At 57.7% G+C, this 57,671-nt stretch carries 53 protein-coding genes, 1 pseudogene and 1 riboswitch (1 of these 55 only partly in view); of the genes and pseudogenes, 10 read left to right on the forward strand and 44 right to left on the reverse strand.

Going from position 1 to position 57,671, the window contains the following annotated elements; all coding sequences use genetic code 11:
• Nucleotides 1–88: 88 nt before the first annotated feature.
• The 7 genes and pseudogenes from HMPREF9163_RS10850 to HMPREF9163_RS10880 form a co-directional block, all read right to left on the reverse strand.
• A pseudogene (locus HMPREF9163_RS10850) lies at nt 89–847 on the reverse strand (response regulator); the annotation flags it as partial.
• On the reverse strand, nt 840–2,534 hold the full coding sequence (locus HMPREF9163_RS10855; protein ID WP_009441847.1) for a sensor histidine kinase: 1,695 nt from the start codon (nt 2,532–2,534) through the stop codon (nt 840–842). The pseudogene HMPREF9163_RS10850 and the gene HMPREF9163_RS10855, both read right to left, overlap by 8 nt.
• Nucleotides 2,535–2,786: 252 nt before the next feature.
• Complete coding sequence (locus tag HMPREF9163_RS10860) at nt 2,787–3,800, reverse strand: ABC transporter substrate-binding protein (protein WP_009441849.1); 1,014 nt, start codon at nt 3,798–3,800, stop codon at nt 2,787–2,789.
• 165 nt (nt 3,801–3,965) lie between these two features.
• Nucleotides 3,966–5,795, reverse strand: a complete 1,830-nt coding sequence (gene uvrC, locus HMPREF9163_RS10865; RefSeq protein ID WP_009441850.1) for an excinuclease ABC subunit UvrC — start codon at nt 5,793–5,795, stop codon at nt 3,966–3,968.
• A 1-nt stretch (nt 5,796) separates the two neighbouring features.
• On the reverse strand, nt 5,797–7,464 hold the full coding sequence (locus tag HMPREF9163_RS10870) for a 2-isopropylmalate synthase (protein ID WP_009441851.1): 1,668 nt from the start codon (nt 7,462–7,464) through the stop codon (nt 5,797–5,799).
• 111 nt (nt 7,465–7,575) lie between these two features.
• On the reverse strand, nt 7,576–8,517 hold the full coding sequence (locus tag HMPREF9163_RS10875; protein ID WP_009441852.1) for a DUF2156 domain-containing protein: 942 nt from the start codon (nt 8,515–8,517) through the stop codon (nt 7,576–7,578).
• A gap of 95 nt (nt 8,518–8,612) precedes the next feature.
• The gene (locus HMPREF9163_RS10880; RefSeq protein WP_009441853.1) at nt 8,613–9,575 is read right to left on the reverse strand and encodes a type I phosphomannose isomerase catalytic subunit; all 963 of its coding nucleotides are present in this window, start codon (nt 9,573–9,575) and stop codon (nt 8,613–8,615) included.
• A gap of 188 nt (nt 9,576–9,763) precedes the next feature.
• Here HMPREF9163_RS10880 and uraA point away from each other — a divergent pair, with 188 nt between their 5' ends.
• Together uraA and HMPREF9163_RS10890 are read left to right on the forward strand one after the other, a co-directional pair.
• Nucleotides 9,764–11,023 carry a uracil permease gene (gene uraA, locus HMPREF9163_RS10885; protein WP_009441854.1) on the forward strand — a complete coding sequence of 420 codons (1,260 nt, stop codon included), beginning with the start codon at nt 9,764–9,766 and terminating at the stop codon, nt 11,021–11,023.
• Nucleotides 11,023–11,898 (forward strand): RluA family pseudouridine synthase, encoded by an 876-nt coding sequence (locus HMPREF9163_RS10890; RefSeq protein WP_009441855.1) that lies wholly within the window; start codon nt 11,023–11,025, stop codon nt 11,896–11,898. The genes uraA and HMPREF9163_RS10890 overlap by 1 nt, the downstream gene beginning before the upstream one ends.
• 120 nt (nt 11,899–12,018) lie before the next feature.
• Here the strand turns inward: HMPREF9163_RS10890 and upp are convergent, their stop codons facing one another.
• The 29 genes from upp to ileS form a co-directional block, all read right to left on the reverse strand.
• Nucleotides 12,019–12,675 carry a uracil phosphoribosyltransferase gene (gene upp, locus HMPREF9163_RS10895; protein ID WP_009441858.1) on the reverse strand — a complete coding sequence of 219 codons (657 nt, stop codon included), beginning with the start codon at nt 12,673–12,675 and terminating at the stop codon, nt 12,019–12,021.
• A gap of 30 nt (nt 12,676–12,705) precedes the next feature.
• Nucleotides 12,706–13,953 carry a serine hydroxymethyltransferase gene (gene glyA / locus HMPREF9163_RS10900; RefSeq protein WP_009441860.1) on the reverse strand — a complete coding sequence of 416 codons (1,248 nt, stop codon included), beginning with the start codon at nt 13,951–13,953 and terminating at the stop codon, nt 12,706–12,708.
• Nucleotides 13,954–13,964: 11 nt separating this feature from the next.
• Nucleotides 13,965–14,417 (reverse strand): ribose 5-phosphate isomerase B, encoded by a 453-nt coding sequence (gene rpiB, locus HMPREF9163_RS10905; RefSeq protein ID WP_037347140.1) that lies wholly within the window; start codon nt 14,415–14,417, stop codon nt 13,965–13,967.
• Nucleotides 14,418–14,503: 86 nt separating this feature from the next.
• The gene (locus HMPREF9163_RS10910; RefSeq protein ID WP_009441862.1) at nt 14,504–15,346 is read right to left on the reverse strand and encodes a metal ABC transporter permease; all 843 of its coding nucleotides are present in this window, start codon (nt 15,344–15,346) and stop codon (nt 14,504–14,506) included.
• Entirely contained in the window at nt 15,337–16,161 is an 825-nt protein-coding gene (locus HMPREF9163_RS10915) for a metal ABC transporter ATP-binding protein (protein WP_009441863.1), read from the reverse strand. The genes HMPREF9163_RS10910 and HMPREF9163_RS10915 overlap by 10 nt, the downstream gene beginning before the upstream one ends.
• A 13-nt stretch (nt 16,162–16,174) precedes the next feature.
• On the reverse strand, nt 16,175–16,912 hold the full coding sequence (locus HMPREF9163_RS10920) for an ABC transporter permease (protein WP_009441864.1): 738 nt from the start codon (nt 16,910–16,912) through the stop codon (nt 16,175–16,177).
• On the reverse strand, nt 16,912–17,799 hold the full coding sequence (locus tag HMPREF9163_RS10925) for an ABC transporter ATP-binding protein (RefSeq protein WP_009441865.1): 888 nt from the start codon (nt 17,797–17,799) through the stop codon (nt 16,912–16,914). Before HMPREF9163_RS10925 ends, HMPREF9163_RS10920 begins: the two co-directional genes overlap by 1 nt.
• Nucleotides 17,800–17,804: 5 nt before the next feature.
• Entirely contained in the window at nt 17,805–18,791 is a 987-nt protein-coding gene (locus HMPREF9163_RS10930) for a Gfo/Idh/MocA family protein (protein WP_009441866.1), read from the reverse strand.
• Between the two features lie 153 nt (nt 18,792–18,944).
• Nucleotides 18,945–19,976 (reverse strand): sirohydrochlorin cobaltochelatase, encoded by a 1,032-nt coding sequence (locus HMPREF9163_RS10935; protein ID WP_009441867.1) that lies wholly within the window; start codon nt 19,974–19,976, stop codon nt 18,945–18,947.
• 116 nt (nt 19,977–20,092) lie between these two features.
• A riboswitch (cobalamin riboswitch) is annotated at nt 20,093–20,281 on the reverse strand.
• 57 nt (nt 20,282–20,338) lie between these two features.
• Entirely contained in the window at nt 20,339–21,076 is a 738-nt protein-coding gene (locus tag HMPREF9163_RS10940) for a vWA domain-containing protein (protein WP_009441868.1), read from the reverse strand.
• A gap of 106 nt (nt 21,077–21,182) precedes the next feature.
• Complete coding sequence (gene sigH, locus HMPREF9163_RS10945; protein ID WP_009441869.1) at nt 21,183–21,992, reverse strand: RNA polymerase sporulation sigma factor SigH; 810 nt, start codon at nt 21,990–21,992, stop codon at nt 21,183–21,185.
• Between the two features lie 166 nt (nt 21,993–22,158).
• Nucleotides 22,159–22,707: a bifunctional pyr operon transcriptional regulator/uracil phosphoribosyltransferase PyrR gene (gene pyrR, locus HMPREF9163_RS10950; RefSeq protein WP_009441871.1), complete on the reverse strand. Its 549-nt coding sequence runs from the start codon at nt 22,705–22,707 to the stop codon at nt 22,159–22,161.
• 12 nt (nt 22,708–22,719) lie between these two features.
• Entirely contained in the window at nt 22,720–23,628 is a 909-nt protein-coding gene (locus HMPREF9163_RS10955) for an RluA family pseudouridine synthase (RefSeq protein ID WP_009441872.1), read from the reverse strand.
• Nucleotides 23,625–24,083 (reverse strand): signal peptidase II, encoded by a 459-nt coding sequence (gene lspA, locus HMPREF9163_RS10960; RefSeq protein ID WP_009441873.1) that lies wholly within the window; start codon nt 24,081–24,083, stop codon nt 23,625–23,627. Before lspA ends, HMPREF9163_RS10955 begins: the two co-directional genes overlap by 4 nt.
• A 5-nt stretch (nt 24,084–24,088) precedes the next feature.
• A complete protein-coding gene (locus tag HMPREF9163_RS10965; protein ID WP_037347083.1) occupies nt 24,089–24,643 on the reverse strand; it encodes a DivIVA domain-containing protein in 555 nt (184 codons plus the stop codon).
• Nucleotides 24,644–24,660: 17 nt separating this feature from the next.
• The gene (locus HMPREF9163_RS10970; RefSeq protein ID WP_009441875.1) at nt 24,661–25,455 is read right to left on the reverse strand and encodes an RNA-binding protein; all 795 of its coding nucleotides are present in this window, start codon (nt 25,453–25,455) and stop codon (nt 24,661–24,663) included.
• Complete coding sequence (proC, locus tag HMPREF9163_RS10975; protein ID WP_037347142.1) at nt 25,455–26,267, reverse strand: pyrroline-5-carboxylate reductase; 813 nt, start codon at nt 26,265–26,267, stop codon at nt 25,455–25,457. Before proC ends, HMPREF9163_RS10970 begins: the two co-directional genes overlap by 1 nt.
• Before the next feature lie 6 nt (nt 26,268–26,273).
• Nucleotides 26,274–26,792: a cell division protein SepF gene (locus HMPREF9163_RS10980; protein ID WP_009441877.1), complete on the reverse strand. Its 519-nt coding sequence runs from the start codon at nt 26,790–26,792 to the stop codon at nt 26,274–26,276.
• 7 nt (nt 26,793–26,799) lie between these two features.
• Entirely contained in the window at nt 26,800–27,519 is a 720-nt protein-coding gene (locus HMPREF9163_RS10985) for a YggS family pyridoxal phosphate-dependent enzyme (RefSeq protein WP_009441878.1), read from the reverse strand.
• Nucleotides 27,516–28,331 (reverse strand): peptidoglycan editing factor PgeF, encoded by an 816-nt coding sequence (gene pgeF / locus HMPREF9163_RS10990; RefSeq protein ID WP_009441879.1) that lies wholly within the window; start codon nt 28,329–28,331, stop codon nt 27,516–27,518. The genes HMPREF9163_RS10985 and pgeF overlap by 4 nt, the downstream gene beginning before the upstream one ends.
• Entirely contained in the window at nt 28,328–30,079 is a 1,752-nt protein-coding gene (locus HMPREF9163_RS10995; protein WP_037347085.1) for a TIGR03960 family B12-binding radical SAM protein, read from the reverse strand. The genes pgeF and HMPREF9163_RS10995 overlap by 4 nt, the downstream gene beginning before the upstream one ends.
• 21 nt (nt 30,080–30,100) lie before the next feature.
• Nucleotides 30,101–30,565, reverse strand: a complete 465-nt coding sequence (gene nrdR, locus HMPREF9163_RS11000; RefSeq protein WP_037347088.1) for a transcriptional regulator NrdR — start codon at nt 30,563–30,565, stop codon at nt 30,101–30,103.
• 29 nt (nt 30,566–30,594) lie between these two features.
• Entirely contained in the window at nt 30,595–31,485 is an 891-nt protein-coding gene (locus HMPREF9163_RS11005; protein WP_009441882.1) for a helix-turn-helix domain-containing protein, read from the reverse strand.
• A gap of 126 nt (nt 31,486–31,611) precedes the next feature.
• Nucleotides 31,612–32,055: an Rrf2 family transcriptional regulator gene (locus HMPREF9163_RS11010; RefSeq protein WP_009441883.1), complete on the reverse strand. Its 444-nt coding sequence runs from the start codon at nt 32,053–32,055 to the stop codon at nt 31,612–31,614.
• Nucleotides 32,056–32,175: 120 nt separating this feature from the next.
• Nucleotides 32,176–32,628, reverse strand: a complete 453-nt coding sequence (locus HMPREF9163_RS11015; RefSeq protein WP_009441884.1) for a hypothetical protein — start codon at nt 32,626–32,628, stop codon at nt 32,176–32,178.
• A gap of 124 nt (nt 32,629–32,752) precedes the next feature.
• The gene (gene hfq, locus HMPREF9163_RS11020; RefSeq protein ID WP_009441885.1) at nt 32,753–32,986 is read right to left on the reverse strand and encodes an RNA chaperone Hfq; all 234 of its coding nucleotides are present in this window, start codon (nt 32,984–32,986) and stop codon (nt 32,753–32,755) included.
• Nucleotides 32,983–33,951 carry a tRNA (adenosine(37)-N6)-dimethylallyltransferase MiaA gene (gene miaA / locus HMPREF9163_RS11025; protein ID WP_009441886.1) on the reverse strand — a complete coding sequence of 323 codons (969 nt, stop codon included), beginning with the start codon at nt 33,949–33,951 and terminating at the stop codon, nt 32,983–32,985. Before miaA ends, hfq begins: the two co-directional genes overlap by 4 nt.
• Nucleotides 33,948–34,625, reverse strand: a complete 678-nt coding sequence (locus HMPREF9163_RS11030; RefSeq protein WP_009441887.1) for a metal-dependent hydrolase — start codon at nt 34,623–34,625, stop codon at nt 33,948–33,950. The genes miaA and HMPREF9163_RS11030 overlap by 4 nt, the downstream gene beginning before the upstream one ends.
• A 125-nt stretch (nt 34,626–34,750) precedes the next feature.
• Complete coding sequence (gene ileS, locus HMPREF9163_RS11035) at nt 34,751–37,870, reverse strand: isoleucine--tRNA ligase (protein WP_009441888.1); 3,120 nt, start codon at nt 37,868–37,870, stop codon at nt 34,751–34,753.
• 220 nt (nt 37,871–38,090) lie between these two features.
• Between ileS and HMPREF9163_RS11040 the strand changes: the two genes are divergently transcribed.
• Nucleotides 38,091–39,077, forward strand: a complete 987-nt coding sequence (locus HMPREF9163_RS11040; protein WP_009441889.1) for a hypothetical protein — start codon at nt 38,091–38,093, stop codon at nt 39,075–39,077.
• A 111-nt stretch (nt 39,078–39,188) separates the two neighbouring features.
• Here the strand turns inward: HMPREF9163_RS11040 and HMPREF9163_RS11045 are convergent, their stop codons facing one another.
• Nucleotides 39,189–41,093 carry a fructose-1,6-bisphosphatase gene (locus HMPREF9163_RS11045; protein WP_009441890.1) on the reverse strand — a complete coding sequence of 635 codons (1,905 nt, stop codon included), beginning with the start codon at nt 41,091–41,093 and terminating at the stop codon, nt 39,189–39,191.
• Nucleotides 41,094–41,242: 149 nt separating this feature from the next.
• Nucleotides 41,243–42,784 carry a glycine betaine ABC transporter substrate-binding protein gene (locus tag HMPREF9163_RS11050; RefSeq protein ID WP_009441891.1) on the reverse strand — a complete coding sequence of 514 codons (1,542 nt, stop codon included), beginning with the start codon at nt 42,782–42,784 and terminating at the stop codon, nt 41,243–41,245.
• Nucleotides 42,785–42,977: 193 nt separating this feature from the next.
• On the opposite strand from HMPREF9163_RS11050, the gene HMPREF9163_RS11055 reads away from it, so the two are divergent.
• The 7 genes from HMPREF9163_RS11055 (at nt 42,978) to HMPREF9163_RS11085 (ending at nt 51,797) form a co-directional block, all read left to right on the forward strand.
• Entirely contained in the window at nt 42,978–44,333 is a 1,356-nt protein-coding gene (locus HMPREF9163_RS11055; protein ID WP_037347091.1) for an HAD-IC family P-type ATPase, read from the forward strand.
• Nucleotides 44,334–44,497: 164 nt separating this feature from the next.
• The gene (locus HMPREF9163_RS11060; RefSeq protein WP_009441893.1) at nt 44,498–45,868 is read left to right on the forward strand and encodes a cytochrome ubiquinol oxidase subunit I; all 1,371 of its coding nucleotides are present in this window, start codon (nt 44,498–44,500) and stop codon (nt 45,866–45,868) included.
• 2 nt (nt 45,869–45,870) lie between these two features.
• The gene (cydB, locus tag HMPREF9163_RS11065) at nt 45,871–46,887 is read left to right on the forward strand and encodes a cytochrome d ubiquinol oxidase subunit II (RefSeq protein WP_009441894.1); all 1,017 of its coding nucleotides are present in this window, start codon (nt 45,871–45,873) and stop codon (nt 46,885–46,887) included.
• Nucleotides 46,888–46,893: 6 nt separating this feature from the next.
• On the forward strand, nt 46,894–48,540 hold the full coding sequence (cydD, locus tag HMPREF9163_RS11070) for a thiol reductant ABC exporter subunit CydD (RefSeq protein ID WP_009441895.1): 1,647 nt from the start codon (nt 46,894–46,896) through the stop codon (nt 48,538–48,540).
• On the forward strand, nt 48,537–50,150 hold the full coding sequence (locus tag HMPREF9163_RS11075; protein ID WP_009441896.1) for an amino acid ABC transporter ATP-binding/permease protein: 1,614 nt from the start codon (nt 48,537–48,539) through the stop codon (nt 50,148–50,150). The genes cydD and HMPREF9163_RS11075 overlap by 4 nt, the downstream gene beginning before the upstream one ends.
• On the forward strand, nt 50,147–50,863 hold the full coding sequence (locus HMPREF9163_RS11080; RefSeq protein WP_009441897.1) for a hypothetical protein: 717 nt from the start codon (nt 50,147–50,149) through the stop codon (nt 50,861–50,863). Before HMPREF9163_RS11075 ends, HMPREF9163_RS11080 begins: the two co-directional genes overlap by 4 nt.
• A gap of 277 nt (nt 50,864–51,140) precedes the next feature.
• Nucleotides 51,141–51,797 carry a hypothetical protein gene (locus tag HMPREF9163_RS11085; protein ID WP_009441898.1) on the forward strand — a complete coding sequence of 219 codons (657 nt, stop codon included), beginning with the start codon at nt 51,141–51,143 and terminating at the stop codon, nt 51,795–51,797.
• A 74-nt stretch (nt 51,798–51,871) separates the two neighbouring features.
• Here HMPREF9163_RS11085 and HMPREF9163_RS11090 read toward each other — a convergent pair whose 3' ends face one another.
• The 6 genes in view from HMPREF9163_RS11090 to HMPREF9163_RS11115 are tightly spaced (at most 14 nt apart) and all read right to left on the reverse strand, a layout consistent with a single transcriptional unit that may run on beyond the window.
• On the reverse strand, nt 51,872–53,326 hold the full coding sequence (locus HMPREF9163_RS11090) for an NADH-quinone oxidoreductase subunit N (protein ID WP_009441899.1): 1,455 nt from the start codon (nt 53,324–53,326) through the stop codon (nt 51,872–51,874).
• A complete protein-coding gene (locus tag HMPREF9163_RS11095; RefSeq protein ID WP_009441900.1) occupies nt 53,326–54,858 on the reverse strand; it encodes a NuoM family protein in 1,533 nt (510 codons plus the stop codon). The genes HMPREF9163_RS11090 and HMPREF9163_RS11095 overlap by 1 nt, the downstream gene beginning before the upstream one ends.
• Nucleotides 54,855–56,756: an NADH-quinone oxidoreductase subunit L gene (nuoL, locus tag HMPREF9163_RS11100; protein WP_009441901.1), complete on the reverse strand. Its 1,902-nt coding sequence runs from the start codon at nt 56,754–56,756 to the stop codon at nt 54,855–54,857. The genes HMPREF9163_RS11095 and nuoL overlap by 4 nt, the downstream gene beginning before the upstream one ends.
• A 14-nt stretch (nt 56,757–56,770) precedes the next feature.
• The gene (gene nuoK / locus HMPREF9163_RS11105; protein WP_006305959.1) at nt 56,771–57,076 is read right to left on the reverse strand and encodes an NADH-quinone oxidoreductase subunit NuoK; all 306 of its coding nucleotides are present in this window, start codon (nt 57,074–57,076) and stop codon (nt 56,771–56,773) included.
• Nucleotides 57,073–57,567, reverse strand: a complete 495-nt coding sequence (locus HMPREF9163_RS11110) for an NADH-quinone oxidoreductase subunit J (protein ID WP_009441902.1) — start codon at nt 57,565–57,567, stop codon at nt 57,073–57,075. The genes nuoK and HMPREF9163_RS11110 overlap by 4 nt, the downstream gene beginning before the upstream one ends.
• Nucleotides 57,564–57,671: the 3' end of a 4Fe-4S dicluster domain-containing protein gene (locus tag HMPREF9163_RS11115; RefSeq protein ID WP_009441903.1), read on the reverse strand. It continues 609 nt past the right edge of the window; only the last 108 of its 717 coding nucleotides appear in the window; its start codon lies beyond the right edge, outside the window — the gene reads right to left on this strand; it ends in the stop codon at nt 57,564–57,566. The genes HMPREF9163_RS11110 and HMPREF9163_RS11115 overlap by 4 nt, the downstream gene beginning before the upstream one ends.

Here is a 57,671-nt window from a genome sequence, read left to right on the forward strand (position 1 = left end):
CATAGCAAGGGCTATGTGGAGGATTTGTCGACACAGAGAGGGCAAAAAAGATACGCCAAGATGGCGGTGCTGAATTTATCAGTGCTTCCTTACCATGGCGATATTCTGTTGGTTTTACGCCCATATGCTTTTGGAAGATCTTGCTGAAATAGCGCGTGTCCTGATAGCCGCAGGCAGCGGCAACCGCATAGATCTTCTCATCGCCCTCACGCAGCATCTGCCCCGCACGGCGCAGGCGGCAATCCGTGAGATAAGCGCTAAACGAGGTGCCGCAGCGTGCGAAGAGCTTGTGCAGATAGCTGACGCTCAGTCCCAGCTCATCCGCGACCTCACGCACGGTGATCGGCTCCGCCATATGCTCCTCCATATGGCGCACAGCGTGCAGGAGATAGCCGCGGATCGGCTCCTCCTCCGGCAGATCGAGATGTGTAGCGATGACCTCCGAAGCATTCGCTTCATGGAGATGAACGCGGCGCTCCCTGATATGGTCTGCTGCCAGACGCACGGCCGCGGAGAGCTCCTCATCGTCAAGCGGCTTCAGGAGATAGGCACATACGCCGAGTGCAATCGCCTGCTGCGCGTACTCGAACTCACCGTAGCCTGAGAGAATGATGTACTCTGCTTCCAGCTCCTCGCGCAGGCGCGCAATCACATCCAGCCCCGAGAGCCCGGGCATTTTGATATCCACAATCAGTACATCGGGACGATACTCGCGCGCGAGAAGAATCCCCTCCATGCCGCTGCCTGCCGCACCGATGACCTCGGCGCCAAAATCCTCCCACGGCGTCAGGCGCATAATGCCCTCACGCTGCATGGGCTCGTCGTCAATAATCAGCACTTTAATCATAATGAGGAGCCTCCTCCCAGTGCTTCAATCTCAGTATTACCTCCGTCCCTTTCCCCTCCGCAGAGTGCAGCTCGACTCCGCAAACTTCATCCCCATTCAGCACCGCGCGCATATGCACATTGTAAAGTCCAAAATGATTGTCATCCCGCCGCGCGAGCACTTCCTGCTGCCGCTCAGGGCTCATCCCCTGTCCGTTGTCCTTCACGCGAAAGACGAGATACCCGTCTTCCCGCGCGCCTGTGATCGTGATGCATCCGCCGCGTTCTGCCATCTCGATGCCGTGCTGTATCGCATTTTCCACAAGGGGCTGCAAAATCAGCTTCGGCACATAACAGCCATATGCCGAGGACTCCACACGCACCGTCACCTTGAGGCGTCCCTCAAATCGGCGCTGCTGGATCTTCAGATACGTGCGGAGAAAGGTGAGCTCCTCCGCCACTGTTACGAACTCCTTCATGCTCACCGAGGCACGCAGCAGCTTCCCGAGCTGCACGGCAATGTCGGCAGCCCCCTCACTATCGCCGAGTTTCGCACTCCACTTGATGAGGTTGAGCGTATTATACATGAAATGTGGCTTGATCATCTCCGTGAGCGATTTCACCTGCGCCACGCGCAGTGTCCGCTCGCGCTCCCGATTTTCTGCAAGCAGCGTGCGGATATGCGAAACGAGGCTGTTAAATGTCAGTGCAAGTTCCCCGATCTCATCGCCGCGCTGCGCGTCCACCTGTACCGAGAAATCATCGCGGCTGCGTACGCGGCGCATGGCAAGCGCAAGGCTGTGCAGCGGACGCCAGAGATGACGGCTCAGCAGATAGGCAAGATACGCAGTCATGCAGAGCGCGACGGCATCCACCATCAGCACGAGACGGAAAAGATAGTCAAGCGGTGCGGAGTCAAGCCGCTGGCGCAGATGCACGGCAAAGCCCGTATCCGACGAGGAGTAGGCATAGTCGCGAAAGACAGACTCCGAAGCCGTCCCCTCCTCGGGCGTAGAAAATACGGAAGAAAACCCCTCGCGGTGATGATCGAGCATGTCCATCATGACATAGCGATAGCGATCCGTCAGGATGATCTGCCCTTCATTGCCGTCCTGCACACGCTGAATGAGCGGCACAAGAGCCTCACGCCGCACATCGATAACGGCAAAGCCGAGCAGCTCCTCCCCCTGACGAATCGCACGCGCCATCGAAAAGACCGTCTCCCTGCGATCTGCCTCATAGCGGTCTGCAGAAGCAATCACCCAGTCCTGCCCCTCCACGGCACGGCCGAGCAGCCCCCAATGCAGATGTTCCGGCAGCCGATAATCGCGCGGCAGATCATCCGTCGCAATGACCTGACTGCCGTCTGCGGAGAGGAGATAGATTGCTGCCTCGCCGGAACGCCCTGCCAGAATCGCATAGAGATCGCCGTAGATGTTCTCTACATCTGCACGCTCACCACGCAGAAATGCAATGGTCTCCCCACGCACGAGCAGAGGGTTCATCAGGCGCTGATAGCTGCCAACAAGATTGTCGATCTCGCGCGAGATGCGCTGTACCTCGGCACGGCCGCCCTTTGCCTGCGTATTTTCATAGACACGATCCGCCGCATAGAGGATCATCGCAGAAGCTAAAAGGAGCGGAAAGAGTCCCCCAAAGAGCAGATAGGCAAGCAGTCGCTTCTGATAGCCGATCCGATATCGTCCCATAAATGGCGCAGCCCCTCTCCAGCCGCAAGTAAAGAGCGACGGAAAACGAGTAAAACAAAGGTCTTCCTTAATGTTCAGACTATAAAGAAAGAATACGGATAAATTCAATTCCTGTCAAGTAAAATCATGTATAAATAGAAAAAATATATTTACATACAAAAAGGAACGAAAGCAAAGGAAAAACCGCCACAAAACGTGACGGTCTTGGAAGGGGAAAATATGGGAATGGGGGGATGGGGGGAAAATGGGGATTTATTTGATAACCGCCGCGCGCCATTTGCTTAGGAACTCGTCCCGAAAGGAGACGGCGCGCTGCGTATCAAACCAAATGTAACGAATCTCCGAAAGAGGACGAAGATTCGGCGGTGCCGGAATATCGGCACGCGTTGAGCGTCGTTCATATTCGCCGAGGCGTTCATGAACCTGACGGCTCATCAGGAAATTGAGGAATTTCTTTGCATTCTCTGCGTGCGGAGCATTTTTGATGATTGCAATTCCGCCCGAGGACACAGCCGTCCCTTCTTCAGGATAGACAATCTTCATATGGGCACCGCCCGCAATGTATGTGAGTACAGCCTCCTCAAACGTTGCAGTAACGGCATATTCTCCATCGGAAAGAGCCTTGATCTGCGCTGCCGAGCTGGCGGTACTGCGTCCATCGAGCTGCTCTGCCACGTCTCCGATGACTGTGGTATCGCCGCCAAGGGCATCCACCATCGTCAGTAGGACGGCATAGGAGGACGTGGACTTCGTTGGATCTGCCAGTGCAATGCGTCCACGAAACTTTGGGTCGAGCAGATCCCGCCACCCCTTCGGGGCGTCTACCTCACTCACCAGATCACTGTTGTAGGCGATGACGTAAGGATCCATGACCATATTGTAGAACGCATTGTTCCCGCGCACAAAATTGGGTAGAATTGCAGATTTTTCAGGAGACACATAGGGTTCGAGATAGGACTCAAGTGCGACGTAGGCATCCGCCGTGCCGCCCCATATAATATCGCCGTGCGGGTTCTCCTGCTCCGTGCGGACACGCGCCATGAGCTCGCCCGAACTGCCGCTGACAAGCTGTACCTGTATGCCAGTCTGCTCCTGAAACTCTTTGGCAAGCGGAGCTGTCCAGTTATCCGTATTACAGTTGTAGACAACAACGATATTTTCATCCGACTGCACGCTCTGCGGCTCTGTGCCGCAGGCTGCAAGGAGACCCCCTGCCGTGAGCAGAAGCGTCGCACCCCATATCTGCATGCGCTGAAAGATGATCATCGTGCGACACCTCCTCAACGAGATGTCATCAATTTCAAATCTTTTTGATAATTCTACAATAATCAGAACTGCAGTGCAATCATACAGTTCGTCATTTTTGGGGGAGAATCCTATCTTTGTGCGTCGCAACCAACGCAAACGCACCGGATAAAAGTAAAAGAATCGCTAATCTTTCCCGCGTAGCGCGCGCTGCGCGTCGAAAAAATGCACAATCGCCTCTGCTGCTGGGCGATTCATGCCGGGTGCTGCTACGAGTTCATCGACGGATGCCGCCTTGATCTTATCGAGTGTGCCGAAGTGCGACCAAAGACTCTGCCGCCGCTTCGGCCCCACGCCGACGATGTGATCGAGCACGGAGACGAGGTTGCGCTTGCCGCGCAGCTTGCGATGAAAAGTAATTGCAAAGCGGTGCGCCTCGTCGCGGATGCGCTGGACGAGGTAGAGGGACTGACTGCGGCGCGGAAGCTCGACAGGCTCCGAATTCCCCTCCGTAAAGATGAGCTCGAATTGCTTTGCGAGTCCAACGACAGGCACATCCTTATGCCCCGCCTCGTTTCGGATGATTTCAAGTGCGGAGGAGAGCTGCCCCTTGCCGCCGTCGATGATGATGAGGTCGGGCAGTTCATCCTCCGGCAGTCCAACGTAACGCCGCGTTGTCACCTCGCGCATGGAGAGGAAGTCATCGGGCTTGCCCTCCGCGCTCCGAATCTTGAAGCGTCGATAGTCGGACTTCTTCGGCATACCGTCCTCGAAGACAACCATCGAGGCGACGGTCTCCTGCCCCTGATTATGCGAGATGTCAAAGCATTCCATGCGGCGCGGCGGCTTTTTGAGTCCGAGATAGCGCCCCAACTCCTCGACGGCGCCGAGTGTCGCTTCATCCGCAAGGCTGCGGCGCGTCTCCTCGTCCGCGAGGAATTTCTCCGCGTTGCCCGTCGCCATCGTCACGATATCACGCTTCGTGCCGCGCTGCGGCGTGAGGAGGGCGACCTTGCCCCCGCCCTTTTTCTCGGCAAGCCACTGCTCGATGACCGCACGCGCAGCGTCGTCGATCGTATGCGGCAGCAGCACCTCGCGCGGCACGAAGGTCGCCTGATTGTAGTACTGCTCGAGGAAGGCGCGCAGGATGTCCGCATCGCTCTCCTCCTCGCTCCCGCGCAAAAGGAAGTGCTCGCGCCCGATCATCTTGCCACCGCGGATGAAGAAAATCTGTACGCAGACGCCCGCTGCCGAGCGCGCCATACCGAGCGCGTCCTGATCTCCCGCGCCCGTCACGATGTTCTGCCGCTCCGCCGCCTTGCGTACAGCTATGAGCTGATCCCGAAGGCGCGCCGCCGTCTCGAAGTGATAGGCTTCCGCCGCAAGTGCCATGCGGTGCTCGAGCTCGCGCTCCACATCGTCCGTCCGCCCTTCGAGAAAGAGCAGGACGGCGCGGATCATCGCATGATAGTCCTCCTCCCCCACCTTCCCCACGCAGGGTGCAAGGCAGCGCTTGATGTGGTACTCGAGGCACGGCCGATCAGGCATTGTCCGACACGTACGCAGAGGAAAAAGGCGCTTCAGGAGCTTTAAGCTGTCCCGCAGCGCCGTCACATTCGTATAGGGTCCGAAGTAGCGCGCTCCATCACGCAGTACGCGCCGCGTGATGAAGACGCGCGGATATTCCTCCTGCACCGTCACCTTGACATAGGGGTAACTCTTGTCATCCTTGAGCCGTATATTGTAGCGCGGACGATGTTTCTTGATAAGATTTGCCTCGAGAATCAGCGACTCGACCTCGTTCGCGGTCATGATTGTCTCGAAGTCGGCAACATGCGAAACCATCGCACGCACCTTCGGCGCCTGATTGCGGCTGCTCTGGAAATACTGCCGAACGCGGTTCTTGAGGACGATTGCCTTGCCCACATAGATAATCTTCCCGCGTGCGTCCTTCATGATGTAGACACCCGGCGAATCGGGCAGCAGTTTCAGCTTTTCGGCAACGAGGTCTGTCACCTCAGTGCCCCGCCTTCATGCGGTTGATCGCGCTGAACAGGGCAAGAATGGACGAGGTGATAATATCCGTATCGAGGCCTGCGCCCCAGTAAGTCTTGCCATCCTCGCCCGTGATGCTGATGTAGGAGATGGCACGCGAGGTCTGTCCAATCTCAAGCGCGTGCTCACTGTAGGTCAGGTTCGTATAGCGAAGCCCCAGATTTGCCTGCATGGCGTTCGAGATCGCGTCGAGGCGGCCGTTGCCGCGTGCCTCATACGTGCGGTCCTCACCGTCCACCTTAAGATGAACATCGCCCATGCGTGTGCCGTCCGGCTGCTTTTTCAGATGGAAATCCGTGAGTTCGAACGGGAATACAACATTGACGTAGGTATCCATGAACACCTTGTAGATCTCGTCCGGCAGGAGTTCTTTGTGTCCGCTGTCGGATACGGACTTGACACGGTAGCTGAGATCCTCGCGCATCTTCTTCGGCATGCTGATGCCGTACTGCTGCTCCATGATATAGCCGACACCGCCCCTGCCCGACTGGCTGTTGATGCGGATGACATCACCGTCGTACGTGCGCCCGATATCCTTCGGATCGATGTAGAGGTATGGCAGTGACCAGTGCTTGGGCTTGTTCTCATCCCAGTGCTTCATGCCCTTGGCGATGGCATCCTGATGGGAACCGGAGAACGCGGCAAAGACGAGTGCACCCGAGTATGGCTGGCGCGGGTTGACCTGCATGCGCGTCACCTGCTCATAGACCTCGACGAGGTGTGGGAGATCGGAGAAGTCGAGGTTCGGATCGACACCGAGCGCGAACATGTTCATCGCGACGGTGATGATGTCGACGTTGCCCGTGCGCTCCCCGTTGCCGAAGAGTGTGCCCTCGACACGGTCTGCACCCGCGAGCAGCCCCATCTCCGCATCTGCTACGCCGCAGCCGCGGTCGTTGTGCGGGTGGAGGGAAAGGACGACGCTGTCACGGTATTTCAGCCGCTCATTGACGTAGGCAATCTGCATTCCGTAGACGTGTGACATCGACATTTGAACCGTCGAGGGAAGATTGATGATCGCCTTGCGATCGGGCGTGGGCTGCCACACATCGAGAACGGCATTGCAGACTTCGAGCGCATATTCGGGCTCCGTGCCCGTGAAGCTTTCGGGCGAGTATTCAAACCGATAGTTCGCGCCCGCCTCCTCCGTCAGCTTCTTGAGAAGCTTTGCGCCGTCCACGGCGATCTGGAGAATCTCCTCCTTTGAGCGTGCAAATACCTGCTCGCGCTGTGCTGCAGACGTGGGGTTGTAGACATGCACAATCGCGTTCTTCACGCCGCGCAGCGCATCAAACGTCTTTCGGATGATATGCTCCCGCGCCTGTGTCAGCACCTGCACGGTCACATCGTCGGGGATGAGATTGTCATCGACGAGGCGGCGCAGGAACTCGTACTCCGTCTCCGACGCGGCAGGAAAACCGACCTCGATCTCCTTGAACCCCACACGCACGAGAAGATCGAAGAACGCCAGCTTCTCGTCCAAACTCATCGGGATGATGAGTGCCTGATTGCCGTCGCGCAGATCAACCGAGCACCAAATCGGTGCCTTGTCGGGTGCATCCATACGCAGCCAGTCCAGACGAATCTCGGGCGGCATATAGTAACCCTTCGTGTACTTTGTGTGATTCATGATCGTTCCCCCCGTATCAAAACATCTCTATAAAACAAGAACGTCCTTCGCCGCTGATGTGGGGCGAAGGACGCGCCTGCGTTATCCTAGCGTTGTGCTATCTTACCATATTCACGGACAGTTTGCAAATCCGACCAAGGTCGCATTAAACTTCTCAATCAGCTTCTCGGGCTTGTACGACTCCTTTGCCTTGCGCAACCCCTCGATCCCCATATCCTCCTCGCGGTTGATGTAGGTCATATGGCTCCACGCATGCTCCACAAAGCCCTGATTGATCGCGGGATAGGCACCGCGCAGCTCGGGATCTGCCTTCTCCACATGGATGACCGCCGTATCCGTGTTCAGCTGCTCGCCAAATGTAAAGGCGACGACGCGTCCACCAAGGAGGATGGCGCCGCCCTTCAGACCGAAGTCCTCGAAGTTGTTCAGCACCTCGAGAATCGCCGCGCGCTCGTAGCCGATGAACGGATCGACCGTGCCGTCCTCCTGACGGTGCTGCTTGTACCAGCTGTTCAACTCCAGCTTGCACAGTGTTACAACCTCATCCGTGATTGGGACGAACTCAGCATCGGGATGCTCCTTGCGAAACGCATTCAGATGATTCTTCTTCGAGTGCAGCTTGCGCCCCGCGAGACTGATAAGCTTTTCCGCGAGGTACACATAGTCGAAATTGTCGCGATCAGCAACCACCTCGAATGTGGCGCAGTCACAGGAGCGCAGGAAATCTGCATAGCCGCGTTCCATATCATAGATGTGGAATGGCTGCTCAATCTCCTCGAAGTACGCGAGCAGCTTCTTCGTCGCCGCAGGATAAAGCGCGGGATCGCAGAACGGCTGCAAGGCGGAGACACGCGCCTTCCACTCGCTCACAACGTAGAGGACATCGTCCTCCTCGGCGATGTGGACATGGAACGGTTCGCGCCACATGTAGAGATTCGTAAAGTTAAAATGCGAATTCTCATAGTAATTCGCACGAAAATATCGATCAAGCAGCGGCTTGTCTTCCTTTGTCAAGGCATGAAATTCGATGAGTCTCACCTTTCCTTTGGGCATTCGTAAGGAATCGCCATATTTATCAGCGAGTCCTTAATAAAAGTTCTCCTAACGGTTTCATTATAACAAAGCCGTCAAGCCCTACCTGTTCTGCTCTATATTTTACTAAGAATCAGCTCTCCCATGCCCGCGAGCACACAGTGTCCCAATCCTGCGGGCAGAAAGACGCTCTCCCCCTTCTGTAGCTGCAGTCCGTCCGTTTCGGTGCGAAGCTGTACGTTGCCCGAAAGCACGGTCAGACACTGGAATGAGTCTTCGCTTACAGTAAGCACACATTCCCCGTCCACTGTGAGATGATAGGCGGTGAAATAACCGCACGCCGCCAGAAGGCGCGCCCGCGCGCCCGCGAAGAGGTCGACCTCATTGCCGCACGCATACGCGGGAGCAGGTGCAAGGGAGGTCACATCAAGCGCCTTTTCGATATGAAGATCGCGTGGCTTGCCGTCCGCACCGATGCGGCCGTAGTCGTAGATGCGATACGTCGTATTCGAGTTCTGCTGAATCTCGCAGATGAGGATTCCCTTACCGATTGCGTGAAGCGTCCCCGCAGGTATGAAGAAGACATCCCCCTTCTGCACAGGCACATGGCGCACAACATTGAGGAGTGTATTGTCCTCTATGCGCCGACGAAACTCTTCCTTTGAGATCTCGTGCGCAAATCCATAGAGCAGCTCAGCCCCCGGTGCTGCGTCCACGACATACCACAGCTCCGTCTTGCCGTACTCCCCCTCGACGCGCAGGGCATAGTCATCATTGGGGTGCACCTGTACGGAGAGCTCGTCGTGCGCGTCGATGAGCTTGATGAGCAGCGGAAAATACGGAAACTTCGCCGCACGCGTGCCGAGTGCATCCGTGCCCGCCTCCGCGAGCCAATCCGAAAGAGTCCATCCCGCCGCAGCGCCATTTGCAATGACGCTTTTGCCGTCCCTATGGCAGGCAAGCTCCCAGCTCTCGGCAACCTTCGTCAGCTGCGTTTCCTTTCCGTATTCATCCCGGAGCCGCGTACCGCCCCAGAGATAGTCCTTCAGTGGCGCAATGAGTTTCATCGGATATTTCATAATTCACGTCCTTATTTCATTTCATAGGACTATCTTACCGAATTCTACAAAAAACTGCAAGTACAAAGCACGACCTATGAAATGATGATTGTTCCCCACCGCTGACTGTGGTATCATAGGAACGCCTGCAGCAGACGCAGGATTTCTTTCATAAAATATTTTACCCATATGAAACGGAGTGATTCACCATGTCCCAAAAGGTCATTGATACCACGGAGCGCCCGCCGCTCCTCACCACCATCCCGCTCTCACTGCAGCATCTCTTCGCGATGTTCGGCTCGACCGTGCTCGTGCCGATCCTCTTTCACGTCAACCCCGCGACCGTGCTGCTCTTCAACGGCATCGGCACACTGTTCTACCTCATCCTCTGCAAGGGCAAGATTCCCGCCTATCTCGGCTCGAGCTTCGCCTTCCTCTCCCCCGTCTTCCTCGTCCTCTCCGAGTACAGCTACGAGGCAGCACTCGGCGGCTTCATCGTCGTCGGCATCGTCTTCTGCATTGTCAGCTTCATCGTGCATACGATCGGAACGAGCTGGATTGACGTCATCTTCCCGCCCGCCTCGATGGGCGCAATCGTCGCCGTCATCGGACTCGAGCTCATGCCGACGGCGGCGGGCATGGCAGGGCTGACGGGAGAAAATACCGACGCAACCGTCATCTTCGTCTCGATCGCAACCCTCGCCATCACAATCTTCGCCTCGATGGCGTTCCGCGGCTTCCTCTCCATCATTCCGATTCTCATCGGCGTTGTCGCGGGCTACATCATCGCCTTTGCCGTCGGCATCGTCGATCTCTCGCACGTTGAGAGCGCGCCGTGGCTCGCGATACCGACGATCTACACGCCGGAGTTCGACCTGCGTGCCATCCTCATCATCCTGCCCGCCTCCATTGTCGTCATCGTGGAGCACATCGGCCACCTCATTGTCACGGGCAATATCGTCGGACGCAACCTCGCAAAGGATCCGGGGCTTGATCGATCCCTCCTCGGAAACGGCGTCTCGACCATCTTCTCGGGCTTCTTCGGCTCGACACCGAACACGACCTACGGCGAGAACATCGGCGTGCTCGCCATCACAAAGGTATACTCCACGTGGGTCATCGGCGGCGCAGCGATCTTTGCAATCCTGCTCTCCTGTCTCGGCAAGCTCGCCGCGCTCATCCAGAGCATCCCGACGCCCGTCATGGGCGGCGTCTCCATGCTGCTCTTCGGCGTCATCGCCGCCTCGGGCATCCGTATCCTCGTCGAGGCGAAGGTGGACTACAACAATCCGATGAATCTCCTCCTCACCTCGATCGTCATGGGGGTCGGTGTCTCGACGGCAAGCCTCACCATCGGCACGGTCACACTGCGCGGTATGTCGCTCGCGACTGTCATTGCCATCATCCTCTCCGTCTCCTTCCGCATCATTCTCGCCCTGCGCCGTCAGGAGCAGAAACAGCGCGAGTGATGGAAATCACAGTCGACCTGCACGCGGATGAAACATGCCCCGCAAAGGCATACCTGATGCGCACGCGCGGCATTTCCTCGGGGCTCTGGAAACGGATCAAGCACAGCGGAACATTCGCCGTGAACGGCGTCCCCGCGATTGCTGCGCGCACGATGCTGCGTGCGGGTGATATTGTCTCCTATGAACTGCCCATCGTCTCCTCCGTCACACCGGAGCAGCTACCGCTCTCCATTGTCTATGAGGACAACGATCTCCTCGTCATCGACAAGCCTGCGGGGCAGCTCGTCCATCCGACGACAAAGGAGGCACACGGCACCGTTGCAAACGCCGTGCTGGGACTCTATACCGCGCGTGGTATCTCTCTCGACTTTCACCCCTGCCACCGCCTCGACCGCAACACCTCGGGGCTGCTCCTCATCGCCAAGCGTCCCGAGGTGCAGCATCAGATTGCGCGTACACATACACTTGAGCGAACGTATCTGGCGCTGATCGAGGGAGCGATTACACCTACGTCAGGCACGATCGATGCGCCGATTGCACGCGCCCTGCCGAGCATCATCCTGCGCCATGTCGCGCCCGATGGAAAGCCCGCGCGCACGCATTATGAAACGGTGTGGACGAACGGAGAACATCCCCTTTTGCGGCTGCGCCTCGAAACGGGACGTACCCACCAGATCCGTGTCCACCTCGCCCACCTCGGGTATCCGCTGCTCGGCGATGATCTCTACGGCGGCAATACGGAACGAATCACCCGTCACGCCCTCCACTCGGCGCAGCTTACACTCACCCATCCGTTCACACATGAAGTTCTGACCATCACAGCCCCTCTACCAGAAGATATGACGGAGATTGTTCACCACATTTCTATATCATAAGAAGTCTTTGCTGCCTAATTATCCATATACATTTTTCGTCAACATTTTGGGATAAGAGTGACTCATACTCCATAATGCAAAAGACGACTGCGCAGGCAGTCGTCTTTTGCATTATGTTTATTACAGTGTCCCGAAGATGCGATCGCCTGCGTCGCCGAGACCCGGCACGATGTAGCCGTGATCGTTGAGGCGTTCATCGACGGCTGCGACATAGATCGACACGTCGGGATGATCGGCAGCCACGCGGCGGATGCCCTCGGGCGCGGAGACGAGGCACATGAGGATGATGCTGCGTGCGCCCTTTTCCTTGAGCATGGTGAGTGCCGCCGACGCACTGCCGCCCGTAGCGAGCATGGGGTCGGAGACGATGAGTGTACGATCCTCGACGCCGCTTGGCAGCTTTGCGTAGTACTCGACAGGCGCAAGTGTCTCGGGGTCGCGGTAGAGTCCGATATGCCCCACGCGCGCGGCAGGTACGAGGGTCAATATGCCGTCGAGCATGCCGAGCCCTGCGCGCAGGATGGGCACGATGCCGAGCTTCTTGCCCTCGAGCATCTTCGCACGACAGCGTGCGACGGGCGTCTCGATCTCCACATCGCGCAGCCGGAAATCGCGCGTGATCTCATATGCCATGAGCATGGCAATCTCCGAGAGCAGCTCGCGGAACTCCTTCGTCCCCGTCTCCTTCATACGCATGATGGTCAGCTTGTGCTGGATGAGCGGATGATCGACGAGATGGAGACTCGGAATATCGGACGGATGGAATGTATCAGCCATGGGAGAGGCTTCCTTTCTTTCAGAGATATGTTATTCGTACAGGGGGTATTTCGCACAGAGTGCGGCGACACGGCTGCGTGCCTCCTCCCTGCGACCCTCGTCTGTCGGTGCGTCGAGGACGTGGGCAATGATCCGCGCCACCTCACGCATATCCTCCTCCTTGAAGCCTCGCGTCGTGAGCGCAGGCGAGCCGAGACGGAGGCCGCTCGTGACGAACGGGCTGCGCGGCTCGAACGGGATCGTATTGCGGTTCGCCGTGATATTGACCTCATCGAGCAGGTTCTGCGCATCTTTGCCCGTAATGTCCTTATTCGTGAGATCGACGAGCATGACGTGCGTGTCCGTGCCGCCCGATACGATGCGGTAGCCGAGCTTCGTCAGCTCATCCGCGAGCGCTGCCGCATTTTTCACGACCTGCGCGCCGTACTCCTTGAACGAGGGCTGGAGAGCCTCACCGAGCGCAACTGCCTTTGCCGCAATGACGTGCATGAGAGGACCGCCCTGAATGCCGGGGAATACCGCCTTGTTGATCTTCGCGCCAAGTTCCTCATCGCGCCCGAGGATAAGCCCCCCACGCGGCCCGCGCAGGGTCTTGTGGGTGGTCGTGGTCACGACATCGGCATAGGGCACGGGACTGGGGTGCTGCCCTGCGGCGACAAGCCCCGCAATATGCGCCATATCCACCATGAAGAACGTGCCGACCGCCTTTGCAATCGCCCCGATGCGCTCGAAGTCAATCGTGCGTGCATATGCCGAAGCACCCGCGATAATCATTTTGGGATTGTGCTCCTTCGCAAGCGCCTCAAGCGCATCGTAGTCAATGCGCTCCGTCTCGCGATCCACACCGTAAGGAATGACCTTGTAATATGTCCCAGAGATGTTGACGGGGCTGCCGTGTGTCAGATGCCCGCCGTCCGTCAGGTTCATGCCGAGGATCGTGTCGCCCGGCTGCAGCAGTGCAAAGAAGACCGCCATATTCGCTTGCGCGCCCGAATGAGGCTGCACATTCGCCCATACCGCTCCGAAGAGCTCCTTTGCGCGGTCAATCGCAAGCTGCTCCGCCACATCGACGTATTCACAGCCACCGTAGTAGCGTTTTCCCGGGTAGCCCTCTGCGTACTTGTTCGTGAGGACACTGCCCTGCGCCTCCATAACCGCGCGGCTGACGATGTTTTCCGAGGCGATGAGCTCCAGCTTCGTACGCTGGCGGTTCAGTTCATCCTCAATCGCCGCAAACGTCTGTGGGTCGACCTTTTCCAACGAATCCATCATGCTCATAGAAACTCTCCTTAACCGTTTTTCTGATCTTCCAGCGCCATAATTTTTTCGACACGGCGCGCATGACGCCCACCCTCGAACTCCGTGCGAATCCACGCGCGCACAATCTCGCCCGCAGGGCCGAAGCCCGTCACGCGGCCACCAAGGGCAAGCACATTCGCATCGTTGTGCTTCCGCGACATAATTGCCGTATAGACATCAGCGCAGAGTGCCGCGCGGATACCCTTGATCTTGTTCGCTGCAATCGAGATGCCAAGCCCTGTGCCGCAGAGCACGATCCCGCGATCCGCCTTTCCCGAGATGACATCGGCGCAGACCTTCTCCGCGATGTCAGGGTAATCGACGGCCTCCTTTCCAAAGGTTCCAACATCCTTTACATGCACATCGCTGAATTCATGGAGCACCATCTTGACCTCTTCTTTGAGATCCACGGCACCGTGGTCGCTGCCAATCGTAATATTCATGAGAATGCCCTCCTCCTCATACTTCACAATATTCTCTTTCATTTTAGCATAGATCACTGAAAAAAAATAGGGCGCGGGTTGGGACATTACTGTCGAAAATGAGGGCTCAGGGCAAGCGAGAAAAAGAACATCAGCGCCGCCGCCGCCACGATCGCCGCACCCGCCGCAATGCCGAAATAGTACGCCGCAAAGAGCCCAACGAGACCCGCGCCGAGCGCAATGAGAACTGACAACAGATGATATGCCTTGACGCTTCCCGCGAGATTCCGCGCGGCTGCCCCCGGCAGGACAAGCAGTGCGTTGATGATGAGGATGCCGACCCACTGGATGCTCACGGCTACAACAACGGCGAGCAGCGCGGCGAACAGAGCCTCCACGGCAAATATTGAGACACCGCGGCTGCGCGCAAGTGAGGCGTTCACGGATAGCAGAAGCAATCGGTTGAAGAGCAGCATCCAGCCAGCGAAGACGACGGCATCGACGGCGAGCAGACCCGCGAGATCAGCAGGGGTAATGCTCAGAATGTCTCCAATGAGGAGCGGAGAAAATTTCGAAAAGCCTCCGCCGTGACTCATAATCATGAGACCGACGGCAATCGCCGTTGAAGAGAACACGCCGATGACCGTATCCGCCGATGCCGCTGTGCGGTGCTTGATGTAGGTGATGAGAAGTGCAAACGCAATCGAAAAGAGGATGAGCGATGTGAGCGGTGCGAAGATGCCGACGAGCACACCAATGGCAATGCCCGTAAACGCGCCATGCCCGAGGGAGTCCGAGAAGAACGCCATACGGCTCGAGACCACCATCGTCGAGAGCAGTCCGAAGAGCGGTGTCATGAGGAGGATTGCAAGGAGCGCGTTCTTCATGAAGGTGTACTCCATCCATGCCAGTGGCAGGAGTGCATCCATTGCCCCGTAGATCAGTTCCATGCCGCAGCCTCCTCTCCCCCATGCTCCTCGGCACGCCTGTGCAGATGACGGAGATCGGGTAGGATGCCAAAGAGACGCTCCATCGCAGGGCTTGCAAAGACCGTATCCGGCGCTCCTGCCGCTGCAATCCCGTGATCCATGAGCACAACCTTGTCGGCATGGCGCGCGACCATGCCGAGGTCATGCGAGATGAGAAGGATCGCAAGATCTTCCTGCGCGCGCAGCTGCCCCACGATGTCATAGAAGAGTGAGAGTCCGCTCTGATCGACGCCCGAGACTGGCTCGTCGAGGAGCAGAAGGTTCGGCAGGGGGTCGAGGGCGAGTGCAAGCAGGACGCGCTGCAGCTCTCCGCCTGAAAGTGCGCCGAGGCGGCGATCGATCAGATGCTCCGCGCGCACGCGTGCAAGTTTTTCAGTGACGCGCACGCGATAGCGCCGTGCAGGAAAGAGCCAGACGGGGCGCATGGTCACACACGCCATAAAGAGATCCAGCACCGTTGTCGGCGCCGTCAGATCGAGGCGCAGATACTGCGGTACATAGCCGATCACGGGCTTTCCCGTGTGCCGATCCTCCGCGTCGACGAAACGCAGACTGCCCGTATGCGCAACCTCACCGAGGATTGCGCGCAGGAGCGTGCTCTTGCCCGCACCGTTCGGGCCTATAATTGCGGTCAGCTCGCCGCAGTGAAAATGGAGATTGACATGCGAAAAGACTTCGAACGTCCCAAAGGAGACGCCGAAGTCCTCGACCTTCGTGCAACAGAAATGCGCGCAACCTTCGCGCGCTCCCCTGTGATGAAAGATATGCCTGAGCATGATGATCCTTTTCCTAATCCGTCAGCCGGCGGAATTTCCACGTCCCCGCCGCGATCCCCAGAGCCGCATAGCCTACGACCACCGCAAGCGAGAGCACGGAGAACCCCCCCGCCGATCCGAGGCTGCGCAGGAGGTGACTCGTATGCGTCAGCGGCAGGATCTCCACAAGCCAGCGCACGAGATCGGGCAGCGCCGCCGTCGAGAAGAACGTCCCGCAAAGGAAGGACATCGGGAGCAGGACGTAGAGGTTGACCTGGCTCATCTCCTCATAGGTGGAGATATACATCGCCGCGAGAAAGCCGATCTCCGCGAAGATCATACAGTTCAGTGCAAGCACGAGGAGAAAGAGCGGCGTGATTGTGAACTGCGCGCCGAAGAGATAGCTGAGCACAATGATGATTGCAGACGAAATCAGTCCACGCACGACAGCGCCCGCGACCTTGCCAATGACGAACGCATCGGGACGAATCGGCGCAATGAGGTACTCCTCGAGACTCTTGTGATAGACGCGCTCCGCATGCACGGAGATAATGCTATTGAAGCTGATGTTCATGGAATTCATCGCGAGAAGCCCCGGCACGAGAAAGTCCAGATACGAGCCCGTGCCCACGTCGATGCTGCGTCCGAGCCCCCAGCCGAATGCAATGAGGAACATGAGTGGCGAGACCATGCGGCTCAGCACATATTTCATAAGACGGCGGCGCAGGACAACCCAGTCGCGCCAGAACACCGTCCAGATATCCCGCAGCATCAGAGCCCCTCCTTTCGTCCCGTCATCTCGATGAAGACATCCTCGAGATTCGTCGGGCGCAGGAGAACGCGCTGCATCTGCTCCTCAAGCATACGCGCATGGGCACGTGCCTCCTCGCGCGTGTGGAAGAAGCGATAGGAGCGGCCGCTCTCCTCATCCCACTCCACCGCATACGCGCCCAGATTCTCACAGAATGTGCGCGGTGTCTGCACATCCACGAGCCCGCCCTTGTTGATGATCGACACGCGGTCACAGAGCGCCTCTGCCTCCTCGATGTAATGCGTCGTCAAGAGAACCGTCACACCGCTCTTTGCGACCGCGCGCACGAGATCCCAGATATGCCGCCGGATCTGCGGGTCGAGTGCAACCGTCGGCTCGTCGAGAAAGAGCACCTGAGGACGGTGGATCAGTGCGCGCGCGATGAGCAGGCGCCGCTTCATGCCGCCCGAGAGGCGGCGCACATTGTCGTTGCATACCTCTGCGAGCTCCATCTCACGGAGGAGTTCCTCAATGCGCTGCGTCCGCTCCGCGCCGCCCATATGGTGCAGACGCGCGTGCAGCTCCATATTGTCCCAGACCGTGAGCTCCTGATCGAAATTCACATGCTGCGGCACAACGCCGATCAGCTCTTTGACAGCACGCGGGTCGCGGCAAATATCCTGCCCGCCGATGCGAACCACACCGCTCGTCGCCTGCGTCTGCATCGTGAGCATGCGGATGATCGTCGTCTTGCCCGCTCCATTGGGTCCGAGTAGACCGAATACCTCACCGCGCCGCACGGCGAGTGTCACCCCCGCAACCGCTGTCTTCCAGCTCTTTTTCTGCTCCGCATTCGTATGCGGAAACTTCTTGACGAGATCCTCCATCTCGATCATCATGGATTCCATTGATCTCAATCCGCCCGAAACTGAATCCCCGCCATGAGGCGCGCCTTCTCCATCACTGCCATCACCGTCCGCGAGGTCTGAAGGCCCTCCTCCACGCTCATATAATCCTTGCGTGCGAAGATATCACGCATCGCCTCGAACTCGTGCACCATGCGATGCTCATGACGGTTCAGTTCGTAGGTCTCCGGTTCCCTGCCACGCAGGCCGACGGTAAAAGAAGAGAGTGCGTTCACCGCACCGTCCGCGCGAATCCAACCAGACTCGCCCTGAATCATAAAGAAGGAGGGGCTCGAGCTGTCCTTCGCCGCCGCCGCCGTTGCAACAAAGCCGTCATAACGCAGCGTCATCACCCCTGAGGTATCAATGCCGTTAAAGCCCACATTCGCGGTGTAGGCAGCGGACTTCGGGCGTCCGAAGAGCGAGACGATGAGCTCGAGATTGTAGACGTTCAGATCGTAGAGCGCACCGCCCGAGAGCGCAGGATCGAATGCGGGCGCGATATCACGTGCAAGATAGCGGTCATAGCGACTCGAATACTGCGAGTAATTTGCCTGTACGAGACGGATGAGGCCTAGTTGCGGCAATGCCTCCAATATTCCCACGTAGTTCGGCAAAAAGAGCGGTGTCACCGCTTCAAAGAGATAACAGTGCGCCGCACGCGCGCGTGCAATCAGTTCCTCTGCCTCCGCGAGGGTCGATGTGAACGGCTTTTCGAGGATAACGTGCCAGCCCGCCGCAATTGCCTGTCGCGCATAGTCAAAATGCGCACTATTGACAATGCCGATATAGACGAAGTCCGCCTCATGTGCCGCGAGCATCGCCCCATAGTCCGTCGCCACCTGCGGCACGCCGAACTCCTGCGCGAGTATTCGAGCCTTGTCGCGGCTATGCGGACGCGCACAGATCGTGACGACCTCGACGCCCTCCACCTGACGCAGGGCGATGAGCGCCTCGCGTGCGATCATCCCTGTACCGACAACTGCTATCTTCATTGCTCTGTTCTCCTTCACGCGCGGACATCATGTCCTTGCTACTCATATGCCCACCTATTATAGCAGGGTATGCGGGCAAAGAAAAGAGCCTACCGCCGAAGTGAAAAACTTCCGCGGCAGGCTCTAGTACTACCGTAAAATTTGTAGATGCGCTTACTTCATCATCTTGATGTGATCCGCATCTGCATCCTTCTTGCCCTGCAGTGCATCCCACGCGTCATTTGCACGCTCCACATAGACATCGCGAATCATCTTGTTCTCACCGAGGCCGTGGAGATAGGCATTGACCTTATAACCCTCACCTTCGAGAATGCTCTTGTGCGAGTCCGCATCTTTGCCCGCCATATCGTTGTGTGCATGGTCGCCCGCAACCATCATGATCGGCATGAGCGTCACGTTCTTGACCTTGTTCGCCTTGAGCTTCGGAATGACATCCTCGAGGCTCGGCCAGCCCTCAACCGTATAGACGTAGACATTCTTGTACCCGAGTGCGTCCAGCTTCGCCTGAATGACAGCATAGTATGCGTTGGAGACGTGCGGCGTGCCGTGCGCCATCAGGAGCAGCGCATCATCCTTCCCCATCTTCGGGAACTGGCTGGAGACCGCCTGGATGAAATCGATCACATCATCCGGCTGCTCCTCCTGCCCCTGCCAGTACATGAGTGACGTGCCGCAGGTCATCGTCTTGAACTGCTCCTTGTACTCATGGAACACGGCCTTGACATAGGAGTACTCCATGCCCGGGATGACATCGAGGGAGACGAGTGCCACACGCGAGTAGCCGTCCGCCTTGAGCTGCATGAGCGCCTCCTCAGGCGTCGGGTACTTCTTGCCCTCGTTCTTTGCGATGCGGTCAATGATGATATGGGAGGTGAATGCCGTCACAACCTTCACACCCGGATGTGCCGCTTTGATCGCGTCCACCGTCGCCTCGATCGTCTTCTCACGCGTCTCCTTGAACGTCGTGCCGAAGCTCGTCACAACAATGGCATCCTTGTTCGTGTAGTTCGCCATCTGCGGGTTCTCATACTTCAGAACACCGATCTCCGATGCCTCCATGAGCGCGGGGGTCACCGTCTTGACCTCGGGGTTCAGCTCATACGACGCCTCTGCCGGGCTGTACGAGAATCCGAGGACTGCCGAGCATGCGAGGGACGCAACCAGCAATTTCTTCCAATTCTTCATCCGAATTCCTCCCAAAAAATATAAATAATAAAGGCTTTCCTGCCGCAACAAGAAAGCCCCGTGAATCATCTTCACGAATCCCCTTCCCGTCGCTCGCAGGTATGTGCCCTTGGCACACGGTGGATTGTCAAACAGGCAGTTCTCCTGGCTCGGTTCATCACTCCCCTGCGCCTTCCCAAGAGAAATCTCCTCCCAGTGGCATCCTTGCAGGTTCGCTCCCCTCACAGTGGCGGGACCGCGCCGGCTTATCCGGCTTCTCTATTAAGCGTGCATAACTGCACTGCACCTGTCTCCCAAAGATTAAATTCTAACAATATAGATATCATACATCCTTATATGCAAATTGTCAATCGCTCGCACGCTTATTTTGTCGTATCTTCCTCCACATACGACCGCCATTCCCCCGATGTATCGGCGTCACCACGCTCCGCCGTCTCTGCAACAAAGGCAGAAACCGCATCGTAGTTCGCACGGACACCCTTTCTCGTGTTTTTATAGGTTACGGCATTCGATTTCTTCACACCGATGGCATCTGCCTCCTCGACCGCATCAATGTTCGCACCAAGGTAGATGAAATCCCAGCCCGCCTTCTCCTGCTTGTCCGAGATCATCTGCTTGACCTTCGTCTTTGAGAATTCTGCGCTCGCGTTCTCGAGCCCGTCCGTGATAATGACGAAGACGACCTTCGTACCCCTGCTCTTGACCGACGGTTCGCGCTCCACCTTCAGGATCGTATTGCCCACGGCATCGAGCAGTGCCGTAGTACCGCCCACCTCATACTCCTTGTCCGTCAACGGGCGCACGAGACGAATATTCTTGTGCGTATAAAGGACATCCGTCGTATCGTTAAAGAGCACAGCAGTCACGTCTACAGGAGTCGAAAGAGCCTTCTGCTTCTCGATCATGGAGTTGAATCCGCCGATCGTATCGGACTCGAGTCCCTGCATAGAACCGCTCTTATCGAGAACCAGTACGAGCTCGATGCGCTCCGGCTTCTCTGCCCGCCTCACGTCATCCGAACGCACCGCAGCGGACGCCGTTGCTGCACATGTCACACACAACAAACAGGCAATGACGGCACATTGAATCTTCTTCCACATAAGATAACCTCCTTTTTCAATCAGAAGAAATAGATCTTGCTCAAATTATATCAGGTTCAAAATATTTTGCGGTTAATTCCTCATAAAAAAAGAGGGGTGCCCCCCTCTATTCCTCCGGCATGCGTACGCCGCGGTTAATCGTCGTGAGCCCCCGGTAGACCGTCCCAATGTCGAGATCGTCGCCGCGCGACTCCATATATTTTTCCAGCTTGCGCTTCACGCGTTGGAGCGCATTGTCGATGGATTTCACCTGACGGTGCAGGTCGACGGCAATCTCCTGATAGGACTTGCCGTCCAGATAGCTCATGAGCACGCGCCACTCGAGGTCGCTCAGGATCTCCTCCATCTTCTGCTCAATGTCGATGAACTCCTCGTGACTGATGACGAGCTCCTCGGGATCGCTGATCCGCGCACCCGAGAGTACATCGAGCAGCGTGCGGTCAGAGTCCTCGTCGTAGATTGGCTTGTTGAGCGAGACGTAGGAGTTCAGCGGAATGTGCTTCTGCCGTGTCGCCGTCTTGATTGCCGTGATGATCTGCCGCGTCACACAGAGCTCGGCAAACGCACGGAACGACGATAATTTATCCTCGCGATAGTCGCGAATTGCCTTGAAGAAGCCGATCATGCCCTCCTGTACGATATCCTCGCGATCCGCACCGATGAGGAAGTAGGAGCGCGCTTTGGAGCGCACGAAATTACGATATTTATTGATGAGATAATCGAGTGCCTCATCGCCCTCGCAGGAACGAATATGTGCGAGCAGCTCCTCGTCGGTGCAGCCGTCGTAGACGCTGCTCTCCGCCCCCACCTCGTCCGATTCTTCTTCCTCCGCCTCAAGGTCACATGCCTCCAGCTCATCCGCTGAGGCCTGCTCCTCATCCAACATGGACTTTTGCTTATCGCCGTAAAAAATCATACGATTGCTCCGTCACTCTTGCTCCATCACATTCAGGAGGTTCTCTCTAGTCGCCGCCCTTGTATGAGCCCCTACAAATGTCCCGATTTCATTATACCTCTATTGCAAAACTTCCGTCAAGATACAAAAAAGAGCCGCAACACTGCGGCTCTCAGCACGGGGATTGTCAAACGCGTTCCCGAATGACGACCTTTTCCACGCCGTCCGTGTCCTGCAAGAGCACGGACACGTCCTCGAGCGCGGCAGTCGGCACATTCTTGCCGACGTAGTCCGCGCGGATGGGCAGTTCCCTGTGCCCGCGATCGATGAGTACGGCAAGCTGTATCATGCGCGGGCGTCCGATGTCGAGAAGCGCGTTCATCGCGGCGCGGATTGTGCGTCCCGTGTAGAGCACATCGTCCACGAGCACGATGGTCTTGCTCGTGATGTCGTGCGGCATCTCCGTCGGATGCACGATGGGTTGGTAGGAGAGCTCGTTGAGATCGTCGCGGTAGAGCGTGATGTCGAGCACGCCGCACGGCAGCTCGCGCTGCTCGATGCGCGCAATCTCTGCGCCAATACGCGCAGCAATGGGGACACCACGCGTGCGGATGCCGACGAGTACGAGGTTCTCCGTGCCTTTGTTCTTCTCGACGATCTCATGTGCAATGCGCATGAGAGCGCGCCGAATGCCGTCATCGTCCATCAGGACAGCCTTTTCCCTAAATTCCGTCATGTGCGTACCTCCTTATCCGTCCGTGCGCAGCGTATGCAAAATCTCCTCCATATCTGCGGGAAGTGGTGCGGTAAACGCCATCTCCTCCCCCGAGCGTGGATGGACAAGGCGAAGTGTGAGCGAGTGAAGCGCCTGTCCCACGATAGCAAAGGGATTCTTCTTCGCCGTATACTTCGCATCACCCACGAGCGGATGCCCGATACTCGTCAGATGAACGCGAATCTGATGGGTGCGCCCCGTCTCGAGTCGGCAGGATATATAGGTATATGCACCGAAGCGCTCGAGCACCTCGAAATGCGTCGTAGCAGGCTTGCCGTTCTCGCGCACGATTGCCATCTTTTTGCGGTCGGTCGGGTGACGCCCAATATCGCCCGTGATAATTCCCGCGCGCGGCACGATGTTTCCGTATACAATCGCACGGTATTCACGCCGCGCTTCCTTGTCGCGAATCTGACGCGCAAGGAAGTGATGCGCCATATCGTTCTTCGCCGCAACCATCACCCCCGAGGTATCCTTGTCGAGGCGGTGCACAATGCCGGGGCGCAACGCACCGTTGATGCCCGAGAGATCCTTGCAGTGATAGAGGAGCGCATTGACAAGCGTGCCCCTCACGACGCCCGCAGCGGGATGCACGACCATGCCGCGCACCTTGTTGATGACGATCATGTCCTCGTCCTCATACAGCACGTCGAGCGGAATCTGCTCCGCGCGGATCTCGACCTCCTCGGCGGGCGGCACAGTGCAGGCAATCTCTTCGCCGCCGCGCAGCTTGTAGTTCCCTTTGCGCGCCACACCGTCCACCGTGACCTGGCCTGTCTCGATCAGGCGCTGTGCATAGCTGCGTGAGAGATCGGGCATATGCACAACAAGCGCACGATCCAGACGCTCACCTGCGTGTTTGGCAATGAATACAGTGCTCATGATCGGATTTCCTTTTTCTGCACAAAGAGCGCCCAGAGCACGGCTGCCGTCCCCAGGACGATGGCAATGTCCGCGATGTTGAACACGGGCCAGACGCGGAAGTCGAAGAAGTCCACAACGAGCCCGAGGCGGATGCGATCGATCAGATTGCTCACAGCCCCCGCCGCAAGTGCAACGCTGCCGTAGTGAATGAGACTGCCGCTGCGGCGCAGACGCTCATAGAACACAAGGAAGGCGACAGAGAAGACGATTGCCGTCGCGAGGAAGAGCCACTGCTGGTCGCGGAAGATCCCGAATGCCGCGCCCGGGTTGAGGACGAAGGTGATATGAAAAAACGGCGCCGCGACGGGAATGCTCTCCCCCGGCAGCATCGTCAGTTCCACGTAGTATTTGACCAACTGATCGATCAGTAGGATCAACAAAAAGGAAAATGCGGCTTTTACGCGTCCGCTCATCGCTCTCAAACGTCCTCCTCGCTCTTCCTATTGACCTCTTCCACAAGGCTCTTTGCCTTCTTTTCGGCCATCATATCGGGCATCTCCGCAATCGCATCCTCAATGAGTGCGAGCTCCGCCTGCACATTTCCCTTCATACGTCGCAGGAATTGATGCTTCTCGCGCACGAGCCGCTCATACTCCGCCACGACGGCGCGCACCTTGTCGGCAGCCTCATCCAACTGTGCCTTTGCCTGGAGCGTCGCTTCGCGGCGCAGATTCTGCGCCTCCTTTGCCGCCAGCTCGAGCGTATGGTCAGCATTTTGCTTCGCATTCGTCATCGTATCCTCGGCGGTCTTCTGCGCGACCACAAGCGTCTCGCGCACGCTCTGCTCGATGCGCCGAAAGTCCTCGACTTTCTCCCGCTCCCGCGCAAGCTCCGCGCGCAGGTGCTCATTCTCGTCCAGCGCAGAGGCATACGCCTCCATGACCTCGTTTAGGAAATCGTTGACCTCGTTCTCATCGAATCCGCGAAAGCTCTTGCTAAATTCCTTCGCGTGTATATCCATTGGTGTCAGCATCCTGCTCCCGCCTTTCCTCAAAAGAATCGATTCAATACGACGACCGTGCGCCCCTTCTTCGTCTGCCCGCGCACCTCGGTCACCTCGAGGCGCCCGCGTCCGCGCATAGAGAGCACATCGCCCTCCTTGATCGTCTTCGAGGCGCTGCCCGCACTCTGCCAGTTGAGTTTCACCTTGTCCGCCGCGATGTCGTCCGCTGCGCGACTGCGCGAGATGCCAAATCCCGCAGCGACAATGGAATCAAGGCGCAGAGAGGCGACCGTCGCACGGATCTCCTTCGTCCGCTCCTCGCGCGGCGCGATTTCTTCCAAATTTGAAAGTGCAGCCTTGGCACCAACCGCACCGATCATCGTCAGATTGTTCACGATGAAGCCTGCGATCTTTGTGTCGCAGATAATCTTCGCCGTGTCCGGCGCGGGCAGGATATCGCCGATCAGCTCGCGCTCGATGCCAAGCCCCATAAGAGCGCCGAGCACATCGCGGTGCGTGAGCCGTGCGAACTGCCCGTTCCACACTGACTCCACACAGGAGATCCCAAAGCCGTCCGGCGTCCCACGAAAATCCCGATGGCGCAGCATTGCACGCTGGCGTTCCGCACCTGCATAGCCGCCGTCAAGGTCGAGCTGAATCCCGTCATAGCTCGCGCATATCGTCTCCGCAATCTCCTGCCCGTACGGGTCGAGAAAGGGACTGATGCGGAATTTCTCCGTCTTCATAACCGCCTCGGCGAGATCGAGCAGACGGATCGCTATCTCCTCGCCCTCTGTCCCCCGATAAAAGCGGAGAATCCGCTCCTTCTGTTCCGCTGCCATTATTTTCTCCCCAACTCTTTGGATCGCTCCGCTGCCGCAAGCACTGCCTCAATCAGCGCCGAGCGCACGCCTGCGCGCTCCATGACGCGCAGCCCTGCAGCCGTCGTGCCCGCAGGACTCGTGACCGCCGCACGCAGATCGGCGGGTGAACTCCTTGCCGACAGCACCATCTCAGCCGCACCAAGCAGTGTCTGCGCTGTGAGCATTGCCGCCGTCTCACGCCTGAGGCCTGCGGCAACCCCTCCCTCAATCAGCGCCTCCATCATGAGGAACGCATATGCCGGCCCGCTGCCCGAGAGTCCCGTCACTGCATCGAGATCGCCCTCATGCACTGCAACTGTCCGTCCCGCAGCGCCGAGTATCATCTCTGCCGCCGCCAACTCTGCCGCCCCTGCATGCGTTCCGCACGCATAGGCGGACATGCCCGCCCCCACAGCCAGCGGCGTATTCGGCATCGCACGCACAACGGGATGCGCGGGATATGCCGCCTCGATCTCTGCAATCGTCAGACCCGCAACAATGGAGAGGACAAGAGCCCCCTCCTTCAACAGATGCGCCGTCTCCTGCATCGCAGCAGCTGCCGCCGCTGGCTTTACAGCGAGAATGAGTACGTCAATACGGGGCAGAAAGGATTCTGCCCCTACCTGTGCGTGTATGCCATAGCGCTGCGTAAGCGCGTCACAGCGCACAGCCTTGTGTTCCGATACGCTGATATGGGATGCGGGAACACTACCGCGCGTCGTCAAGCCTGCAATCAGAGCCTCTGCCATCGCGCCGCCGCCGATGATGCCAATCTGAATATCATCACGCATCATCTGCTACCTGTTTGGAAACGACATATCGTCGCCGAGACGATGCTCCTCCTCGGAGTAACTGACATTGACATTATGCGGTGCGCAGAGGATAACATTGTTGCTGATCTTCTTGATGTCGCCGTTGAGCGCATACGTCGTGCCGCTGATGAAGTCGATAATGCGGTTTGCCACACTCTTCTCCGTCTTTTCAAAATTGAGCACAACGGGCTTCTTCTTTTGCAGATTGACCGCGACCTGCTGTGCATCATCGAAGGTCTGCGGCTCAATGACAACGACATTCATGCGGTATGCCGCGACCACATTGTCGATCGGGGTGCCGCCACCCGTGCTCGAAGGCGCAGAAAAGTCCGGAAATGCAGAGAGGTTTGCCCCCGTCTCCACACGTCGGTTCGTACGTGCACCGATTTCGGTCACAGGCGCAGACTTCTTCTCCTTCTCCGCTTCCTGCTGCTCGTTTTCCTCCGCCTCATCCTCCGGCGTAATGCCGATGAATTTCGTGGATATTTTCTTAAAGATACTCACTGATCCCTCACACTCCTAGTGCATATTGACGTGCACCAAATATCGCCGTGCCAACACGCACGAGATTTGCTCCCTCTTCCACTGCGATTTCGTAATCGTGGGTCATACCCATCGACAGGTAGCGAATATCCGCCGTGCGCGGCTCACACTCCTTCACCTGCCGAAACAGCTCGTACATCGCGCGAAAGAGTGGGCGACACTCCTCCACATCGTCATAATTCGGCGCAATGCACATAAATCCCTGCAAGCGAATGGCGCGCAGCACCTCAATTTCCGCAAGTACATCATCTAGTTCCTCACGGTATACACCGGATTTGCTCTCTTCACGCGCCAAATTGACCTGCACGAGGATGTTCTGCACCTTGCCGAATTTCTCTGCCGCCTTGTCGATCTCCTGCGCAAGGCGGACGGAATCCACCGAATGAATCAGATCGAACTGCCGTACAGCATGTTTCACCTTATTCCGCTGCAAATGTCCGATGAGATGCCATTTGACCTCACGCTCCAAGGTCTGTGCCTTGTCCAGCGCCTCCTGCACGCGATTCTCACCGATGTTCATGATACCGGCGTCGATCGCGGCCTGCATTGCCTCTACGGGATGATTCTTCGTCACGGCAATCAGCTCCACGGGCGCATCTTTCGGGACGGACGTACGCCGTGCGCGTGCGGCTTCGATCGCCGCATGCACCTCCTGAATCCGTGTGCCTATCATCATATCGTCATTCATCTCAGTTCCATCACCGCCGCCAGTCGCCCCGTCCTGCCGCCTGCGGCACGATAGGAATAGAAGAATGCGCGGTCACATGAGGTGCACGTGTCCGCACTATCGATATTGCCCGCAGCAACGCCCGCCTCTACAAGCTGCAGACGATTCGCCGACCAGAGATCGAGATGGATTGCGCCATCCCTCTCCTCTATAATCTCATCCGCATAGGATGGGAATGCCGTGCGAAAGCGCTCCGCAACCTCCGCGCCGACCGTATAGCAGCCCGCACCGATGGAGGGGCCAATCCCTGCGAGCACATCGGAGGCAGCCGTACCGAACTCCTCGCACATGCGTGCGACGGTCTGTGCCGCAATCCGCTGCACGGTGCCCTTCCAGCCCGCATGGACAACGCCTACTGCATTGTGGACGGGGTCGTAGAGGAGAACGGGCACGCAGTCCGCATAGCAGAGCATGAGCGCAACGCCGCTGTCGTTCGTGATGACGGCATCTGCATCCGCAAGCGCGTCCGCATAGTCCCGCGCGCCGCGCCCCGCATCCCGCCGAAAGGCGCGCACAATCTCCGTGCCGTGCACCTGACGGATCGTACAAATGCGCTCGGCGTCTAGACCGAGTGCCGCAAAGTACCGCCGTCGGTTCTCCCAAACGTGCGCGGGATCATCGCCGACGTGCAGCGCCATGTTGAGCGCGTCAAACGGCGCTACGCTCACGCCGCCCTGCCGCGCTGAGAAGCCATGTACGAGCCTGTCCTCGGGAAAAATATCGAGCCGCCCACTCCAAATATTGTCCCGTATATGCCGCAGTACAAAACTCATGCGTTCGTCCTTTCTTTGTTCGCTCTGCAGACGCCGCAACGCGTGCAGCCGTCAAAGCAGCCGCGCGTCGCCTTGAGCGACTCTGCCCGTTCGTATTCCTGCCGCAGGTAGCGCTTCGTAAAGCCCATGTCCAGATGCTCCCACGGGAGCATCTCATCCTCCGCCCATTCGCGCGTGAGATAGTCGTCGGGAGAGAGCCCCGCATCCCGCATCTTGGGCACGAGATCCTTTGCCCCGCGTCCCGCTGCGGCGCGCATGAGCGGCTCTGCAAGGCGTCGGTCGCCGCGCGCGAGAATCGCCTGTACGAGTGCCTCCTTCGGCGACTCGAAATTGACGACAATCTTCTTCGTGCGGCGCAGCGCCTGTGTGAGAGTCTTCATCACGGCGTCGAGGCGCTTCTTGGATGCCATCGGCATCCACTGGAACGGCGTGAAGGGCTTCGGCACAAACGGATTCACGCTGAGCGTGAGTGTCCCGCGGCTTCCCCTCTCGTCCATATAGCGGCGCAGCCGCTCGGCAAGGTCGATGATCGCCGCGATGTCCGCATCCTCCTCGAACGGCAGCCCCACCATGATGTAGAGCTTGAAGTTCGGAATATGCGCCGCCGCACCGAGATCAATCGCCGTAAAGAGATGATGTTCCTCAATGCCCTTGTTGATGACAGCGCGCATCCGCGCGCTCCCCGCCTCGGGCGCAAGCGTCAGCGTCTGCAGACCGCTTGCGGCAAGTGCCTCGACGAGCTCCTTCGTCACCGAATCCGCACGGAAGGAAGCGACGGACATGGAGAGCCCCTCGCCGAGGATGGATCGGCAGAGTTCGTCAATCTCGGGATAGTCCGAGATCGCCGCCCCCATCAGCCCGATCTTCTTCCCGTAGGGCAGCGCCGCACGCACCTCCTCCTCGATGACGGCGAGGGAGCGGTTGCGCGGGCGGCGGAAACAGTAGCCCGCCATGCAGAAGCGGCAGTGCCGTCCGCAACCGCGCGCCGTCTCAATGAGATAGAGGTTGAACTCCGTATCCTCTGTCACCACAACCGTATGCGCAGGATGCGCGTCGAGATCCTCGACCCACTGCCGCGCAATTGTCTGCGGAATCTCCCCCTCGGACGAGAGCGCGGCAATCCGTCCCGCCGCATCGTAATCCACGCGGTAGAGCGCGGGCACATAGACCCCGGGGACGCGTGCAAGGCGACGCAGGAGTGCGGCGCGATCCGCGCCCTGACGAACGCCCTCGTGATAGGCATCCATCAGGGCAGGCATAACGGCCTCCCCCTCTCCGATCACAAAGGCGTCCACAATCTCCGCCAGTGGCTCGGGGTTGAACGTCGCACACGGCCCGCCCGCAATGATGAGTGGATCGCGCGCCGTACGCTCGGAGGCGCGCAGACGCACATGGCTGAGCGCAAGCATTTTAACAACGTGAAAATAGTCCATTTCAAACGAAATGGCAAAGCCGATGACAGCGAAGTCCGCAAGAGGCGTCTGCGTCTCCACGCTCATCATCGGCGTCTGCGTGCGCTCATAGCGCGGGAGTTCCGTGCGGTCGGGCAGGAATACGCGCTCACACGCCGTATCCCCGCGCCGATTGAGGAGATCATAGATAATGTGAATCCCGAGGTTCGACATCCCGACGAAGTAGGTGTTCGGATAGACGAGCGCAAAGCGCGTGCGTCCTCCCGCAGGATAGCGATAGCTGCCGCGCTCCCGTGCAAAGCGCTCCTGCAAACTGCTCTTCAGCCGATGATCCAAGTTCTACCTCTTTCGTTCTAATTACTCCTTCCCGCGTCGCGCGCGCAGTGTTTCGAGCTCCTCGATAAAATTCGTGATGTCGTCGAACTTCCGATAGACGGAGGCAAATCGGATGTAGGCGACCTCGTCAAAATCCTTCAGCCGCTCCATCACGATCTCCCCGATCTTCTCCGAGGGCACCTCCGGCTCCGTGCGGTTTCGAATGTCGCGCTCGATCTCCGCGACGAAGTTCGTGATCTGCTCCATCGATATATCGCGTTTGTCACAGGAACGGATGATTCCCGTGAGGAGCTTATCGCGGTTGAACGGCTCGCGCCGATTGTCGCGCTTCACCACCATGAGCGGCAGCTTCTCCACCACCTCATATGTCGTAAAGCGTCGACCGCACTCCCCGCATTCGCGGCGGCGGCGGATCGTCGCGCCATCATCCGCCGCCCGCGAGTCGATCACCCGGCTATCCGGCTTCTTGCAAAAAGGACATTTCATCGTGCTCATCCTTCCTCATGCGCCGTAGTTCACTGCGTGTTCACCGCATCCTTTGTGCTCTTGGAATCCTTCTTGTCCGAGGTGCTGCTCTTTTCTGCACGTGCAGGTGCGGGCAGCAGCGTATCCTTCAGATCCTTCGTCGTCTTCGTGAAGCGGCGTTCCACGACTTCCCCGTTCTCACCAAATTTTCCGAGCTTCTTGCCGTTGAACGTCACGTCGAGCGCGCTCGCATTGCCCGCGCGGACAACAACGCTCTCCCTGCCCTGCCAGCTCTCGGTCTTGCCGCTCTCGATGATCCCCTCAAAGACTTCCTTGCCGTCGACGCTGACCTCTGTCCAGCAGCGCTCCGAAAGGGTTACGCTCACGCGCACCCCATCCGCATTCGCCGCTGTACGCGCCGCATCGGACGCATCCGCCTCTGCTGCTGCAGATGCTGTGGCCGGCTGCTCCGTCTTCACCGACGGCGCTTGAGGCGTCTCCTGCGCAGGCGAGTTGATCGCAGAGATCACAGCCGCACCGCCGCCCACGAGAGCGACAAGTACAATGATACCCACGGCAAGTTTGCCGAAGATCCCCGCATAGGAGGAACTCGAGCTGCCGATCGAAATCTGCGAGAGGGATTCATCGCCCACATTGCTCAGCGAAATGCGCCGCGGCGGTGCCTCCGTCGGCGACGGCGCGGGTGCACTCGTGCTCCCGTTCTCCTCTGCAAACTGCTGCACGAGAGGTTCCGCATCCAGATTTAGGAATTTTGCATAATTCCGCACAAAGCCCTTTGCATAGACCAGCCCCGGCAACTCGGCGATGTTGCCCCGTTCGATGTGCTCGATATAGAGCCCGCGAATACTCGTCCCCTTCTCGATATCGGCAATCGTCAGTCCTTGCTTCTCGCGCTCGCGCCGCAAGATGTCCCCTACCATGAGACTCCCTCCCAAACGTGTGTCACTTTCGGAATATATCGTTCTAATTATACATGAAGTTTTGAGCAAAGACAAACATTTTCCATTCTGCTGTAAAGCCTTCAAAAGTGCAGAGAGCAGAATGTCTCACTGATTGCATCCCACGCGGTTTTGATTGCGCTCCATGAGATCTGCAAGTGAAATATTGTTCAGCACAGCGTTGATGCTGTCGCGAACCTCCTTCCAGATCTGGCGCGTCACACACTGTCCCACGCGCACGCAGCTCTGATCACCCGCCTCCGCATCCGTCAGCAGACAGTCCACGAGAGCAATCGGCCCCTCCACCGCCGTAATGATGCGCCCAATGGTGATCTCCTCGGGCGGAAGCGCGAGTGTGTAACCGCCCTGCGCCCCGCGCACGCTCTCCACAAGACCCGTACGGCGCAGCGGCACCATCAGCTGCTCGAGATAGGTCTCCGAGATCAGCTGCGTCTGCGCAATCGTTTTGAGCGGAACAACCCCCTCCCCGTAGTGGAGGGCAAGTTCATAGAGCGCAGTCACACTGTAGCGCCCCTTCGTCGAAAGTTTCATAAGAGATTTCCATCCCGATCATATTTATTGTAATGCAACGTCATTATAAATGAGTTTCGTTTTCCTGTCAAAAATTGTGTCGTGAATGAAAGTTATTTAACAAATTCGCGGGACATTATGTCAGGAACCCGTCGATCCGAATCCCCCTGCGCGCACAGCTCCGCTGCCCGCCGTATCGCCGTCCACCGTGAGATAATGCGTGAAGATCCCCTGCGCGATGCGCTCCCCCGCCGCAATGCGGACAGGTCCTTTCCCGTAGTTGTAGAGCGGGATGTAGATATGTCCCTCGTTCTCCGCATTCCCGTAGTAGTCCGCATCAATCACACCAACGCTGTTCATCAGCATGAGATGCTTCTTGAGCGCCGCACTCGAGCGAATGTAGATGAGCAGCACCTCGTCGGGCTGCATATACGCCTTGACGCCCGTCGGGATAAGAGCCCCATCCCCCGGCGGGATCACGACCTCCTCCGCCGCAGCGAAGTCATAGCCCGTACTCGCCCCCGTCTTGCGCTCCGGCAGATGGATGCCTACCGCCCGATACATCGAGATGATTTCAAAACCGCGTGTCTTCATATCTTCTCCTCAAATAAAGGAATCACTGATAAACACTGCCGCCATCCGGCAGACTTCATTTTATCAGTGATTCCTAAAAATGCCGCACCAAACACATTCCGGCAGCATTACGTTTTCCACAGGTTCAGGACTCCTCCGTCATGGTCTTGACAGGCTGTGCGGGTGTGATGGTCGAGATCGCATGCTTGTAGATCATCTGCTGCTTTCCCATCGTGTCCACCATGACGACGAAATTGTCAAAGCCGCGCACCGTTCCCTTGATCTGAAAGCCGTTCACAAGATGGATCGTCACGAGCATCCCGTCCTTGCGCACCTGATTGAGAAAATTGTCCTGCAGATTGATGATTTTTGCCGTCACGCCTGAGCGCTCCTTTCTCTATTGCACTGCCATGCACGCACGTCCGCAAGGATCGCGTGCAGGAGTTCGGTCTCTGTCTGTGTATCCGCATCATACCAGTGGATGTAGGGCATGCGCCGATACCATGTCATCTGACGCTTTGCAAAACGGCGCGTCGCCGTCTGGATGGCAGCGAGTGTTTCTGCAAAGCTCATCTCACCCGCGAGATACGCCGCCGTCTCCTTGTAGCCGATGCCCTTCATCGCCGGGGCAGCGCGTGAAATCCCGCACGCAAGCAGCCCCGCCACCTCGTCCGCAAGCCCCGCCGCAAACATCGCCTCCACACGCATGTTGATCCGCTCGTAGAGATGCGCACGTGCCCGCGTGAGTCCGATGACAAACGCATCGTAGGGCGCATCCCCCGCATCCATCGCGCTCTCCTGTGAGATATGCTCTGCACCGTAGCGCAGTGTCTCAAGTGCACGGATGACGCGCCTGAGATTGTTCGCGTGCAGACGTGCCGCTGCTGTGGGATCGCGATATGTAAGGAAGCCATGCACACGTTCATTGCCACATCGCTGTGCAATCCTCTCCATCGCGCGGCGGAAGCAGCTGTGCTCCTGTGTCTCGTTGAAGTCATAGCCCTCAATGAGCGCCTTGATGTAGAGCCCCGTCCCGCCAACGATGAACGGCAGACGCCCCGTGCGTTCGTGTACATGCACAAGAGCAGAGACACGCGTGACAAACTCCGTTACGGAAAACGGTTCATCCGCATCCAGCACGTCGATGAGATGATGCGGGACACGCGCCTGCTCCTCTGCGGTCGGCTTTGCGCTGCCGATATCGAACCCGCGATAGATGCACATGGAGTCACCCGAGATGATATCCGTCCCCAGCGCCTCTGCAAGCTGCAGCGAAAGCGCCGTCTTTCCGACCGCCGTTGGTCCGACGAGGACGAGCAGCGGGCTTTTTGCATGCACGGTCAAAGTTCGATGGTTTCGCCGGGCGCAACAATATTCACCCGCGCACGCGTCATCGCCTCCGTGACCTCCTTGTAGTGGTTCACTTCCTGCGCGATGATCGGCCATGTATCGTAGTGAATGGGGATGACATGGCTCGCGTTCAGCCACTGTGCCGCCATCGCCGCATCCTCAAGCCCCATCGTATAGTTGTCGCCGATGGGGAGCACGGCATAGTCGATCGCATCCTTGCGTCCGATCAACTGCATATCGCTGAAGAGAGCGGTATCACCCGAGTAGTAGACAATCTTGCCGCCGATGTAGATCACAAAGCCGCAGGCAATCCCGCCCGCAACGCCCGCGCTGTGCTGGGCAAACGTCATGCGTACCTTTCCGAACGGCAGGTCAAGCGAGCCGCCGATGTTCATCGGATGCGACTTGATCTCTGCGCACGCCTGCCCCTCACAGACGGAGATGACCTCGGGGATGGCGACAATCGCCGCCCCCGTGCGTGCCGCAATCGATGGTGCATCACCGAGATGATCCCCATGCGCGTGTGTGAGCAGGATAAAGTCACAGGCGGCCTCATTCGCCGCGATGCTTGCCGTCGGATTTCCCGTCAGGAATGGATCCACAAGAACCCTGTTCGTCCCGTCATCGAGCAAAAAAGCCGCATGACCGTAGTAGCTGAATTTTACCATTGCGACCACTCTCCTATTTCACAATTCGCTTGTTGTGTTTCATTATACGATATGTCCCCACAATGTCAATAGAAAAGCCGCTTCATTCGGGAATCCCCGAACAAAGCGGCTCGTTGCCGAAAATTTTACTTGATACTGATCGTCAGCTTCTCACCGTTGATGTTCCAGTCCTTGCTTGTACCAACGGGCGCGTCGTAGGATACGGAATCGGCGAGCGTAATCTCGCGGATAAACGCCTCGTTCTTCTGGGCGATTGCCGTGAGCTTTGCATTCCCCATGAGGCCAAGCGCAATGTGATCCGTCACCTCAAGCCCACATTCCTTGCGCATGGTCTGTACCTTGCTGATGATCTCGCGGACAAAGCCCTCCGCAAGGAGCTCCTCCGTAAGCGTCGTCTCAAGCGCAACCGTGACGCCGCCATAGCTCTGGCAGTTGTAGCCCTCCTGCTGCGAGACCGTGACCTCGACATCCTCCGATGTGACCGTGACATCGCCGTCTGCGAGGTGCAACGTATAGCTGCCGCCGCCCGCAAGCGCATCCTTCACCGCCGCGCCGTCACTCTCCTCGAGAGCCTTCTTGACCGCATTCATCTGCTTGCCAACCTTCGCACCGAGCACGCGGAAATTCGGCTTCACGTGATAGGCGAGGAAGTCCGACATATCGTCGCGGAACGCAACCTCCTTGACATTGAGTTCATCCTCAATGATCTCAACGAAGAACTCCGGCAGCGTATGCTCCGCCTTGATGAACATACGCGCGACCGGCTGACGGTTCTTGATGTTCGCCGCATTGCGCGCCGCGCGTCCGAGGGTGACAACCGCGAGGACGATCTCCATGTTCTCCTCAAGCTGCGTGTCAATAAGCGCCTCGTTCACCATCGGGAAGTCTGCAAGATGCACGGAGATCGGCGCCGTCTTGTCCACCGAGCAGACGAGATTGCGGTAGATACTCTCCGTGATGAACGGCACCATCGGTGCTGCCGCCTTCACCGTCGTCACAAGCGCGGTGTAGAGCGTCAGGTAGGCATCGACCTTGTCCTGCTCCATGCCCTTCGCCCAGAAGCGGCTGCGGCTGCGGCGCACGTACCAGTTGGACAGCTCCTCGACGAAGGACTGCACTGCCTTCGCCGCCTCGGTGACACGGTAATTACCGAGGCAGTCATCCACCGTGCGCACCATCGTATTCAGACGTGAGAACACCCAGCGATCCATGACCGAGAGGCGGTTGTAGTCAAGCGTATGCGCCGTCGGGTCGAAATTGTCGATGTTCGCATAGAGAACGTAGAACGCATACGTGTTCCAGAGCGTCCCCATGAACTTGCGCGCGCCCTCCTGCACCGCATCGTCGGAGAAGCGGTTCGGCAGCCACGGCGCACTGTTCTCGTAGAAGTACCAGCGGATCGCATCCGCACCGTGACGGCGCAGTGCGTCCATTGGCTCGACCGCATTGCCCTTGGACTTGCTCATCTTCTGCCCGTTCTCGTCCTGCACATGACCGAGGACAATGACATTCTTGTACGGGCTCTTGTCAAAGAGCAGCGTCGAAATCGCAATCAGCGAGTAGAACCAGCCGCGCGTCTGATCGACCGCCTCGGAGATGAAGTCTGCGGGGAAATATTTCTCAAAGATCTCCTTGTTCTCAAACGGATAGTGCCACTGCGCGAACGGCATCGCCCCCGAGTCGAACCAGCAGTCGATGACCTCGGGTACGCGGTGCATCTCCGCACCGCACTTCTCACACGGGAACGTGATTGCATCAATGTACGGACGATGCAGCTCGATATCGGCGGGGCAATTCGGCTGAAGCTCACGCAGCTCCGCGATTGAACCAACCGAATGCTCGTGCCCGCAGGAGCATTTCCAGATATTGAGAGGCGTCCCCCAATAGCGGTCGCGGCTGATGCCCCAATCCTGCACATGCTCGATCCAGTTGCCGAAACGACCGTCGCCGATCGTCTTTGGAATCCAGTTGACCGTATTGTTGTTTGCAACAAGTGCGTCGCGCACCGCCGTCATGCGGATGAACCACGAGGCACGCGCATAGTAGATCAGCGGCGTGTCGCATCGCCAGCAATGCGGATAGCTGTGTGTAAACTCGGGAGCCTTGAACAGCTTGCCGCTCTTTTCGAGATCCTTGAGAATCAACGGATCGGCATCCTTTACGAAGACCCCCGGCCAGTCCGTCTCCTCCGTCATCTCGCCCTTGTCATTGACGAACTGAACGAACGGCATGCCATACTTGCGGCAGACGCGGTTATCGTCCTCACCGAAGGCGGGTGCGGTGTGGACAATGCCCGTGCCGTCTTCGGTCGTGACATAGTCGTCGCAGATGACGAAAAACGCCTTATCCTGCACGTCCTTCGTCGCAAAGGGATAGAGCGGCTCGTACTTGCGGTATTCGAGTTCGCTGCCCTTCATCGTCGCAAGGATCTCACGGTCGCCCCACGAATCCGCAAATACGCTGTCCATCAGAGCCTCGGCGAGATAGTAGACCTTGCCGTAGACGCGCACCTTCACATAGGTCACATTTGGATTCACGCAGAGGCCGAGGTTCGACGGGAGCGTCCACGGCGTCGTCGTCCATGCGAGGAAATAGGCATCCTCGTCCGCCGCCTTAAAGCGTACGATTGCCGAGCGTTCCGTCACGTCCTTATAACCCTGCGCTACCTCGTGCGAGGAGAGCGGCGTGCCGCAGCGCGGGCAGTACGGGACGATCTTGTGTCCCTGATAGAGCAGCCCCTTCTTCCAGATCTCCTTGAGCGCCCACCACTCGGACTCGATAAAGTCATTTTCATAGGTAATGTAGGGATGCTCCATATCCGCCCAGAAGCCGACGACATCGGAGAACTCCTCCCACATCGCCTTATACGTCCAGACCGACTCACGGCACTTCTTGATGAATGGCTCGATGCCGTAGTCCTCGATCTGCTCCTTGCCGTTGATGCCGATCGCCTTCTCGACCTCCAGCTCCACGGGCAGACCGTGCGTATCCCAGCCCGCTTTGCGGAGCACCTTGCGCCCCTTCATCGACTGATAGCGCGGCAGCATATCCTTGATGACGCGCGTCAGAACGTGCCCGATGTGCGGGCGACCGTTCGCCGTCGGCGGACCGTCATAGAACGTGAACGTCTCGCAGCCCTCACGCTGATCCACCGCCTGCTGTGCAATATGATTCTCGCGCCAAAAATCCGCAACGGCTTTCTCGCGCGCGGCAAAATTCAAATTGGTATCTACTTTCTCGTACAAAGAAACCCCTCCCGTAGCATAGTCACGTCATTCTAGCACACGGAAGGGGATTTTTCAAGGAACAGGCGACATCTGCCCAAGATTTCTCTTGCACCTTTATCCAAAGAGTGTTATAACCAACGATGAATATAGAAAGCATGGATAAAATCCACGCCAATTCGAGCAAAGGTTATATCAGCGATTCCGAAAGGATCGTCGGTTCACACAGCGGAGGGATCTCATGCACACATTCAAACATTTACTCTCTGCCCTACTATTATACACGCTATGTATCATCCCATACACCGCCTCTGCCGCCGATACGAATGCAGACTACCGGGGCTATATCTGGCGCATTGATACAGCGGTGGGCAATGCGGAGCATCTGCCGTACAATTTCCGCACGGCGGCATCGCCGTTCCAAACGCGGACAGACGCAGCGAAGTTAGGTGTCGACCCGAACTACACTCCCTCTCGTGAGGGACTGGATGCCCTACCGCTCTCGGGAAGCGCAGAGTTCTCCGTCCCTGCCTTTCACGCGCTGCTGAAAGAGCTGCACACGCGCGCAAGGGGCTCGATCTGTATCGTCGATCTGCGGCAGGAGTCGCACGGCTTCATGAATGGAAACGCCGTCAGCTGGTACGGCAAGCACGACTGGGGCAATATCGGCAGGACGAAGCACGAGGCACTGCGTGACGAGAACATGCGCATTCACAGTGCACGGGGAAAGGTTGTAGTGCTCGCGCACCTCGATAAGAAAAAGCAGCCCAAAAATCAGCAGACCATTCACGTCATGGAGGCGATGACGGAGCGCGAGCTGGTCGAGGATGCGGGCGTGCGCTACGTCCGTCTCGCCGTCACCGACCACAAATGGGCAGACCCGCAGACCATCGACAAATTTGTCGATCTCGTGAAAAAAATTCCCGCGGACACATGGATGCACTTTCACTGTCAGGCAGGCAAGGGACGCACGACCAGCTTTATGGCGATGTACGATATGATAAAAAATCCCTCCGTCCCGCTGAAGGACATCCTCTATCGTCAGTACCTGCTCGGCGGAGCATACCTCGCCTACGACCCGACCATGCAGCATGCACCGACGGGATGGGAGGATGCAGACTACCATCACAAGGCAGAGATGATCACAAAGTTCTACGACTACGTTCAGCAGAATCACGAGAACGACTATGTCGTACCGTGGAGTATGTGGCTGAAGAAGAATCCATAAGAGAATAAGAAAGCCCGCACATTGCATTTGTAGTGACCCCCAAAAGTTAGATCCTCTAAGTCTAACTTTTGGGTGGCAGGTCACATCTGATGTGCGGGCTTTCTTATTCTTTCACTGTGGTTTGATATGCCCTGTCTGATACGCGCGCAGGAGGGCGTGCAGATCAGCGATCTCATCCATGATCGCCGCGCCGCGATCGGTGTCGCGCACGAGGCAGCTGCGCGCCTGCAGCTCGACCGTCTGCGAGACGGACTCGATGTCGCGATTCTCGCGCAGTGCCTCACGTACATTCGCCACCGTCTGATGCTGGAGGAGACGCAGTCCACGTGAGTTGTAGATGAGTGTGTAGCCCGAGATGCCCGTCTTGGAGTGATATGGCGTCGCAAAACCACCGTCGATGATGATCGCGCGACCATTCGCACGCAGCGGACTCTCCCCCTTTTTCACCTTGACGGGAACGTGCCCGTTGATGATGTGCCCGTGCTTGGGGTCAAGCCCGAACTCCGCAAGGATCTTCTCGCAGATCGCCTCCTCCTTGATGAGGCGGAAATACGGGTCAGACGGCTCTTTCCACGTCGACTCGTCGGAGATAAAGGAGCGTTCAAACGTTGTGAACGAGCGTCCCGAGGTCGGCGCGAGCAGTCCGCACCAGAGGAAGTACATAAAGTCCAAGCCTTCCTGCGCGTGTTCGTTCCAAGCCGCGCGCGCCTTTTCCTCACAAAAGTCCATCCACGCGCGTCCCGTATATTCCTCGCCCTTGTAGGTAATGGTGCGGAAGCTGCCGTCCTCATTCATGGGGACACAGCCGGGGAACAGAAGGTTGCCGTTGTAGCACATATACATGCTGCCGCGTTCGTAGAGATAGTCCACATGGCGTTGGAGTGCCTTGCTCTCAAGGAAATAGGAGCGCAGATCGTCGATGATGTGCCGCTCCTCCTCCGTCAGTTCGTAGCAGTCCGCGCCGTCGTCAATCGTCGGGAAGTAGGCACTATCGAGTTCCACACGCCGTCCATTGTTCAATGTGACGCAGGATAGGCTGAAGTTGATCTTATCGAGGAGCAGACGATCCTCCATGTGGAAGTTCGGATTGCGCTTGATGAGCGCCCCCTCAAGCTTGAACATCATCATCGAGATCGCACGCTCTGCCGCCTTGATCGGGTTCTCGTCGGGATAGATGCGCGAGGCAAACGTCGAGAGCGGGCGCAGGCTGATGCCGTAGCCACGTTCCAGCACGTCCGTATTGCGGTAGCGCAGCGAGTTGCGGATGACCGCCGCAATACAGACCTCACTGCCGAGTGCCGCACCCATCCAGAGCACGTCGTGGTTCCCCCACTGAATGTCAACGGACGGATGCTGCATGAGGAGGTCGAGGATGCCGTCAGGACGGTCGCCGCGATCGAAGAAGTCGCCGACGATATGGATGCGCTCGACCGCGAGCCGCTTGACGAGCACGCTGAACGCATCGATGAAGTCCGTACCGCCGCCGATCTCCACGATGGTCTCAATCAGTTGTTTATAGTAGTAGAGCTGCGCCTCATCCAGCTCGGGGCGCGTGCTCAGCAGCTCCACGATGACGGATTCGTAGCGTTTGGGAATGTAGCCGCGCATCTTGCTCGCAGGGAATTTCCAGCTCATGAGCTTGGTCAGCTCGAGCAGATTCGCAATGTTCTGTTGATACCAGATTGCGTCCGCCTTGCCCTCCGCCGTGAGCTGCTCCACCTTCTCGCGCGGATAGTAGATCAGCGTGCAGAACTCCGCCTTCTCCTCCTCCGTCATACGCTCGCCGAAGCAGTAGTCCACCTTTTCCTTGATGACACCAGAGCAGTTGTTGAGGATGTGAAAGAACGAATCGTACGCGCCGTGCAGATCGCTCATGAAGTGCTCCGTGCCCTTCGGCAGCATGAGCTGCGATTTCAGATAGACGATTTTCTCGTAGACAATCTCCTTCGTCGGGTACTTCTCGGCCATCAGACGGAGCACCTTGTCCTGCTCCGCCTTTGTTGTGTTTATACTCATAACGCTTCCTCCTGCGAAATATTTTTACTCTTCTGTATTCTAACACTAGAGAGGAGGATTTTCAAGGAACGCATAAAACAAGAAATTGGCGCACAAAAGGGGCATTGTACGAAGTTTTTAGCTTCGTACAATGCCCCTCGGATTTCCGCTCAAATAATTCCTTTTCCGCGCAGAAATTCCTCTGCGACTGCGTGCGGTTCCTTCCCCTCGCTCTCGACGGCATGGTTCATTGCCGCCATCTCCTCGTCCGTGATACTGTCCGTCAGCTTCTCCAATACAGGCACAAGCTCCGGATGCCGCTCCAACACCTCCGCACGCACAACGTTTCCGCAGCGATAGGACGGGAAAAAATTCCGATCATCCGTGAGCACACGCGCATCCGCCGCCGCAAGCTGTCCGTCTGTCGTGAACACAACCATCACATCAATTTGCTTGTTCGCGAGTGCCTGATATTTCAGCCCAATGTCGAGGTCGACCGTGCGGGCAAAATCCAGCCCGTACACCTTGCAGAGCGCAGGATACCCATCCGCGCGCTCAAAAAAATCGTACTCCGCACCAAAGACGAGTTGAGGGGCGACACGGCGCAGGTCAGAATACGTGTGCAGATCGTACTGTTCCGCAATCTCACGCCGCACGGCAACGCCGAACGTATCGTTGAAGCCGTACATCCCGACCCAACGCATCGCAAAACGCCGCTCATATTCCTCGGACAGCTGCGGAAACAGTTCCTCGCTGTATTTTGACTCCTCCTTGAGCACCATGTTCCAGCCCGTTCCCGTATACTCCGGGTAAATGTCGAACGCGCCGCTCTCCATCCCGGGGTGGATGTTCGACGTACCGCCGCCGACGCCCGCTGTGATACGTGCCTCGAGCCCCGTATCGTGCTCAATCAGGAGTTTCAGCATCTCGCCCATAATCAGCTGCTCCGTCATCGGCTTGGTCGCAATATGGACAACATCCGCCTTGCCAAAGAAGCCGTAGGTCACGGTGCTCACGGCAATGAGCAGTACGGCAGCTGCCCCCGCATAGGCAGCGCGTACGTTTCCTGTGATGCGTGCGGGGCGTTTCAGCCACGCCTCGACCTGCCCCAGTGCGCCGTCCACCACGAGCGCAAGCACGGCGATCAGGAGGCTCCCCGCAATCGTGAGCGCGGGGTTGTTCGTCGTGATGCCGCGATAGATTGCGACACCGAGACCGCCCGCACCGATAAAGGACGCAATGCCGGCAAGTGCAATCGTCATCGTCGCCATATTGCGAATCCCGGACATGATGACGGGCATCGCAAGCGGAATCTGAACGCGCGTCAGCACATGAAACGCCGAGCCGCCCATGCCGATTGCCGCCTCCACAAGCGAGGGCTGTATCTGCGCAAGCCCCGTATGCGTCGCGCGCACCATCGGCAGGAGTGCATAGATCGTGAGTGCAATGATCGCCGAGCGGTTGCCGATGCCGAAAAACGGAATCAAAAAACCGAGCATCGAAATCGACGGGATCGTATAGAGAAAGTTCACCGTCCCGAGCGTCGGTGCCGCCGCGCGCTCATAACGATGAATGAGGACGCCCGCCGCACCGCCAAGCACGACAGCGATGCCGATTGCTGCCCCCGATATCCACAGATGCTCAACCAAGAGCTGTACAAAGAACGCACTGCGTTCTGAAAAGATGGAAAAAACTGCGTGCAATAGCTCCATGTCGTATCTCCAAAATGTAATTTATATCATCACAATAACTGAATTATAGCATAGAAACGATGTGCACACAAGAAAATCTTGGGAATCGCTGATAAAACAGTCTCTCAGATGGACGTAGATAAGAGATTTGTCACATCCCCGCGCCTGTGGTATAATGCCCGTGTAAAAGTAACAGGACAGGAGTTGAACGTCCTTGAAAAAAATGTTTTCTTCATTCTTTCATTTTATCGCAAGCGTCGTACTTGCGGCAGGTATCGCAGGGTACTGGTATATTGCGGGCGATATTTCCATCGAGACGGCATCCGAACTCTTTCTCGGAATCTTTCTCGCCGCATCGCCTCTGCCCTTCATTGTCTCGCGCTGGCTGATTGCTCTGCGCATCAAGCGGCGGCTGCATGACTCGGGTGTTACATGCAGCCGCATGAGCGCACTCACGGAGTTGCTTCATGTGGACACAATCGCATTCAACCGCAACGGCACGCTCACGGAAGGCAGCGTATTCATCTCTGCGCTCGTGCCCGAGGGCATGACACAGGGCTCTCTGCTCGCACTCGCCGCGAGTGCCGAACGCGAGGCAACACACCCCTATGCGCATGCACTCTACGACACCGCTGTCCAGCGCGGTCTGCACCTGCAGCGTCACTCTGCCGCGCGCGAGACGGAGAGTTTCGGTGTCGAGGCGCTGATTGCACGCACGCCTGTGCGCGTTGGCAAGAAGGAGTGGCTGCAGGAGGAGAACATCGAGATCAGCGCTGCGCTCCTCACGCGTGCCGATCAGCTTGCAACGAGCGGACAGACGCCACTCTTCGTCAGCTCAAGCAAATACGCGCGCGGCATCATCGCCGTCCGCGACGATGTACGAGCAGAGGCGCGGCGCGCACTGATCGCCCTGAAGGAGCGCGGACTCTCCCTCATCCTCCTCACGGGTGAGACAAAGCGCCTCGCAAATGCAACGGGCAAAGAGCTCCGTATCAGCGAGGTGCGCGCCGACCTCGCGGGCACGGACAAGGCACGCGAGATCCGTCTGCTCCAATCGCGCGGTGCAGTCGTTGCGATGGTCGGTGACCCTATGGCAGATCAGCCAGCCCTGCGTGCAGCAGACATCAGCATCGGCTGCCCCTCCTCGCTCGAGAAACAGCCCACCCCCGAAGAGGAAGACACGCCGCGCGATCCGCTGCATGAGGAACTCATGCGCGGACAGAACGATGAGAAGCCAAGCGAAATGGAGCCGCTTATGCCTCCTGAGGATGCTGCCTACTTTGAGGCACAGGCACTGCGCAACCAGGGACGATCCACAAGCTTCATGCCGGACATTGTACTGGACAAGGAGGGGCTACCGAGTCTTGTCACGCTCTGGGACACATGCAATGCCGCACGCGCACGCGCAAAACAGAATCGCTGGCTGAGCCTCCTCTTTCTCTTCCTCTTTACACCTGCCGCAGCGGGCGTACTCACCTTCTTCGATGCCACCGTGCTCCCCTATCCCATCGTCGGCGGTGCTCTTGTTTTGCTCCTCATTCTGCTCATTGTGAACGCACTTCGGGAATGAGGTTAATAAATATTCATTCTTAAATAAGTGAATATATCCATCTAACTTGTATTTCATTTTAACCTATGATATAATTCATCGAATCAGAGTCTTTTGTCGCAGAGAGCGCACAAAAGTCGGTGTTATTATCATCATAGGTATTTTATTTTAGGAGGGGTTTGGAAATGGAAGAAGTGCTACTGTCACGATGGCAGTTTGCAATCACCACCATCTATCACTTTCTCTTCGTCCCCGTCACCCTCGGCATGGCGATCTTTGTCGCCATGCTTGAGACGTGCTATGTGCGGACGAAGAAGCCGGAGTGGAAGAAGACCTGTCGAAAGTTGCTGCATTTCTTTGGCACGCTCTTTCTCATCAACTTTGCGATGGGTGTTGTCACCGGTCTGGTGCAGGAGTTCCAGTTCGGCATGAACTGGTCGGAGTACTCGCGCTTCATGGGCGATATCTTCGGCGCACCGCTCGCACTTGAGGCACTCACGGCGTTCTTCCTCGAGTCGACGTTCCTCGGCATCTGGATGTTCGGCTGGGATAAGCTGCCGGAAAAGGCACACTGTGCCTGTATTTGGCTCGTTGCTCTCGGCAGTAATCTGTCCGCGTTCTGGATTCTCGTCGCGAACTCCTTCATGCAGCACCCCGTCGGCTACACCATTGCCAACGGGCGCGCGGAAATGGCGAGCTTCTTTGAACTCGTGACGAATCACTACATCCTCGGCGAGCAGTCACATACGCTCTTTGCCGGCATCACGACGGCGGGCTTTGTCGTCATGGCGGTCTCGGCTTGGAAGCTGCTCCACGATACGGAATCACGCTATGCCTTTACACAGGCGATCAAGGCGGGCGCGATTTACACCATTGTCGGCGTCGTCGGCGTCATCGCAAGCGGACATCTGCACACGCAGTATCTCGCGCAGGCAAGCCCGATGAAGCTCGCCGCGATGGAGGCACTCTGGGAGACAGAGGATCCTGCGCCGTTCGCTGTACTCGCCTATCCAAACATGGAGAAGGGGCACAACGACTTCGAGATCACGATCCCCTATATGTTCACGATCATGGTACATGACGGCATCCAGGGTGAGGTGCGCGGCATCAACGACCTTCAGAAGGAAGCCGTCGAAAAATTTGGTCCTGGCGACTATCGTCCGCATGTCACCATGCTTTTCTACGCGTTCCGTGCGATGGTCGGCGCCGGCTTCTTCATGGTGCTCGTCTCGCTCGTGGTGTTCTACCTCGCGAAAAAGGACAAGCTGTTCTCGGCGAAGAAGTTACTCTTCGCGCTCCCGTGGCTCGTCATCGTTCCCTTTATCGCAAACTCCTGCGGCTGGATTGTCGCGGAAATGGGGCGTCAGCCGTGGCTCGTCGTTGGGCTGCAAAAGACGGTGGACGGTGTCTCGCCGAATCTCACCTCTGCTGAGATCATGATTTCGATGATCGGGTTCACGGTGCTCTACCTGCTGCTCCTGATCACGGCGCTCTATCTCGCCTTCCGCTTCATCCGCCGCACGCAGATCACACCTGCCATCGAAGGAGGGAAGTAAGAATGGACTACAATATTCTCTGGTTCGTGCTCATCGTCGTCCTCTTCACGGGTTTCTTCTTCCTTGAGGGATTCGACTACGGTGTCGGTACGCTGCTCACGCTTCTCTCGGACAAAGAGAGTGACCGTTCGCAGGTCATCCGTTCGATCGGTCCCGTCTGGGACGGCAATGAGGTCTGGATGATTACGGCGGGCGGCGCGACCTTCGCGGCATTCCCGCATGTCTATGCCACGATGTTCAGCACGTTCTATCTCGCGCTCTTCCTCATGCTCGTCGCGCTCATCCTGCGCGGTGTCGCATTCGAGTTCCGCCATCAGCGTTCGGACGACGCATGGCAGCGCCGCTGGTCGTATGCGATTGCGTTCGGCAGCATCGTCCCGGCATTCCTCTGGGGCGTTGCCGTTACGAACCTCATCGCAGGTCTGCCCATCGGTCAGAATATGGTCTATCAGGGAAATTTCTTTGACCTCGTGACCCCCTACACGGTGGTTGGCGGTGCGACCTTTGTCGCGGTCTTTGCCTTTCATGGTGCGGCGTTCCTGCGCCTGCGCCTCACGAGCACCTACCTCCTCGACCGTGCGCGCGTGCTCGGTCTGAAATTCGGCGTCCTCGCAGCACTCCTCTACGTGCTCTGCATGATCCTCACCTATGTTGAGACGGATCTCTATGCGAGCCCACTCGCAGCAGGTGCACTCGTTTTCTCGGCAGCGGCATTCGTTGCGGGGCTCGGTGCAATGTATAAGGGAACGCAGCTTCCTGCATTCGTACTTGGCGGCCTTGCCATCGTCGGCACGACGATCGGCTTCTTCGCCGGACTCTTCCCGCGTCTCATGGTCTCGAGCCTCAACTCCGGATGGAGTCTCACGATCTACAACGCATCCTCGACCGAGTACACGCTGTCCATTATGACGATTGCGGCGGCGATCCTCGTGCCCGTCGTCCTCTGTTATCAGATCTGGACGTACTACATCTTCCGCAAGCGTATCTCACCAAATGACGACAGTCATCAGGCATACTAATACACAATGAAAAAAAAGAAGTCCATTCTACTCTCTGCAATTCGCACACAACGGCACAGCGTCCTCATGCGCGCGGCGATTGAACTCCTCCACGGGGGGCTCGTCGTCGCGGCGGCATGGGAGGCTGCCGTCATTGTGAACACCGTGTTCATGGAGCACAGCGGACTTACCGAAGCAGCATCAGATCTTCTGATGCTGTTTTTGTGCGTCCTCTCTATGGCACTTCTGCGCCTCCCCAAGAGTCGTATCGAGGCACAGCTCTCCCATCGCGTGCGCCTCTCCGCACGCACAGCCCTCCACGAGGCAATGCTCCTGCATGGACGCAGCTCCTCCGGTGCGCTGACGCTCACGCTGGAGCGCGTCGATGCACTCGATCCGTTCTTCCACACGGTGCTGCCAACGATGATTGCAGGCGCAGTGCTCATCCCTCTGATCCTCATTGTCACGGCGTTTGCAGACCCACTCTCGGCGCTGCTCTTTCTCGTGACACTGCCGATTGCGCCGTTCCTGCTCTTCCTCATCGGAAAGGCAACGCGCCGTGCGAGCGAACGTCAGTGGGACAAGATGCAGTCGCTCACAAACGGCTTCGGCGAACTCGTACGCGCGGCGATGACGCTCAAGATCTTTCGCCGCATCGACGCTGAGGGCGCACATCTCGCGCACATGAGCCACAGCTTCGCCGAGGCATCGCTCTCCGTCCTGCGGCTCGCCTTTGTCTCCGCATTCGCACTGGAGCTGATTACCACACTCTCGATTGCGCTCATTGCCGTCTCCATCGGTCTGCGTCTGCTCGATGGCATGATGACATTCCAGACGGCGTTCTTCGTGCTCATCCTTGCACCGCTGTTCTATCAGCCGCTGCGTGAGGGCGGCATCGCATTCCATGCGGCGATGGATGCCAAGACGGCAGAGACGGCACTCCTGCCCTATGTTGACCTCCCCTCCCCCACGGACGGCGCACGGAGTCAGATTCTCTCGCCGCCCGCCGTACATACGGAAAAACTCAGCTACCGCTATCCGCTGACCGAGGAAGAAGTGCTCACGGACTTACAGCTCTCCTTTCCCGCAGGAAAGTCTACAGTGCTCGCAGGAGCAAGCGGCATTGGCAAGTCGACGCTGCTCCTCCTGCTTGCGGGTCAGATTGCACCATCAGAGGGCAAAATCGTGCTTTCGGACGGCGCAGGTGAGGGAAATTCATTCGACCTTGCGCAGCTCTCCGAGAAAACGCGCACGCATCTCATCACATATGTCCCGCAGGAGCCGCATATCTTTAAGGCCTCCCTCGCGGAGAACGTCAGTCTCTGGCTGGAAGATGCCACGGACGAAACCGTCACTGCGGCACTTGAGGCTGCTGCCCTCGGCGACTTTCTGCACGCACTGCCCGAGGGGCTTCGGACACCGCTCGGAGCGGGTGGACATCCGCTCTCTGCAGGGGAGCGTCACCGTCTCGGGCTTGCGCGTGCCTTTTTCCAGAACCGGCCGATTGTATTACTTGATGAGATTACGGCAGGACTTGACGGGGATACCGAAGCCCTTGTCATTGACGCACTCACGCGCTTCGCGCATCATCGCACGTTGATTCTGACATCACATCGCCCCGCACTGATTGCATGGGCGGAGCACGTTATTACATTGGGAGGTGGGGAGCTATGACAGCCGCACTCTTTCGTCTGCTCTCCATTGCAGCGCCATCGAAGGCACTGCCCGCACTCCTTGCGGGGGTGCTCGCTGCAGCCTCAGGTATTGCGCTCATCGGTACAGCTGCGTGGATCATCGCGAGCGCGGCGCTGCAGCCGCCGCTGTCCGCACTTGCGCTTGCAATTACAATGGTACGTGCATGCGGCATCGGTCGCGCGGTCTTTCGCTATCTCGACCGTCTGCTCTCCCATCGTCTTGCATTCGCCTGTTACGAGGACTTGCAGCAGGCGACCTATCGGCGCTCCGCTGCAGTGATTCCCCTGCGGGAAGGCAATGTCCGCGAGGGAGAATTTCTGCACGATCTCCTCACGGGCTGCGAGACCCTACGCGACTTCTACCTGCGCACCGTTCCACAACCACTGATTGCGGGGCTGCTCACCGCTGTGACCTGCACAGCGCTCCTGCCGCTCAGCTTGTGGGGCGCACTGCTCATCGCATTTCTCTATTTTCTGCATCTCGCCCTCCCCCATCTCCTGCACGAGGCAGATCTGCGCACGGAGGGCACCGCCTATCGTGAGGTTCTGCTCGACCGCCTCGACGGATGCACTGAACTCGCGGCGGCAGGTACACTCACTCGGGCGCAGGGGCAACTCGACCGTGCAGCAGAGGATTTTCAGCGTAGGCAGGATGACAAACGCACAAAGCGTGAACGGCTGTTCACCCTGCTTGATATTCTGCGTGTTGCGGTCTGGATTCTACTGATCGTTCTGCTTACGCCATGCGTCGCAGACAGAATGCTGACGGGTGTACAATACGCTGTCTGGGTGCTTGTCCTCGAAGCCGTGCTCAGCGAGTACCGCCCCCTGCCCGCCGCAAGTCTGGGCGCAGCGGAGGCTGCACGGGCAGCTGAGACGATTCTTTCCGCACAGGAAAATTCCTCTGCAAAAAAAATGCCGTTCCCCTCCCCCGTCTTTATTGCAGATGCCCCGCTGATTGCGGCAGAGCATCTTACCTTTTCCTACCATGACGACATTCCGATCCTGCGGAATTTCTCATGTACGATTCGGCGCGGGGAGCACACAGCGATCATCGGTGAGAGCGGTGCAGGCAAGACGACGCTTGCAAGCCTCCTCCTGCGCCTCTGGGAGCCTGACAGTGGTACAATCTCATATAGAGGAGCAGCACATACCGCCCTTTCTGCAGACACATCACGCGCCCTCTTTGGAGCCTCCCTGCAGGGAAGTTATCTCTTCAGCACATCGACGCGCGACAACTTCCTGCGTTTGCATGCGGATATGAATGAGAAGCGGATGTGGCATGCACTTGAGACTGCACAGCTTGCCGACGTGATACGGGCACTTCCTGCGGGACTGGATGAACCTCTGGGTGCAAATGCTGTACGGCTCTCGGGCGGACAGCGCAGCCGTCTGCTCACCGCGCTTGCCCTTGCCGCCGAGGCAGAGATTCTCTTGCTTGACGAGCCGACGGCAGGGCTGGATGCCGCACGCGGGCAGCGATTGATCGCTGCTATTCTGGAGGAACTCGACGCACGCGACGGTACGCTCATCGTCATCACGCATGACCTTCCCCTTTTAGACCGTATGAAACAGGTGATAGAACTATGACACAGGAACACTTTCACGAACTCATCCACATTGTTTTGGATCGCCTCGGTGCGGCAGCCCCGCCGCACGAACTCTTTGCTGGCGGTGTGGAGGACTGGCACGCACGCGCACGCCTTGCCCACTTCCTCGCACAGACCGAAGAATACCATGCCGAAGCCTTGGAGCTCTTTCTGAGCGTCGTCGACGCAGAGCCGAACGAGGAGCTTGCACAGGATGTAGAGGAAAAAGTCTATGCTATGCAGGGGCTGAGTGCCCTCGAAGCCCGTACAGAGGAACTGCGTGAGACGGCGCTTGAGCACATCAACCTGGCGATCGAATGTGCCGAATCCACGGATTTCCTCTACAAGTACATCCTGCGCGGTGAGCTCTGGGCGGATCGCTGGAATCTCATGCACAAGCTGCGCATGACCGAGGAAGCGGAGGAGGAGGCAGATGAGCGCATTGCCGCCTTTGACGGCCTTGCGGAGGCGGTGCCGCACAATTCCTATCTCTACTACGGCTATCGGTTCAAGGCACATCTCGCCGCCGAGCGCGGCGTCGTTCTCATCGCAAAGGACTATATGCACATGGCAATTCACGCGATGGAGATCCCGCCTGCGTATGAGCAGGGGCTTGCGGATGCCTTTGCCGCGACACATGAAAATGCCCCGTGGATTCTGCGTGAAATCGACCGCGCAACACCGAATCCAGAGGGACTGCACTGGGATATATAGAAGCCGCTGATAACTTCAGCCCAATCCGGCAGACTTCATTTTATCAGCGATTCCTTTATTTTGCCCGAGATTTCTATACTTTCTTTTGGATCTGCTGCATAAATGATGCGGCAGATCTTTTTTTATAGAAATTTTTCAAAATTTTTCGTGAAACCTGTTATTTATGACAGTACGTTTTTTCTTTGCCTGTGATAAAATATAGGGGAACTTTCTGGAGAGCCTCCAAAAGGGATATTGGGTTGGTTTTGGTTTTTTCTCAGGAAAAGGAGGAACGACGATGAACACCTATATGTCAACGATGAGCAAGCTCTTGCTCGCCCTCTGTTTCGCACTCTTTACGAGTGTCACTCTCATGGGTTGCGGCGGGAACGATCCGAATGTTGATGTCCAGGCACTCGCGGAGGGAATCGGTCACGGTGATACCGCTGCGATGAAGGATTTCAAACTGACAGGCGACGGTGCCAAGCCCATCAGTGAGGTCTTCATCAAAGAGCTCGGGAAGAGTCTCAGCGCAACGCAGGAAGGAATGGACAGTGCCCAGAAGATCATGGGTGACAAACTCAAAGAACTGAAGATCAAGACGGAGGTCGTATCCAAGAGCGATAATTCCGCTAAGGTCAAGATCACGACCGATTACATTGAATTCGCTTCCGTCATGATGGGTTCAATGCAAAAGATGGAAAAAGAGATCGAGAAGATGGATCCAAACGATATGTCAGCTCTTGACAAGTTCGGTGATATGTACCTGAAGCTGTTCTCCGACGACATGAAGAATGCCAAGGTTGCGGGACAGCAGTCCTTCGAGGTCGAGGTCAAAAAGGACAAGGACACGGGCAAGTGGATTCCCGATGACATCGGCAAATTCCAGGAAGATCTCGCTAGGTACATGCTCTTCAAGGGCGGCGATGACTCCATCCTAGACGAGATGAAATAGAAACTTTTCCCCAGCACACAAAAACGCCCGACGTTCCGTCGAGCGTTTTTTGATTGGGCATTGGATGATTGAGTTTACCTCATAAACGTATAGACCGCAACATTGCTGAAGATCGAGAGCGGCTCTGCCCAGACGCCGATGATGAGAGAAAAGGCGACGGCGATGATCCCCATTGCGCTTGCCGGAAGCGGCAGACGTAGATGCTCCTCGACTACCTTCTCCCCCTCCTCGACATCGCGGAACATCTCCTTGATGACAAGCAGGTAGTAGTAGACGGACATCATCGACATGACGAAGCCGACACCCGCGAGCCAGAGATAGCCCGCGTCAATCGCGGCGGAGAAGATGTAGATCTTCCCGACGAAGCCCGCTGTCGGGGGGATGCCCGCCATCGTGAGCAGGGCGACCATCAGGATGCCCGCCGGGAGCAGGGAGTCCTTTGCAAGTCCGCGCACACTCGTAAAGTCCGCGCCGCCGCGTTTCGTCTCAAGGTAGGACACCGTGACAAACGCGCCGACATTGGCGAAGACGTAAACCATCGCATAGAAGAGGACTGCCTTGATGCCCGCCGCATTCGTCGCGACCATCGCCGTCATCATGTAACCCGCCTGTGCAATCGACGAGTATGCAAGCATGCGCTTGATATTCGTCTGGCGGAATGCCATGAGGTTTCCGCCGACCATCGAGACTGCCGCAAGAATTGCGAGCAGATGCGCCCAGTACGCCGAGAGGAACGGAAATGCCACAAAGAGCACACGCAGCAGGACTGCAATGCCCGCCGCCTTCGAGCACATGGCAAGAAGTGCCGTCACGGGTGCGGGTGCGCCTTCATATACATCCGGTGCCCAGAGATGAAACGGGATGATCGAGAGCTTGAAGAAGAAACCGGCAAGGATAAATACCACGCCGATCAGCCCAAGCGAGAACACGAGCCCAAGCCCCTGCGCAATGTTCTGGAATACCATCGTCCCCGTCATTCCGTAGACGAGGCTCATGCCGTAGAGCAGCACCGCCGTCGAACCGGAGCCAAAGACGAGATACTTGATGCCCGCCTCCGCCGAGAGTGGCGAATCCGTACGAATTGCAACGAGCCCGTAGAACGAAACCGTCATCAGCTCAAGCCCGACGAACGCCGTCATGAGATCGTTCGCCGAGGCAAGGACGCACATGCCGAGCAGCGCCGAGAGAAGGAGCAAATAGAACTCCCCCTTGTGCCTGAGTGTCTGCTCCACATAGTCCGCCGCAAAGATCACGGTCGAGAGAATCCCGATGATGAAGAGAATCTTGAAGAATACGGAGTAGCCATCGACGATGTAAAGCCCCGCATAGAACGCCGTCGCTCCGCCGTCGGGCGGATACATACCCACAGAGAGTGCGAGCACACCGAGAAGCCCTGCCACGGTCAGCCAGACTACGGGACAGCGCGGCGCGTCCTTTTTGAGGACGAGATCGGTGATGAGCACCACCGCCATCAGCGCGGCGATCCCGATCTCAACGGAGATCGCAGCAAAATTCATCGCTTGCAGCATCAGTGCCCACCTCCTATGATTGTCGGTGCATCCTGAATCAGCTCAAAGAGTGGCGCAAGCGGGGCAACGCCCGTATCCACAACATTCATGAGCAGTCCAGGGAACACGCCGAAGCCGACGAGGAACACACCGAGCACGACGAGCGGCACGACATCAATCTTGCGCTCATCTGGAAATTTCGCAAACCGCTCCACACGCGGTCCGAAGAGCACGCGTGCAAGCATACGCAGGACGTAGAATGCCGTGAAGATGATACCCGAAACGGCAATCACGGCAATCACGGGATAGACCTCGATGATGCCGACGAAGATCGTGAACTCCGGGATGAAGCCGATCAGCCCCGGCAGGCCGAGCGAGCAGAGCCCCGCAAGCATAAAGCCCACCGTGATGTGCGGCATATGATGTGCGAGACCCCAGAGGTCGCCGACGCTGCGCAGCTCCGTCTTCTCGTAGACGTAGCCGACCTGTGAGAAGAAGAGCGCGAGCATGATGCCATGCGCCACCATGTAGGCAACCGCGCCGCTCACACTCACGACGTTCAGAGCCGCAAAGCCGAGCAGGACATAGCCCATGTGGGAAACCGAGGAGTACGCGATCATGTACTTGATGTCGCGCTGCGCGAGCGCAATGTAGGATGCGTAGATAACGTTGATCATCGCGAGCGCGGCGATCAGGGGAGCCCAGAACTTCGCACCGAGCGGCAGAATGAAGAAGCCGATGCGGATGAGCGCGTAGCCTCCGATCTTTTTCAGTACCCCTGCGTTAATCATCGAGATCGCCGTCGGTGCGCCCGCATAGCCGTCGGGCGACCAGATGTGGAACGGGAACATCGACAGATGCGACCCGAACCCGACGAGCAGGAGGAAGAACGCCGTGACCTGCACCTCCCACGAGATATTGCCCATGAGAGCGGCAGCGGCAAGCGACTCGAAATCGAACGTGCGCATCCCCGACTCGTACGCGCTCACATACAGGAGGAGCACGCCGAGCAGCATGAACGCCGAGCCCACAAGGAGAAAGATCGTCATCTTCATCGCCGCATGCTCTTTGCTCACGCGCTCCGACGAGCCCCAGATGAGCACCATCAGGTACGCCGGAATAACGACCATCTCGCAGAGCACGAGGAAGAAGAAGAGGTCACGCACGAGGAATGCCCCCGAAACGCCCGCAATCACGATGAGCAGGAGCACGAAATACTCCTTCACACGCTTCTCTATATTCCACGAGCTGTAGATTGCGGCGAGCCCCACAACGCTTGAGAGGAGCAGCATGGGCAGCGAGATTCCGTCAACGCCCAGAGAGTAGGCGACGCCGAGATCTGTGATCCACGGGATATACTCCGTGTACTGCATCCCACCGCGCGCCATATCATAGTCCGCATAGACAAAGAGTGTGAGGATGGTTGCGACCATCATCGCAAATGCCGAGAGCTGACGGATCGTATCGTGCAGCCGTCCCGGCAGCAGCGCAATGATGAGTGCCGCCACGAGTGGGGTCAGGAGGATGACCGAGAGAATCGGAAATGTCATCATCGGAAAGCACCTCCCCAGTAGGCGATGATCTGAACCGCCCAGTAGAGGGCATAACACAGAAGAATCAGAACGCCTGTATAGAACACGACAACGTACCGCTGCGCCTGACCGTTCGCGGACTCTGTGAGGAGGTCGCTCGTAGCGAGTGCATACGCCCCCAAGCCGATCATAATGTTGTCGAAGATCTTTTCATCGACCCATTTCAGGATCAGTGCCGTGCCGTAGACGAGACGCTCACGGAAGTATCCGTAAAGTTCGTCGATGTAGAACTTGTGGTAAACAACACGGTACAGGAAGCCGAAGCTCCGAGCCTGCATCGCCGACCGCAGACTGTGCCGTCCGTAGATCTGATAGGCGGCGGCAAAGGCGATGAGCGCAAGCACGGTACTCGTTCCCGCAACCGTCCAGTCAATCGCCTCATGGTGTGGAACGCCTTCGTTGATCCAGACAGAGAACCCGCCGAAATACCCCCACGCACCGCTTACAAGGGTGAGCAGGATGAGCATAATCATCGGCCAGCGCATGAATGCGTCGACCTCGTGCGCCTCGTGCGAACTGCGGCTCTCACCGAGGAATGCCACAATAAGGAGACGCGCCATGTAGAACGCCGTAAGGAACGAGGTAAATGTCGCCATCACGTAGAGCGGTGTGCTCGCGTGCATGACCGCCGCGAGGATCTCATCCTTTGAGAAGAAGCCCGAGAACGGCGGAATCCCCGAAATGGCGAGCACGCCGACGAGCATTGCTGCGAACGTCAGCGGCATCTTCCGCCAGAGGCCGCCCATCTTCGTGATGTCCGTCTCATCGTGCAGTGCGTGCATGACAGCACCCGCACAGAGGAAGAGCATCGCCTTGAAGAAGGCGTGCGTCATGAGATGGAACATGGAGGCGGAAAACGCGCCGACACCGACCGCAAGCATCATATAGCCGAGCTGACTGATCGTCGAGTAGGCGAGCACCGACTTGAACTTGCGCTGTGTCACGGCGATGATCGCGGCAAAGAGTGCAGTGAATGCGCCGAGCCCCGCAATAAAATCCATGACGAATGGGGATTCGCTGAAGATAAAGAAGGCGCGCGCGACGAGATAGACACCCGCAGCGACCATGGTCGCCGCATGAATGAGCGCCGATGTGGGCGTAGGCCCTTCCATCGCGTCGAGCAGCCAGACATGGAGTGGGAACTGACCGGATTTACCGATCGGTCCCATAAAGAGCAGCAGGCCGATGACAGTCAGGAAGCCCGTGCCCGCAGCAAGGACATACGGCGGTACAAGCATACGCAGCTCGATGAAATCCATCGTCCCGAACACCATCTGCACGAGCAGAATGCCGACAAGCATCCCAAAGTCACCGATGCGCGTTGTGATGAACGCTTTTTTTGCCGCCTCACGCGCCGACACCTTGTGGTAGTAGAACCCGATCAGCAGGTAGGAACAGAGGCCGACCCCCTCCCAAAACACGTAGAGCTGGAGAAAGTTAACCGAGACGACAAGCCCGAGCATCGATGCCGAGAACAGCGAGATGAACGCAAAGAAGCGCCCCATCCCCTCGTCGTGCTCCATATAGCTCACGGAGTAGATATAGACCAGCAGCGAAACCAGCGTCACAATGACGAGCATCATCGCCGCGAGCGGATCGATGAGCACGCCCATCGTCAGCTTCACATCGCCGATCTGCGCCCAGAGCGTCTTCATCACATACGGATCGTTCATCGTGATCTGATAGTTCACGGTGGCAAGCGCGACAAAGACGGAGAACGCGAACGCAAGCGACATCATTGTGATCGCAATCGCTGCAGAGAGATTCTTTTCCTGCCGCGTGAACGGTCCGATGATGAGAAATGCCAGCGCGGGGAAGAGTGGGATCAGATAGGCATGCGTAAGTGCAAATGTAAACATATCGCTCCCCTCCCCTAATCTCTAAGAGTATCCAGTTCATCGACATTCGTCGTGAAGCGGATCTGGTACAGACGGAACGCGAGGGCAAGCCCGACGGCGATCTCGGATGCGGCGACCGCAATCGAGAAGAGAGCCATGAGCTGTCCCTCCATGTTGTGTGCATAGAAGCGGTCGAATGCGATGAGGTTGATATTCACCGCATTCAGCATCAGCTCAACACACATGAGGATTGGGATGATGCCGCGCCGTGTGAGCAGACCGTAGAGCCCGATGCAGAAAAGCACGGCGGCAACAAAGAGAAGATCAGGAAGTCCGATCATGCCGTATCCCCTCCCCTCGCTAGGACAAGTGCCCCGACCATCGCGACGAGCAGCAGCACCGCCACGATCTCAAACGGCAGCACATAGGTGCCGAGCATCAGCCGCGCAATCTCCTGCGCGCCCGTAGATGCGCCGAGTTCCCCACCCGGCAGGGGCGAGAGCACAATGCCGAGACCGATGAGGAAGAAGAATCCGCCCGCAAGCAGTCCCGTCACCACGCGGCGAAAAAGCTTCTGCGAGGGGTTTGACTGTGCCATCGAGTCGCGCCGCGTCAGCATGATTGCCATGACGATGAGGACAGCGACCGCGCCGCTGTAAACCATCAGCTGCACCGCGCCGAGGAACTCCGCGCCGATATAGAAGTAGATCGCCGCCACACCGATAAAGGAGAGGACGAGAAACAGTGCGCTGTGCACAACATTCGGGGATAGGACGACACCGAGCGCACCGATGATCGTCACCGCCGCAAGAAAATAGAAGATGATGCTCATGCCGTCCCTCCTTTCTGCTCGGCGTCCTTCGTTTCGACGGACGGCTCAGCCTTGGTCTCAGCCGATTTCTCCGCCGCCTGAGATTTTGCTGCGGCTGCCTTGCC

It is taken from the genome of Selenomonas sp. oral taxon 138 str. F0429 (genome assembly GCF_000318175.2).
GTDB lineage: Bacteria > Bacillota > Negativicutes > Selenomonadales > Selenomonadaceae > Centipeda > Centipeda timonae.

Bases quoted from the DNA above. Each gene is read 5' to 3' on its own strand.
- HMPREF9163_RS10855 (WP_009441847.1), bottom strand. From the start codon at position 2,534: ATGGGACGATATCGGATCGGCTATCAGAAGCGACTGCTTGCCTATCTG.
- HMPREF9163_RS10860 (WP_009441849.1), bottom strand. From the start codon at position 3,800: ATGATCATCTTTCAGCGCATGCAGATATGGGGTGCGACGCTTCTGCTC.
- HMPREF9163_RS10870 (WP_009441851.1), bottom strand. From the start codon at position 7,464: ATGAATCACACAAAGTACACGAAGGGTTACTATATGCCGCCCGAGATT.
- HMPREF9163_RS10875 (WP_009441852.1), bottom strand. From the start codon at position 8,517: ATGCCCAAAGGAAAGGTGAGACTCATCGAATTTCATGCCTTGACAAAG.
- HMPREF9163_RS10880 (WP_009441853.1), bottom strand. From the start codon at position 9,575: ATGAAATATCCGATGAAACTCATTGCGCCACTGAAGGACTATCTCTGG.
- uraA (WP_009441854.1), top strand. From the start codon at position 9,764: ATGTCCCAAAAGGTCATTGATACCACGGAGCGCCCGCCGCTCCTCACC.
- HMPREF9163_RS10890 (WP_009441855.1), top strand. From the start codon at position 11,023: ATGGAAATCACAGTCGACCTGCACGCGGATGAAACATGCCCCGCAAAG.
- upp (WP_009441858.1), bottom strand. From the start codon at position 12,675: ATGGCTGATACATTCCATCCGTCCGATATTCCGAGTCTCCATCTCGTC.
- glyA (WP_009441860.1), bottom strand. From the start codon at position 13,953: ATGAGCATGATGGATTCGTTGGAAAAGGTCGACCCACAGACGTTTGCG.
- rpiB (WP_037347140.1), bottom strand. From the start codon at position 14,417: ATGAATATTACGATTGGCAGCGACCACGGTGCCGTGGATCTCAAAGAA.
- HMPREF9163_RS10910 (WP_009441862.1), bottom strand. From the start codon at position 15,346: ATGGAACTGATCTACGGGGCAATGGATGCACTCCTGCCACTGGCATGG.
- HMPREF9163_RS10915 (WP_009441863.1), bottom strand. From the start codon at position 16,161: ATGCTCAGGCATATCTTTCATCACAGGGGAGCGCGCGAAGGTTGCGCG.
- HMPREF9163_RS10920 (WP_009441864.1), bottom strand. From the start codon at position 16,912: ATGCTGCGGGATATCTGGACGGTGTTCTGGCGCGACTGGGTTGTCCTG.
- HMPREF9163_RS10925 (WP_009441865.1), bottom strand. From the start codon at position 17,799: ATGGAATCCATGATGATCGAGATGGAGGATCTCGTCAAGAAGTTTCCG.
- HMPREF9163_RS10930 (WP_009441866.1), bottom strand. From the start codon at position 18,791: ATGAAGATAGCAGTTGTCGGTACAGGGATGATCGCACGCGAGGCGCTC.
- HMPREF9163_RS10935 (WP_009441867.1), bottom strand. From the start codon at position 19,976: ATGAAGAATTGGAAGAAATTGCTGGTTGCGTCCCTCGCATGCTCGGCA.
- HMPREF9163_RS10940 (WP_009441868.1), bottom strand. From the start codon at position 21,076: ATGTGGAAGAAGATTCAATGTGCCGTCATTGCCTGTTTGTTGTGTGTG.
- sigH (WP_009441869.1), bottom strand. From the start codon at position 21,992: ATGATTTTTTACGGCGATAAGCAAAAGTCCATGTTGGATGAGGAGCAG.
- pyrR (WP_009441871.1), bottom strand. From the start codon at position 22,707: ATGACGGAATTTAGGGAAAAGGCTGTCCTGATGGACGATGACGGCATT.
- HMPREF9163_RS10955 (WP_009441872.1), bottom strand. From the start codon at position 23,628: ATGAGCACTGTATTCATTGCCAAACACGCAGGTGAGCGTCTGGATCGT.
- lspA (WP_009441873.1), bottom strand. From the start codon at position 24,083: ATGAGCGGACGCGTAAAAGCCGCATTTTCCTTTTTGTTGATCCTACTG.
- HMPREF9163_RS10965 (WP_037347083.1), bottom strand. From the start codon at position 24,643: ATGCTGACACCAATGGATATACACGCGAAGGAATTTAGCAAGAGCTTT.
- HMPREF9163_RS10970 (WP_009441875.1), bottom strand. From the start codon at position 25,455: ATGGCAGCGGAACAGAAGGAGCGGATTCTCCGCTTTTATCGGGGGACA.
- proC (WP_037347142.1), bottom strand. From the start codon at position 26,267: ATGCGTGATGATATTCAGATTGGCATCATCGGCGGCGGCGCGATGGCA.
- HMPREF9163_RS10985 (WP_009441878.1), bottom strand. From the start codon at position 27,519: ATGAATGACGATATGATGATAGGCACACGGATTCAGGAGGTGCATGCG.
- pgeF (WP_009441879.1), bottom strand. From the start codon at position 28,331: ATGAGTTTTGTACTGCGGCATATACGGGACAATATTTGGAGTGGGCGG.
- nrdR (WP_037347088.1), bottom strand. From the start codon at position 30,565: ATGAAATGTCCTTTTTGCAAGAAGCCGGATAGCCGGGTGATCGACTCG.
- HMPREF9163_RS11005 (WP_009441882.1), bottom strand. From the start codon at position 31,485: ATGGTAGGGGACATCTTGCGGCGCGAGCGCGAGAAGCAAGGACTGACG.
- HMPREF9163_RS11010 (WP_009441883.1), bottom strand. From the start codon at position 32,055: ATGAAACTTTCGACGAAGGGGCGCTACAGTGTGACTGCGCTCTATGAA.
- HMPREF9163_RS11015 (WP_009441884.1), bottom strand. From the start codon at position 32,628: ATGAAGACACGCGGTTTTGAAATCATCTCGATGTATCGGGCGGTAGGC.
- HMPREF9163_RS11030 (WP_009441887.1), bottom strand. From the start codon at position 34,625: ATGGTAAAATTCAGCTACTACGGTCATGCGGCTTTTTTGCTCGATGAC.
- HMPREF9163_RS11040 (WP_009441889.1), top strand. From the start codon at position 38,091: ATGCACACATTCAAACATTTACTCTCTGCCCTACTATTATACACGCTA.
- HMPREF9163_RS11045 (WP_009441890.1), bottom strand. From the start codon at position 41,093: ATGAGTATAAACACAACAAAGGCGGAGCAGGACAAGGTGCTCCGTCTG.
- HMPREF9163_RS11050 (WP_009441891.1), bottom strand. From the start codon at position 42,784: ATGGAGCTATTGCACGCAGTTTTTTCCATCTTTTCAGAACGCAGTGCG.
- HMPREF9163_RS11060 (WP_009441893.1), top strand. From the start codon at position 44,498: ATGGAAGAAGTGCTACTGTCACGATGGCAGTTTGCAATCACCACCATC.
- cydB (WP_009441894.1), top strand. From the start codon at position 45,871: ATGGACTACAATATTCTCTGGTTCGTGCTCATCGTCGTCCTCTTCACG.
- cydD (WP_009441895.1), top strand. From the start codon at position 46,894: ATGAAAAAAAAGAAGTCCATTCTACTCTCTGCAATTCGCACACAACGG.
- HMPREF9163_RS11075 (WP_009441896.1), top strand. From the start codon at position 48,537: ATGACAGCCGCACTCTTTCGTCTGCTCTCCATTGCAGCGCCATCGAAG.
- HMPREF9163_RS11080 (WP_009441897.1), top strand. From the start codon at position 50,147: ATGACACAGGAACACTTTCACGAACTCATCCACATTGTTTTGGATCGC.
- HMPREF9163_RS11085 (WP_009441898.1), top strand. From the start codon at position 51,141: ATGAACACCTATATGTCAACGATGAGCAAGCTCTTGCTCGCCCTCTGT.
- HMPREF9163_RS11090 (WP_009441899.1), bottom strand. From the start codon at position 53,326: ATGCTGCAAGCGATGAATTTTGCTGCGATCTCCGTTGAGATCGGGATC.
- HMPREF9163_RS11095 (WP_009441900.1), bottom strand. From the start codon at position 54,858: ATGATGACATTTCCGATTCTCTCGGTCATCCTCCTGACCCCACTCGTG.
- nuoL (WP_009441901.1), bottom strand. From the start codon at position 56,756: ATGTTTACATTTGCACTTACGCATGCCTATCTGATCCCACTCTTCCCC.
- nuoK (WP_006305959.1), bottom strand. From the start codon at position 57,076: ATGATCGGACTTCCTGATCTTCTCTTTGTTGCCGCCGTGCTTTTCTGC.
- HMPREF9163_RS11110 (WP_009441902.1), bottom strand. From the start codon at position 57,567: ATGAGCATCATCTTCTATTTTCTTGCGGCGGTGACGATCATCGGTGCG.